The following is a 57671-nucleotide window of genomic DNA, read 5'->3' as shown; positions in this document are numbered from 1 at the left end:
AATACTTACAGCATCAATTGTATCGGCAGTACCATCATCAGTGATACCGCTAAAAATTGTGCCCGTGAAAACCAAAATAAGAAAACCACTTTCCGAATCAGGCTAGGTATTACTGAAAAAACATTTATTGCTTTTTTTGCCCCATTTGCCATAGAAGACCGACAAAATATTGTTTGTGTTTTCCATGATATATCATTGCTGCAGGAAATAACCGACCGACAGAATAGTTTTGTTGCCAATGCTGCTCATGAGCTTTCAACACCGCTCACTTCAATAAAAGGATTCAGTGAAACTCTGCTTGACGAAAATTCAAACAGCAGTGAAACAACGCAGCATTTTCTAAAAATTATTTATGATGAAAGCTGTCGTATGCAATATCTGGTAAAAAATCTGCTGCAACTGGCAAAATTAAACAGCCATGACTATCGAAAACAAATTGTCACAACTAATATCGACAGTCTGACTGCTTTAGCTAAGGCCGGCAAAACTATGACTCCATTATTAGGAAAAAAACAACAACATTTGAATACAGATTTTCCTGACAAAACAATATTGATAAAAGCTAATCCTGATCTATTTGCACAGATCTTTATCAATTTGATGGAAAATGCAATAAAATATACTCCAATTGCGGGAAACATTTATCTTTCCTGTAAAATCGAAAAAAACACTGCCGTATTTACCATAAAAGATACCGGTATAGGCATTGATAAATCAGAACTTCCATTTATTTTCGATCGGTTTTACCGTAGTGACAAATCTCGTGTACGCCAGGATATCGGAGGTTCAGGCATTGGTCTTTCATTAGTACGGTTTCTTGTGGAACTATTCGACGGCAAAATATTTGTTGCCAGTGAACCAAGACAGGGAACCACATTTACAATAAAATTCCCATTACAGCACGCTGATAATTAACTGCCGTCCTATTTTGGCTGCTGAAACATTCCCCCCCATGTTTTTTCCAGCATTTCTAAGCGAAAACGGGCATTAGCCGGACTTGTTGAAGGCATAGGCAAAAAAGTATAGCTATTATCCTGCAAAAGCCGTTTATTGTATTTTTTAAAGCATTGATAGGATTTCCCTCCATTGAAGCACACTGTCCGTATTGCCGGATACTTTCGCAAAAAACCGTTGAAATCATTGGGAATTTCATTTTCTATAGCGGAATCCAGACTTCCCTCTCGTCTGCAGGAAGCGATGGCATCCCACAGCGCAATACGATTATCCTGCAGCATCTTTATCTTTTCATCATAGTTTGTTGGAGCATTATTATAACCGATCAAATTTGCCATTAAACGCCAAAATCTATTCTGCGGATGAGCATAATATTGCTGCTGTTTTAATGAAACTACACTGGGCATGGAACCTAAAATCAATATTTGAGCATTTTTATTTACTATCGGCTTAAACCCTAAACATTTATCCATATATTTCTCCTTGCTTAACATCTGTATATACTATTATATTACCATTTGGGAAAAAATATCATTTACATAAATTATTTGGGCATGTCAGTAAACATCTGTTATCAGATAAATTTACGGACTGTTTTTATAGGGTCAAATAATTTAACGACAATGCTTGATTATACTCGATTTTATGTCCATTAGCTCAATTTATCGACTGCTTTATTGAAATTTAAAAAACTTTCTTATAAAATTTGCAATTTTTAGAGGAAAAATTCAAATATATATGATAAAATAGTCTATAAATCAATCATAATTTTTTAAAAAGGACAGGGATAATATGAACAAAACAGAATTGATCACTGAAGTGGCTCAGAAAATGGATACCACCAAAAAAGATGCTGAATTAGCAGTAACTGCCGTTTTCGCAGCAATTAGCGAATCACTTGTCAGCGGTAACAATGTACAGCTCATCGGTTTCGGAACATTCGAAGCAAAGACACGCGCGGCAAGAAAAGGCCGCAATCCTCAGACTGGTGCCGAAATCAAGATTCCTGCATCAAAAACTGCAACTTTTAAAATTGGTAAGAACCTTAAAGAAAAAATGAATGTTGCCCCAAAAAGAAAAAAAGCAAAAAAATAATTAACATTCCATACCAAAAAGGGTTGTCGCACGTATCCATTTTCATTCATAAATATGTAATACTTCACTTTCTTTGTCCACTTTTAAAAAGCGGGGAGCCGCTATGCAGTGGTGAATTGCATTTTTATGAGGTCAATGCTGTTCATGCGACAGCTTTTTTTTATTTTCTTTATAATATAGTATCGGTAAGTAAGTATTAAAAAGGTAATTACTTTACCAATAGCTTATATCGTTGTATTATCAAATCACAATAATATTTAGGATGTGATTATATGAATAATACCATTGAAACTATGAAACAACATCGTTCAATACGCAGTTATCTTAATAAACCAATAGCTGACGAAGTCTTAGATCAAGTACTGCAAGCCGCACAGGCTATGCCCACTTCGATAAATGGGCAGCAGTGTTCAATTATTGTAGTAAAAAATACTGCCAAAAAGCAAAAGATTGCCAAACTGGCTGCCAATCAGCAATGGATTGGCAAAGCCCCGGTATTTCTTGTTTTTACAGCTGATTTTTACCGCTCAAGTATCGCCTGTGAAAAAAATGGGCAAAAGCAAATCATCCAGGAAAGTCTTGAAGGTACTTTGGTAGGCGCTATCGATGTTGGTATCGCACTAGGAGCTGCTATTGTTGCTGCTGAATCGCTGGATCTGGGTATTGTCCCCATCGGTGCCATAAGGAATAATCCTGCTGAGATGATAGAACTTCTTGAACTTCCCAAATATACTTATCCGATAGTCGGGCTGGCTATCGGCTATCCGGCAGATAAATCTGCCATAAAACCAAGATTACCATTTAAGACATTTATTCACAAAGAAAGTTATGATTCACATAATGTCAGAACAGTCATTGATGAATACGATAAAACAATGGAAAAATATTATCGGCAGCGTGGCGACAAAGATACTAACTGGAGCCGGCAGATAGCCGATATTTACAAACAAGTATATTTTCCGGCTGTGTATCCGACAATGAAAGCTCAGGGATTTCTCAACAATAAATAATTATCTCTGTTTTTCTTGTTATATTTTTTAATCATTGCTTTAATTATCAGTAAAACACCCCAAATATATGAAAGCTGTAAACCAGCCAGAAAATTTGGGGTGTTTTATTGTATGATATTTTTATATAGACAAACTAGATAATTTTTACTACTCCCTTCCACGCAAAAAACTTCTGCCAATATGTCGACAGAAATTCTGTAACTCTTAATCTTTGTCATGGATACGAAAACTGTTGTCAGATTTCACTACTGAAAAATTCTTTCATTTGATTTTTACATGGACATAAATCAAATGGTTTCTATTTCATCGGCAGCAAAAATAACTCCTGACCTGTCAAAAACAGCCTATCCATATGACCGATTATTTATATTCCCGGAAAAATTACAATGCACTACTGGTTTATCACGTTCACCATAACCATATTTAATTACAGGGGGAGCATGATAAACCACACCACCAAAGGAATAGAAAATACTGATAAAATAGTGGTCATAAAACTTCCCTTTGCCAACAGTGAACTGTCCCCGCCATATTGATTGCAAAGCATTACGAGATTACTGGCAACGGGCATTCCGGCAACAATGACAGAAACCCCCAATATCATTTGATCAGTAATAAAAAGACCAAACAACAGCCGTATTACTAATGGTAGAAACAGCAATTTCACAATGCTCATTAAATATAAATGCTTAATGTTGAAGATAGATTGCACCGAAGTGGCAGCAAGCGTTGAGCCGATTACAATCATGGCTAGCGGTGTAGTGGTCTGTCCTATCATGCCGACAGCTTTACATACTGTGAATGGCAGATCTATATGCAAAAAATAAATCAATATGCCTAATAATGAACCAATTACAGCAGCGTTTAATGTATCTTTCAAGGCAAATTTCTTTTCGGCCGCACCATGACTGACTAAATAAGTACCATAAGTAAATACAGCCATATTATAAACAAAAATAAAAATTGATAAATAAAAAATGGCTTTATTCCCATATACGGCCTGCACTACGGGAATTCCTATGAAACCGACATTGGAAAATGTCAGCATGGCTTCATAAAGCTTTGCTTGAGGCGCTTTTATGCCGAATGCAAAACAGCATAATTTAGAAAGTAAAGGTAACGTAAAATAAAGCACAATAGCGGCACCAAATACCCACGGTACTGCGGCCTGTGATTCGTCGTGCTGCATGTTGACCACAGAATCGATAATGATAGCCGGACACATTATGCTTATAATTAACTTGGAGAGATATTTATTGGATATTTCATTCATAACACCGGTTTTAAAACAAACAAAACCAAGCAATGTCAGCAATGTCAAAATTATCATTTGATCTATAATTTGCAGCATGTCAGCGATGCTCCTTATTAGTATTCAGTATACAATAAAGAATACTGATAAACCCTTGTGGTGTCAAGAAAAATTATTTATAAAACAACTCAAAAATAAAAAAAATATATCATTGACAAGTGTATTTGTGCATAGTATACTTATCACAATAAAATGAACAAAGACGTTCTGGTAGATTTACTATCAGGGCGTTTTTTTTATTATTTCAATTACACTAAAGAAAGGGTGGGAGAAAATTGTTTAATTTGTTCAATATGCATAATTCTGGCACGACTGAATTAAATACCAGTGAATTTAATACTGTTATTGATGTAAAAAATGTGTTTAAGACGTTTAAAAAATTGCATGTTCTTCAAGAGGTCGACCTTTCTGTAAAAAAAGGTGAAGTTGTGACTATAATAGGTCCGTCAGGAGCAGGAAAAAGTACACTTCTGCGCTGCATAAATCAATTGGAAAGTATCGATAATGGAGATATTTGCTATAATGGCCGTTCAATAATGGATAAATCTTCCGATATCGATACTATTCGTCAAAAGATAGGTATGGTTTTTCAGCATTTTAATTTATTTCCACATCTTACAGTTATGGAAAATATTACACTGGCACCAATAAATTTATTAAAAATGTCTAAAAAAAATGCGGCAGAAATCGGCATGTCACTTTTGAATAAAGTAGGCTTAGCAGAAAAAAAAGATGCATATCCCAGCCAGTTGTCAGGCGGACAAAAACAGCGTATCGCCATTGCCCGTTCATTGGCAATGAATCCTGATGTAATGCTGTTTGATGAACCTACGTCAGCACTAGATCCCGAAATGGTCGGAGAAGTACTGCAGGTCATGAAAGATCTGGCTAAAACTGGCATGACAATGATCATTGTGAGCCACGAAATGGGATTTACGCGTGAAGTAGCCTCCAATGTGGTTTTTATGGATTCTGGCAGAATAATCGAAAAAGGCAGTCCCAATTATATATTTAACAGCAGTGACAATAAACGTGTAAGATCTTTTTTACAAAAAGTAATTTAAGTTAAATGTTGTTAACTTTTTTTTACCGGCCTTCTGTATTCGGAGTTCGAGATTCTGTATACAATAAATAAAGAGGTGGAGAAATGTCAATTTTAGATGTGTTTTTTAAATACAGTGATATGTTTTGGGCTGGAACAAAAATGACTATCAGCATATCGTTTTTTTCGATTATAGGTGGTCTTATTATCGGTATAATTTTGGCACTGATGAAAATCAGTAAGGTCAGAGGCCTTCGCTGGATATCTAATGCTTATGTTGAATTAATCCGGGGAACACCGGTTTTAGTCCAAATTGCTATCGCTTTTTTTGGCTTGCCAATGCTGGGCATTAATTTACCATCGATTGATATAGGCGGGGTGAGCATTGATCGAATGCTTTCCGGTATAATGGCTCTTACAATTAATACCAGTGCATATATTTGTGAAATAGTGCGCAGCGGAATACAGTCAGTTGAAAGGGGACAAATGGAGGCAGCAAGATCACTTGGTTTTAATGGTCATTCTGCAATGCGCCTGGTCGTATTACCGCAGGCAATAAAAAATATACTGCCCGCATTGGGAAATGAATTTGTAACAATAATCAAGACATCATCACAGGTTTCCGTGATTGGCATGGCCGATCTTATGTACACTGCCAATACGATACAAGGAATAAGTTTTCAGCCGATGCAGCCATTGATTATAGTTGCAGCTATTTATTTCATGATAACATTTACTATTTCTTATGGCGTCAGATTTATGGAAGGATATATGAGTAAAAGCAATTAATATTTATAATTTTACCAATAAACAAAAACAGGGGTGAATGGTATGAAAGTCAAATTGAAAAAAATGGTATTTGGTATTATGGCAATGCTGCTGGCAACATTTATGCTTATCGGCTGTGGTGGCAGCGACGGCAATACCGGAAGCAGTTCCGGCGAGCAAACGACAAACAAAACAAGCGGCTTGATGCAATCAATCAAAGATAAAGGCGTTCTTGTCGTAGGTACGGCATCTGGTTATCCACCATATGAATTTGTCGATACAGCCAGCAGTGATCATCATGTGGCGGGGATTGACATGGCTCTGGCTAAAGCTATTGCCGATAAATTAGGCGTAAAATTAAAAATCGAAGATATGAGCTTTGATGCTCTTTTATCTTCATTGACCGCAGGAAAAGTTGATTTAGCCATTGCCGGTATAAACCCGACTGATGAAAGAAAAAAGACTGTCGATTTTTCTGATATATATTTGACCTCACATCAAAAATTGCTGATAAGAAAAGCAGACGCTGCTAAGTTTAAAACATTAGATGATTTTAATGGAAAAACAGTAGGTGCGGAAAAAAACACTACGCAGGAAAAACTGGCTAAATCCGAAATGCCAAATTCTTCTTTGGTAGCATTGGATAAAGTCCCAAGCCTTGTACTTGAATTAACTAATAAAAAAATTGACGGTATTGTTGTTGAAAGTATCGTGGCACAGCAATATCTGACCGCTAATCCTGATCTGGCTTTCAGTGATGCGGCATTCAAAAACGACAATAAAGATACGGCACTTGCCGTGACAAAAGGTAATGATGACCTATTAAAAATAATAAATGAAGTTATCAAAGAAAATAAAAATAATGACAATTTTAATAAATGGATCGAGGAATACAGTAAGCTTGCCAATTCTAATGCACAATAACGATGGCAGCATCGATTCAAAACCAATTTGATCAACAACTTGCTAAAAATAAACTACAGATGGGAAGTATAAATATGTTCGTCAAAAATTCCAGCGGAGTATTAAAAAAGGTCTTGATGTGTCGCCCGACATATTTGCAGGCAGCACCAATAAACGAGATTGCCGTACAGTGGTCGCATACAAAATTGAACCGTGTTATAATGGAAAATGAATATTCTGCATTACTTAAAGCTTATGAAAACAATGGTGTAGAGGTAGTTGCATTGGATGCAGATGCCGAACGTCCTAATGCTGTTTTTTCACGTGATTTTGGCTGCTGCCTGCGTGAGGGATATGTTTTAGGTAATTTTAAAGAACCAATTAGATTTCTTGAAAAAGAAGCATACCGCAGAAAAATGGAGGAAATAGGCCTGCCTTTGATTGTGGAAGTAAAAAATGGTTTATTTGAAGGCGGCGATTTCTCATTTTTAGACGATAATACGCTGGCAATCGGTATGATAGCTCGTACCAATACCAAAGGCATAGAAGAAATTCGTAATGGCATCAGCAAATATGGTTATAAAATAATACCTGTCCCATGTGATGCCGCTTATCTGCATTTGGACCTGCTATTTAATCTGGTTGACGAAAAACTGGCATTGGTTTATAAAAAAGCTCTGCCGGAAGATTTTTTGAAAATATTAAAACAAAAAGGAATTGAAACAATTGATATCCCAGATGAAAGAGTATTTCAGCTGGGATGCAATGTAGAAGCTTTAGGAAATAAAAAAGTCATATCATTAAAAAGTAACGAATATGTGAATACGCAGCTGGATAAACACGGAATAAATGTTATTGAAGTCGATATAACCGAAATCGTAAAAGCCGGTGGCGGACCACATTGTATGACGTTTCCTCTAAGCAGAGAATAAACAATTATGGGGGAACTATGATGTCCAAACTGGCAACGGTCAAAAAAACTAAAAAGCTTTCTGATCAGGCTTATGAAATTATAAAGCGGGCTATTATAAAAAATGAACTTAAACCTGGAGAAATATTGGCAGAGGAAAAACTTGCCGAACAACTTGAAATTAGCCGAACACCGATAAAATCTGCGTTGATAAAGCTCGTCCATGAAAATATTGCTACAGTCAACGTCAATAACAGCATAGTAGTTTCCAATATAACTGCCCATGATGTACAGCAGGTGACCCAGGTTCGCCGTTGTCTGGAAGAATTAGCCGTATCACTTTTAGAAAATAATATAACAAAAAAACAGATCAATGAGCTAAAAAAAATCGATGAAAAAAAATGTGAAGCTGCTGCAGAAAATAATTTTGAAGAATATATCGAAATGGATTATTTATTTCATATTAAAATTGCCCGGTGCACAAAAAATAATTTTTTAGCTGAAACAGTAGAATGGGTAAATACTATTATTAAACGATACCTGATATTATCCGGAACACTGTCAAAATACTGCCAAGTTGCAAGCCAGGAACATAAAGATGTACTAGAGGCAATCGAAGCGGGTAATTTTGAGACAGCAATTCAGGCAATGTCACATCATTTGACCAACGTCGATCGCCGTATGCTCATACATTAATCTACTCAAAGGCAGTTGATAAATATTGAAGAATATACAAGAAAAAAACAATGATTTGTACAATGAAATTCTTATACTTACAAAAAAATTGGTTTCAATTCCCAGTATAAATTCTACTGGGGAAGGTGAAAAGGAAATAGCGGCCTATATTGAAACTTATTTACGTGCTTTCCCCTATTTCAAAAAACATCCCGAACAAATAATAATACAGAACTTAAAAAATGATAAATTAGGCAGATATAATGTTTTTGCTTTGATAAAGGGTGAAAAAAGCATCTCACAAGATACGATTTTACTGCATGGGCACATTGATACAGTTGGTGTCGACGATTATGGCTTATTGAGTAAATTTGCATTTAATGCCGAAAAATTAATGGAAAAATTATCTGAACTCGATCTAAGCGATGAGGTCCGCGCCGATCTTAATTCCGGCGATTATTTGTTTGGTCGTGGCGCTTGTGATATGAAATCAGGCGATGCTGTGTTTTTAGTTTTGGCTAAATGGTTCAGCAAGCGCGTCAATGAATTCAGCGGCAATATACTGTTGTCATTTAATCCGGTGGAAGAAAATCTCCATACGGGCATGATTGACGGGTTGGAAGTTTTGACTGAACTAAAGGAAAAAGAGGGACTAAATTATTTATTTGCCATCAATAATGATTATATATGTCCATTATATCCAAATGACAAGACTCGCTATGTTTACACAGGCGCAGTCGGCAAATTACTGCCGTGTTTTTACATCAATGGTAAAGAAACTCATGTGGGACAATGTTTTGAAGGTTTTGACGCATCAATGGTGGCAGCGGAGCTTATACGCATAATCAATTTAAATTGTGATTTTTGTGATGAATACCGCAACGAGTATACTTTACCTCCTTCAGTTTTGAAGATCAAAGATCTGAAAATGTCATATAACGTACAAACCGCTGTTTCGGCTTTTATATATTTCAATTATTTTGTCCATAATACGTCGATGCAGGATATCATAAATAAACTTACAGCTGCGGCTAAGCAGGCGCTGAACAATGTACAGTCCAATATTAATGAACAGTATAAGGCATTTTGTAAAATTTCCGGTATCGACTATCAACCATTTGAATATGAACTACAGGTTTTAACTTATGATGAACTATATACTACAGCACAAAACAAATACGATGGCGATATAAGTAAGATTTTGGATGATATATTGGCTGACTGCTTGGCAGATAATACGGATAAGCGTGAAATACCATTGAAAATGACGCAAAAACTTTTTGATATAGCCGGAATAAAAAATCCATCAGCAGTATTATTTTTTGCCGCACCATATTGTCCGCATAATACTATTCATGAAGAAAAACCGCAGCAAAATGCACTCTATACAAAACTAAAAAACACCATTAATGAATTTGCTATAATATCAAGCGAAAAATATGAAATAAAACAATTTTTCCAAAGCTTATCAGATAGCAGTTATCTTACAATAGATGACGATGATGCATCAATTGATAGTTTGTTAAAAAATTTTCCTGCATTCAGTATACTGCATCCAGTACCGTTGAAAAAAATTAAAAATCTTGCTATCCCGGCCATAAATTATGGTTGTTTTGGTAAAGATGCACACAAATGGACTGAACGTGTATATATGCCATATTCTTTTGGTGTATTACCAAATCTTATTGAATATACTATAAAAAAATTTTTGATATTCTAATAATAAAAGAGGGGTTTGATATGAATTTATATGAAAGATGTATGAAAGTGATGCCGCCGATAGCCAAAAGAGCAACAACAATGGGAGTAGTAAAAGGTGAAGGATGCTATCTTATAGATGAAAATGGAAGAAAGGTATTGGATTTTGCCAGCGGTGTTGCTGTATGCAATATAGGACACAATCACCCCAAGGTCGTCAGCGCAGCAAAAAAACAGATAGATTTGCTGATACATGGCGGACACAATGTTGTATATTATGAAAGTTATGTAAAGCTCGCCGAAAAATTAGTTGAACTGTCTGGTGGAGATACCATGGTATATTTCAGCAATAGTGGCGCTGAAGCTAATGAAGGGGCAATAAAGCTTGCCAAATATGTTACAAAGCGTCAAGCTGTTATAGCATTCAGAGGGTCTTTTCATGGACGTACATTAGGGACTATATCACTGACATCTTCTAATTCTGCTTATCGCAAAAATTATGAAGCATTGCTGCCTAGTGTTTATTTTACAGAATATCCTAATTTATATCGTACGCCATACCAAAAGGGAGATGGCCCATATCCTAAAGAGTATCGTGAATGCTTGGAAAGATTATTTGAAACATTAATAGATCCTCATTGTGTCGCCGCAATTATTATGGAACCGATACAGGGTGAAGGCGGATATATCGTGCCACCCATCGAGTTTATGCATTATATACGTGAAACCTGTGATAAGTATGGTATTATGCTGATTTTTGACGAAATTCAAACAGGTATGGGACGTACCGGTAAATTATTTGCCTACGAAAATTTTGGTGTACGTCCTGACGTTTTTACTTTGGCTAAAAGCATTGCATCGGGATTCCCGCTCAGCGCAATTGTCGGACGTAAAAAATATATGGAGAAATGGCCGGCCGGAGCACATGGCGGTACCTTTGGCGGCAATCCGGTAGCTTGTGCGGCAGGTCTGGCTACGTTGGATGTGCTGATAAATGATGGCATGTTGGATAATGCCGTCAAAGCGGGACAATATATGAAAAATAAACTTTTCGCACTGCAAAAAAAATACCCGGCAGTGATTGGTGACGTGCGCGGCATCGGATTGATGCTTGCCATTGAAATAGTACAAAAGAATGCTGTGCCTGATGCGGCACTGGCAGCCAAAATAAAAGAAAAAGCATTGGAAAAACGATTGCTGTTATTGTTATGCGGTACATACCATAACGTTATCCGCTTTATTGCCCCGACAATAGTTACTGAAAAGGAAATTGATTTTGCGCTGGATGTTCTCGACAAAATAATAGCTGATGAATTACAAAAGTGATGCGTGAAAGGAAAATATTGTGAAAATAGTAATTGCTGATTATCCTGACGTTATCAAACGCAATCTTGATTATGAAAAAACCATATTGCAAGAGCATATACCTGAAGTTGAAATCGTAACTTACAGTTATATTGATAAGGCCGAATTTTATAATATAATCAAAGATGCTGATGCCTTATTGACGGCTTTCTTGCAAATAGATGCCGCCGTTATGGATCAGGCGCCAAAATTGAAATGTGTTGGCTTTAATTCTACAGGGTATAATTTTATAGATTATGACGAAGCAACCAGACGCGGTATAGCAATAATACCTATTGCCGAATACTGCACCAATGAAGTTGCAGATCATACACTGGCACTGATTTTATCCCTGAGCCGCGGAATAAAACACTATATAGATGATATTGACAAGGAAAAACGATGGCAGTATCATTCAATATCACTGGAAAGACTAACGGGGAAAACTTTATGCATATTCGGACTTGGCAAAATAGGTCGTGCTGTGGCTGAACGTGCTATGGCATTTGGTCTGCGGATAATGGCATTTGATCCGTTTGCCAATATAGCAATGGCAAAAAAACTTGGTATTGAACTAGTCGACGCTGATACAGCCTGCCAAAATGCTGATATTATAACTAATCACATGCGACAAACAAAAGAAAACTATCATTTCTTTAACAAAAACAGATTTGAAAAAATGCTAAAAAATCCCATTTTTATAAATACGGCACGCGGTGAATGCGTATGTGAGAAGGATTTAGTACAGGCATTGGATTCAGGCCTTATAAGCGGAGCGGGGCTGGATGTTTTAAGTCAGGAAGATCCAGATCTAGTCAACTGCAAATTAACAAACAGAACAAATGTTATAATAACGCCGCATGCAGCTTTTTATTCAAGAGAATCATTGGATGATCTGCAGCGCATTTCCTGCGAAAACGTGGCACATTATCTAAAACATGAATATGATAAAGTATTCAAAATAGTAAACTGGCAGGAAATAGCTTCCGTTGTCGGTAAAAATTTAAAAGAGGCGAAAAAATGAAGATATTGAGATTTCATGGTGAAAATATTGTTAATGGCGTTGGTTCATTGGCATATTTAAAAAAAATCCCATATAAAAGAGCTATGGTCATAACTGGTGGTAAATCAATGTATGAGTCCGGAATAATCGACAAGATAGAAAAATATATGGAAAAACCAGACAGCAATCTTAAAATATATTCGGGAATAAGTAAAAATCCTACAAAATATCAAGTAAATGCGGCATTGGAAACAGCAAAGCTCTTTAAACCGGATACTTTTATTGCCGTTGGCGGCGGATCTCCGCTGGATGCTGCAAAAGCAGTACTATTATTTTATGAATTTCCCGAACTTAATTTTGATAATATATTTGACAAACCATTGCCGATTCAAAGGAAAAAGACCAAATTTATAGCTATACCATCGACATCCGGCACTGCCAGCGAAGTTACGCACGTATCGGTAATAACTTATCCTGAAGAAAATTTAAAACTAGCAATAAAAGCAGAATGTCTGCGTCCTGATATAACAATACTTGATGGTAATATCACTATGAGTCTGCCACCGCATATCGCAGCCCAAACTGGTATGGATGCTTTGACCCATGCGCTGGAAAGTTATATTAATACAAGTGGTGATGATTTCACCGATGCACTAGCCAAATCGGCAATCGAAGGCATTTTGCACTGGTTGCCGATTTCCTGCAAACAGGGAACACTTGAAAGCCGCCAAAAAATGCATGCTTTTCAATGTATGGCCGGCATGTCTTTTTCCAATGCCGGGCTTGGTATGGTCCATGGTGTTTCCCATGCCTTTGGAGGAATGTATAATCTGGCACACGGACTGACCAATGCTGTCATATTGCCTTATTCTATGGATTATAATAAAAGAAACATTGCGGTTGCCAAAAAATATAAAATAATATCACATGCAATAGACAGTGATATTATTGAAAAAGTGCGTGAATTAAGCCAAGAAATCAATATTCCTGCCTGCATAAAGGATGCCGGTGTCAATGAGAAAGATTTTATCAGGAATTATGACAAATTAGTAGAAAACGCCATGCTAGGTTCAACTATGGTCAATCCAATAAAAGTATCTGTCGATGATATGAAAATATTTATCCGCAGTGTATACTATGGAAATGAAATAAATTGGGGATAATATATACTCCATTTTGCATTGCGCCAATCAAGCCTGACTATATTAAATAACAAAAATGACTGTCGCACAGACGACATTGAATTCATAACCACTGCTGCCACTATCCTGACTATTCGGTGACGAACAAGGTAAGGGAAATATTGCAGCATATTTATGAATGGAAATGCCTATGTGGGGCAGTCTTTTTGTTATCAGCATAATTTTTCTACGCTGAAAAATTCATTGGTTAATTGTCGATTTTACAATAATATTTGATATTGTTCAATATTAATGCCCAAAGATAACTGATCATTGTTAACTTTATCCTGTTTTCAACAAATACAAATTCATAAAAATGAAAATATATTCATAAAAATTTTTTTCATCAAGATATGGTGCCAATAAATCTTTTGCTTTTTGTAAACGGTACCGTATTGTATTAGGATGTTGAAATAACTCAGCTGCAGTTTTGGAAATTTCTCCATTGTTTTTAGCATATGCAAGTAAAGTTTTCAATAAATTGGATGTATATTTTTGATCATATTCAAGTAATATATTTATCATAATATCAACCTGTGTTTGAATGGAACGTTCTTTCATAAGCGGCATCAAATAAGAATATATACCCAACCCACTGTAATATAAATATTTTTTTTGTTTTATATAGCAAATTTTATCGGCATAAATACTCTCTTGAATGGATATATCCAATTGCATAAAAGTTTTATGACGATTGCTTATACCGATGCAAAATAAATTTAACGGAATATCGAAATATCTTAATATCCGTTTACATAAATGTATATCATTATCACATTTTTCATTATCAGGAAAGGTATAGAAAATCATTAATCCTGCTTTATATTTTACAAGAGAAATATTTGACAAATCAGTACTGCGGTATTGTTTATAAAATAGACGATTCAAATAATTGGTTATTTCACGCGGTGAAACGGTTTTATCATAAAAGGTCAAATAAAAGGTAATGACATTATTTTTAAAATGTGAATTTATTTCATGTGCTGAAGAAGCTATTTTTTCTCTGCTATTCGACCTATCTATAAGGTCGTGTATTTTTTCCTCAAATAAGAGATATTTTTGTTTCGATTTTAAAAGTTCATTCACTGCAATTATTATATCTTCCATATATGCTGAGGAAAAAAGAAATAACGGTATCTGATTATCATCAGCCATTTTTAAAATTTCAGGTGGAAGTTCCTTAAAGAAAATTGTTTTTATGGCAATGCCGGAAATTTTTTTTTCTATGAGCCGTATAAAACTTTTTTCTATCAACTTCTGGTTATCCTTGGCAAAAAATAATGACGTTATTATAAAATCTCCCTCATGAAAGACTTCAAATCCATCGTTAAACCATTCATATTCCAAAATATCTACATTAGTAATTTCACGATTCAATCCATTCTTACCAGCTACTAGTCTGAAATTCCTAAAAATTGTAAGATTTATGACCTCATTTATTTGCAGCACAAGTCATTCTCCTCTGTGTTAATATGCTACCATTATAATATATATTAATTTCTTTTTACAAAAAAAACGATTTTGGACAAAATTTTTCAGTTTGTATAAAAATAAGGTCAAATTTTTAGTCAAAAGCAAATAGAAAAAACTATTAACATAAATTATACTAAAAGAAATTAAATACGATTTTGATCTATAAGAGCAAAGGCGCTTGAAATAACGGTATAACTTTATTTCAGGCGTCTTTTATTTTTAGGAGATGACAATAATAATGGGAAAATTCATGAGCAATCGTTACAGAAATCTAAAACCATACATTCCCGGTGAACAGCCAAAAGACAAAATTTATATTAAACTTAATGCCAACGAAACTTCATGTCCACCATCCCCCAAGGTACTCGCGGTATTAAAAAGTGACAGGATGAAACAATTAGGGATGTATACGGATCCATATTCCCGAGAATTAAAGAAAGCTGTTTCAAATACATTCGATGTATCAATGTCAGAAATTTTTGTTGGTAATGGTTCTGATGAAATACTTGGATATATTTTTCTGACTTTTTTTGAAAACAAACATATATGTTACCCTGATATAACATATAACTTTTATGCAACATTAGCATCAGCCCTGGATATAGATGCACAAGAAATTGAATTAAAAAAAGATTTCACTATCGATATAAATCAATTCATAGAGACGGACCGGCATATAATTTTAGCCAATCCTAATGCACCTACCGGATATGTCCTTTCTATCAAAGAAATAGAAAAAATCGTAAATTCAAAGCCAGATAGATTAGTAATAATTGATGAAGCATATATAGATTATGGAAATGAAAGTTCAATTCCTCTTATAAAAAAATATGACAATCTGATAGTCATACATACTATGTCCAAATCAAGAAATCTAGCTGGTGCACATATAGGATACTGCATTGCCAATAGAAAACTCATTGCTGATATAGAATCGATAAAATCGGTGCTCAATCCTTTCAATCTAAGTGACATAAGCATGGCAGTGGGAACAGCCGCCATGCTCGACAGAAAATATCTGCAGCAAACCGTACAGGCTGTAATTGAGGCAAGAGTGTATATAACAAATGAATTGCGTAAAATGAATTTTTATGTTCTAGAATCAAATACAAATTTTATTTTTGTAAGCCACCCATGGTTAAGTGCTGAAGAATACAACATCAAATTAAGAGAACATGGCATACTAGCCCGTCATTATAAAAAACCGGATAGAATAAGAAATTTTCTCCGTATTACTGTCGGTACTATGCTCGAAATGACAGCAGTAGTCCAAACTACAAGAAAGATTTTATTAAGTTTGGCAGCATAATACCATATAACAAAATAATATAAAATACATTTTAAGCAAAGACGCTTATTATAAATAATTTATCAATAACAGAGGTGTTCTGCAAAATGGAATTAAACTATTCATTGATCATAACTTCACTGCCATTACTCTTAGAAGGGGCACTGATTACAATAAAAATAACCGTATTAAGCATTATAATAGGTTTGGCAGTGGGATTACTGTCAGGTACAGTACGAATTTCAAATATTAAATTTCTTCGCATTGCAGCCATGATTTATATCAATTTTATGCGTGGCACACCATTATTAGTACAATTATTCTTTATATACTTTGCGTTGCCACTGCTTACAGGCTTGAAAATAAGTCCTTTCTTTTCAGCAATTTTTACCTGCGGCATAAACAGTGGTGCGTATATTGCAGAAATTTTCCGAGCCGGCATCCAGTCAATAGATAATGGTCAAATGGAAGCTGGCCGCTCTCTGGGATTAAACTGGACACAAACTATGAAGTTAGTAATAATGCCGCAGGCATTTAAACGCGTTATACCGCCATTGGGCAACGAATTCATCGCTTTATTAAAGGACTCCTCACTCGTTTCAGTTATCGGATTCGAAGAACTCACCCGCAGAGGACAGCTGATCATAGCGCGCACATATGGCTCTATAGAGATCTGGCTCAGTGTTGCAATCATATACCTGGTTATGACGCTTACCATTTCCCGACTAGTTTCATATATGGAAACAAAATTTGAAATAAAATAGGATTTTATCACAACTGCCCTTATAAATCCATTTTTATTTTGTACTTTCAAATTGACCATGATTTTATAAGAATAATAAATTTCATCACCATAGTTTCCATATTCAAAATGTCTCGGCATTATCAGAAAACATTGGCAGATACGCAGCGATATTTTCCTTTTTCATAGCAACGGCAATTTCCCGGTAAATAGGGATTTGATTAATTTCCCGTACAGCGATATATGGCGTCTTAATTGCTTTAGCCACAATCGAAGGCAGAATTGTAACTCCCTTTCCTCTACTTACATAACTAAGCAAAGATTCCGTCAAGTCAAGTTCCAATGCAACATTAGGTATAACCTTTATACGGCTGCATGCTTTGCGTATAGATGCCCGAATCGTACAAGGATCTTTATACAGCACTAATTTTTCCTGTAGCACAACATCCAGGAAACTGACCTTTTTCCGGTGATACAGCGGATGTTTTACCGGAAAAACTACATAAAGCGGCTCCGTCATAAGAGGAATTACTGCAACATCCTTCTGTGGTTCTGCATTAGAGAGCAATACCATATCAAACTTGCCATTTTCGACACCTTCGACCAACTCCTGATTAGAAAGACAAGTATCAATAATCACCTGATTTTTCCCTTTCGCTCTCAATCTCTCCATATATCTGGGAAGAAAATAGGTCACCAAATTGCCCAATCCCCCAATACGCAGCTGCTGTATTTTGGAAGAATAACGGACTTGCTCAACCGCACGGTCAAACTCATCCATGACACTACTCATAGTTTCATAAAGAAGTCTTCCCTGCGGCGTAGTTTCCACTCCACTATAATTTCGGATAAGCAATTTACAGTCAAGTCCTTTTTCAAGCTGCCGCAGTTGTTTTGAAAGAGACGGCTGTGAGATATAAAGATGCTCTGATGCTTTATTCAAACTACCCCGACGGACAATTTCCAAAAAATATCTAATTTGTTCAATGCTGATCATCGTTATCTCCTCCATAGTTATGCGTTTCAGCTATATCCGATATATATAATAACAATTGGATAAATACCTGAATATAATATATTCTATAGTCAGAAATATATCACAATCAATTTATTTTATCCACATCGAATAAAATTTGATATCTTAAATAATTGTGATCATATGACAATAAACCACACAAAGGAGAAAAAATGGAAAAGCAACTTAACGGCCAAAAAATATTAATCATAGGTGGAGCGAAATATTTAGGTCTGTCCATTGCCCGCAAAACCAGTGAAGCCGGAGCCAAAGTAATTATCGGAGCACGCAGCATCGAAAAAGCTTTTCAGGCAGTCTCGCAACTCCCACTTGCAAATGTTATCCAGATCGACATTACAGATGAAAGTACGATTGCAGCCGCTGCAGCTGAACTGAAACACATTGACCACATAATAATAACCGCATCTGCGCATCATAACGCAGCTATCAGGGATCTGGAGCATGATAAAATTGTCACAGCATTTGAAGCCAAGGTAATCGGTCCTATGCTGCTGGCTAAACACTTTGCGCCTATTCTATCTTCGACAGGTTCGATTCTGCTTTTCTCTGGTGTAGCTGCCTGGAAGCCAACCCCCGGGTATACAGTCATGGGCGTAACCAATGGGGCAGTTGCATTCTTGGTCTCACAACTGGCCAGAGAACTGGCTCCAATTCGTGTCAATTCAATTTCTCCAGGTATTACAGATTCCGGTACTTGGGATATTCTCGGAAAACAAGAAAAAGAAGCACTCCTTAAAAATGCAGCCGTCTCAAGTTTGGTCGGACGTGCCGGCACATCCGATGATATCGTCAATACAGCTTTATGGCTGTTGAGTGCCGGGAATATTTCCGGTGAAACCATCCATATTGAAGGAGGAGCCAGATATTTATAATAAGTTGTTTTATCGATTCCAATATTAAAAAACTCCGCACGCAATACCGATACGTCAAAATACCATAAGTGCCAGTAAATATGACCTTATCTGCAACAAGATCAGGCGGTATTAAAAAACGATAAAACTGAGTTTATTCAGTTGAATTGCATACACTGAATGAGCTCAGTTTTATTATTTACAGATGACCATTGCAAACCCAAATATTTTATCAATTAAATTCTATCTGCGCCTCTTTATCATGGTAATTTTCATTTGCTTGTTATATTATTCACCCTTGCAATAACATATAAAAAAATAATATAATTATAATATCGTCGATGAATTGTATTTCTCTTCGTAACTATCTCAAATTAATTCATCACATTGGCGGTAATATTTTTATAACATTAACTAACATAGGAAGTGGATTATTTGTACAACAACATCGCCATTATTCTTGCATTTGCCTGTTATCTGCTGCTCATGATGTTCATTGGCGCTTATTACTATCGCCGCACTCATAATATGTCCGACTACATTCTGGGTGGCAGGAAACTCGGTCCCTGGGTCACCTCAATGAGTGCCGAAGCATCTGACATGAGCGGCTGGATGCTTATGGGTCTACCCGGTTTTGCCTATCTTGCCGGTCTAAATGCCGGTTGGATCGCTCTCGGCCTGATTTTAGGTACTTGGGCAAATTGGCAGTTTGTAGCCAAACGCCTCAGAAAATACACAGAATTGGCCAACAACTCGTTGACTTTACCAGATTTTTTCCAAAATAGATTTCATAGTAATAATAATTTACTCCGCATTATCTCTGCCATTTTCATTTTGATATTTTTTATCATTTATACTTCATCAGGTTTTGTTGCCGGAGGAAAATTATTTAACACGGTTTTTGGTATTCCCTATATATACTCACTTATACTGGGTGCATTCGTAATCGTTTTTTATACTTTTGCCGGGGGATTTCTTGCTGTATGCTGGACAGATTTTATCCAAGGTGTAATGATGTTTTTAGCGATTGTAGTCGTGCCATTATTCGCTATATTTTTATTGGGTGGGTTCAGTACCAGTTTTACGGCCATGCACATGCTTGATCCACAAGTTTTCAATCCATTTTTGAAACCGGATAATTCCAGTATGACTTTCATCGAAATAATATCACTGCTTGGCTGGGGCCTGGGTTACTTTGGTCAGCCGCATATTTTAGTACGATTCATGGCCATAAAAGCTTCTTCCGAACTCACCAGAGCTTCTCATATTGCCATGACATGGGTAATTATTTCTTTAGTCGCATCAGTCCTGGTCGGTATGGTCGGCAAAATTTATTTAACAGAACCACTCACCGGCAGCAATACAGAAACTGTATTTTTAGTTATGAGCCATGATCTTTTTTCTCCCTTTGTTGCCGGCCTGATATTATCGGCAGTATTGGCTGCAATCATGAGTACGGCATCTTCACAATTGCTAGTGGCAGCTTCCGCTTTTTCCCAGGATTTTTACAAAACTCTTATTCATAAGACAAATAATCAAAAAGAACTCGTCTGGGTGAGTCGATTATCTGTTATAGTCATATCCGTCATTGCCATACTCATGGGAATAAATCCTGATAATCTGATTTTGGATATGGTTGCTTATGCTTGGGCTGGTTTTGGTGCCTGCTTTGGTCCGGCACTTCTTACCTCTCTATTTTGGCGGCGAACGACCAATAAAGGTGTAATCGCCGGCATCATTATTGGTGGTATAACTGTTATATTATGGAAACATTTTGCCATTTGGGGATTATACGAAATAATACCCGGTTTCTTATTTTCACTATTGGCAATAATTGTCGTCAGTCTCCTTGATACTCCGCCTAGTAAAGAAATCATCAATATTTTCGATTCGGTAAAGCACAGCAACATATAAATAAATTATATTAATTATTTCGACACATAAAAAACCACCATTCATAAGAATGGCGGTTTTTTATGCCCATGGTGCCGTATCTTTTTACATGCCTATACCTGCATATATGCAGGGCGGTACCTTTAAGACAATACGTTTGCTATTCGTTCAAGACGATCCAGCAGCTATATGCTAAAATCAGGTTCCATTTTGAAAAGAGTAAGGTTAGACATATTTAAAAAGCTTACGTACATCGCAGGCATATGTAATCTTTTAATAAATAATAGCATAAATAAATATGCCGTGCAAGACTTGACAGGTAGCAATCTTTTATATTAAGTTGTTTTATAAGCATTTTTTTGATAGAATGGATATAGTTTTATACAAGTAAATCTAATCAATAGCTGCTATAGAAAAAGAGGTATTGTTCTACAATGGAAAATGTATTTCGTGTGGCAATAAGCCGTTATGACTTAAAAGACTACAGTGACGTTGGTTATATAGAATATAATATAGCCGATAAAAAAGCTGATATCTTTCTAAAATCAGAAGAAGCTGTACAAACTGTGAGAAACTTTTTTGCCAAGGCTCTGACAATGCAGATACCACATAAAACAGCACATGACTTTACTCAGGTCACCATAAATCCTTTGGAAAGCCTGGAAAATTTTAAATTGGCGCTGACTCGTCTTTGGGAAAACACCAATATTTATGTTGATTGGAGCCGTCCGGTCGAGTATGTAATGAAGGCTTTCAATAAGGACAAGGTTGATTAATCTATCTTTATATAACATGACCGATTTTTTTAGTCATGTATATTGATACACAAAACGACATTTAGCATATGTTTTCCGGTACCATCCGTTTTATATGTTTATTCCTAACATTCATATCTAAAATTAATGGGGTTGTCGCACGTAATCATTTTCATTCATAAGTATTACATATTTATGATGTCAATGCTGTTCATGCGGCAGCCCCGTTAATTGTTTAACAGCTTACTTATTTGTTTCCTGGCGTTCAATCTCTTCCAATGTACGGCCGCGTGTTTCAGGTACGCGCGTCTTTACAAATAAACACCCCAGCATACAAATAACACCAAAGATAGCAAATACCGCTTCCTGCGGCATAGCTGCCGTCATAATAGGGAATAATAACCCGACTAGCCATGAACCGATCCAATTGAAGGACGAAGCCAGACCAGCCGCACGGCCGCGAACTGCCAATGGAAATATTTCTCCCACTAATACCCAGGTAATTGGTGCCCATGTAGCCGAATAAAAGGCAACATATATACACAAGAAAAATACAATCATCATTGGGCTGGCTCCCGGTATAAGCCAATTAATAACAGCCGGCAAAATAAATGATAGCCCCATGATGAATCCGGCAACCATCAGAAGTGTCCGCCTGTTAAATTTTTCTGCAATCCAGATATATACCAGTGAACCCAGAACAAGTATTATACCCTGAATAATTGGCCACATTAGTTCGTTGGTTGCTGCACTGCCAGTCGCTTTTTCCACAATCAATGGAATATAATAAAAAATAGCATTAGCTCCTTGAAATTGTTGAAAAGCTGCCACACCGACACCAGCCGTGATCAAATAGCGATATTTTTTACTTAGCAGACTGCCCCAGCTGGTTTGATTTTCAGCTTGATTTTCCAATGCGGCAGTTTCTTTAATATCCTTAAGTTCGGCATCAATTTCATTCTCTGGACGAACATAGCCCAATACTTTTCTGGCTTCATCATAATGTCCATTCTTTATCAAATAACGTGGTGATTCAGGTAAACGCAAAACACCTAAAAATAAGATGACTGCGGGCAAACAGGCAAATCCCAGCATCAATCTCCATGACATTTCTCCTGGCATATCCTTTAAAAAGAAATCGACAACATAGGAAATCAGCATCCCGGAGACAATCATTGTCTGATTGATTCCGGAAAGGCGTCCACGCAGCCGTGCCGGTGCCAGCTCGGAAATATATGCCGGAACCAGGGCTGAAGCAGCACCAACTCCCAAGCCTAAAAACATGCGGACTATAATCATATAGGTTTTACCATTGTCGGGAGCTAAACCTGACAATAAGGCAAAAATTGCAAACAATACGGCTGAAAGTAAAATCATTTTACGGCGGCCTAACCTATCAGCCAACTGTCCTGCTAAAGCACCACCAAATATTGCACCAAACATAACGGCAGAGGTTATCCAGCCGATTGTCGATGCATCCACCAAATTCCAATCATGTGTCAAAAATGGCAAAGCCCCGGTCATAACACCAATATCATATCCAAAGAGGATACCGCCAAATGCACCAAAAAAGTAGATATAACTACTTGATATTTTCTTTGTACCTTCCAATTTCTGCACTCCTTCATTATGGATTACATTATAAAAGTCAGAAAATATCATTTTTTACAATTTCTAATTATCTTCTGACCTTTATTGTCAATCGCCTGTTAATCTATCACTATTGATTCTATGCCAAACATTTTAGCCAGATCAGTAATTTGTCCTTCCGTCAGTACAAATGAAAATACAGAATGATGTCCGCCGCCATTTTCGATCCATTTTATGGAACCTTTTTTCAATCCGATTTTAGGTGTCCATAATTGTTTTGCCACTGGTAAATTGGGAGTTTCAGCTTCCGGTTTATTGCCGGTTACCGGATAACTGAGTAACTTGAATCCATCGGCAAAATGAGATAATGTCACATCTATCGCTGCACCTTCCGAACCGGTAAACACTAACCGGGCCGGGTTTTCTTTACCGCCGATATCAAGCGGGTGAACTTCGACACGTGGTTTTTCACTCGCTATGGATGGATCTACTTCCAGCATATGTGAACCTAATATCGCTTCATGCCCCTTGCGCAAGTCCAGAGTGTAGTCTTCCATAAATGCTGTTTTTTCATTACGTGCCATAATCTTAAGCAGTCTGCTTAAGCCTGCCGACTTCCCATCACCTTCAGCCCCAAAACCGTATCCGTCACGCATCAACAATTGAACAGCAAGTCCCGGTAATTGTTCCAACCCGTGTAAATCCTCAAAGTTAGTAGTAAAAGCTGTATAATTGCCGCGTTCTAAAAAGCGTTTGATTCCGATATATTCTTTCAGCTGTCCCCTTACCGAATGCTTGAATTTTTCCGGCTTATTATTACCTATAGTAAGTGTGTATTCTTTTTGCAAAAGATCATATTCTTTATCAATGTCTTCTTCGCTGACTTTATTTATTTCTTCAGTTAAATCTCCTACGCTATAGTAATCGATCGTCCATCCCAGTGTAATTTGCGCCCCGACTTTATCCAGTTCAGTAACAGCAACATTGCGCATAGTATCGCCAAAACGGCAAATTTTTATTTTAAAACTTTCATTATATGCTATTGCAACATTTTCCCAGCGGGCAATTTCTTCTTGAACTTCATTATCTCCCCAGTAGCCATAGATAATTTTGTTATTCTTATGCAGTCTGGCATTAATATATCCATACTCACGATCACCATGTGCACTTTGGTTGAGATTCATATAATCAAAATCAATTGAGTCATAAGGAATTCTATCCAAATACTGTGTTGCCAAATGCAATAATGGCTTTTGTAACAATTTAGTACCGCGAATCCAATTCTTGGCCGGCGAAAAAGTATGCATCCAAGTGATTACCCCAGCCACATTATCATTGTAATTTGCTTCTTTCATGAATTTAGTGATACTGTCGGCAGTTGTCATAACATCCTTAAAAACAATTTTGTAAGGCAGCCTACCGCTTGAGTTTAATTTTTTTACTATATCCTGTGAATCTTCAGCGACTTGTTTCAACTGTTCTTTTCCATAAAGGAACTGACTTCCGGTAACAAACCAAAATTCATATTTAGAAATTGATAACATTTTTCATTACTCCTTTTATTTAAAAATAATAATTACTAAATTTGCAATTTTCATATTATTATTGTTTATAAAAATAATTGATACTGCCTATAGTCATCTTTCACTGATATTATCAACTGCTGCTTCTTCAACGGCCAGACCGTCTTCATATCCAGTAATAAATTTTTTATAACCAGTAACACCGATTGGTTCCGGGCTAAGTGTAAATGTTTCGGGAAATTTAAATACTTTTTTATCCAAGAAATCGCAAAGGTCCATATTATCGGTTTCTTTGACATAAGCCGCCAGCACAGCCATTCCCCACGGGCCTCCCTGACTTGCTGTTTTCATGACAGTAATCGGCGTGTTGAGTGCATTTGCCAAAATCTGCTGTGCAATTACCGGAGTCTTAAATAGCCCGCCTTGAGCAATAAGTACTTCCGTTTCTATCTGTTCTTTATTTATCAGAATATCCATGCCAATTTTTAATGGGGCAAACGCCGCATAAAGCTGCGTTAGAATAAAATTACCTAAGGTAAATTCACAATTTGCCGTTCTGACAAATAATGGCCTTCCAGCGGATATTTTTGTAATATTCTCACCCGACAAATAGCCGTAATTAATTAAACCGCCTGCATCCGGACTAGCCTTAGCCGATACAAGAAACAATGCCTCATATAATTCGTCAGCTGTTAAATTGACTCCAAGACGATCAGCAAACTGTCTGAATATTTCTGCCCAGGCATTGATATCTGAAGAACAATTATTAACATGTACCATTGCAACAGGCGAACCATCCGGTGTCATTACTATGTCTATGTCACGATGCACTTGTTTAAGCGGTTTATCTAAAACAATCATCGAGAAGGCCGATGTTCCGACTGAAATATTACCGGTTTTTTTTCTAACACTGTTAGTGGCTGCCATACCGGTACCGGCATCTCCCTCTGGTGGAGCCATTACACTACCTGCATCCAGCCGTTCACTTATATCCAGCAGTTTGGCTCCTTCAGCACTTAACCTGCCTGCTATCTCACCGGCCTTAAGAACTTTAGGCAGAATATCGTGTATATTCCATGAATATTTCTTCACTTCCGGCAATTGGCTGAATTGCTGCAATAATGGTTCAACATAGCTGCAAGTTTTTTCGTCAATCGGAAATACCCCAGAGGCGTCACCTATTCCCAACACTTTTTCACCAGTCAGTTTCCAATGCACATATCCTGCCAGAGTAGTAATAAATCTTATCTGCCTTACATGGGGTTCTTTATTTAATATGGCTTGATATAAGTGTGCAATACACCAGCGTTGCGGTATATTAAATTTAAATAAACTTGTCAATTCATCTGCAGCCGGTCCTGTTATGTTATTTCTCCATGTTCTAAATGGTGTTAACAAATTCCCATCTTGGGAAAATACCAAATAACCATGCATCATCGCACTAACGCCTATAGTCCCTATCTTGATAAGAGGCTGATGATACTTGCTGTAAACATCGGCAGCCAATTGTTTATAACTTGTCCTGATACCCTCCCAAACTTGTTCTAATGAATAAGTCCATATACCATTTTTGTATCGATTCTCCCAAGTATAATAACCAGAGGCTATCGTATTAAAATCATCAGTAATTAAGACTGATTTTATTTGTGTAGAACCAAGCTCAATTCCCAGTGAAACATGTCCCTTTTGTGTCGCTTCAGCTATTTCAATTAGGCTCATCAAAAATAGTACACCTCCTGACATTAATTTAAAGTTACTATTTTCCGGAAAATATATCATACAACTTTATATATATAATACAACTTATTCTATATTATGTAAATAAGCAAATAAAAAAAATTATTAATAATTTTTCCACTATTACAAACACTTATATTTTCCCAAATGGAATAAAAAAATCACCGTACGAATAACATTAACCTAAAATGCAGCCTATGCTTTTAAAAAGATTCCCAAAAGCCATAATCACTGCATATCTGTAAATGTTTTTACGCACGGTGCTCTCTTATATTATTCTTTTTACCGATGTTCTTCCAATGAGTTCAGGTGGGAATTTTATATTTTTTACGGGTTCCCCCTTTATCAATTTAAGCAACATGCTTGCTGCGACACGCCCCAATTCCTCTTTGGGATGTCGGAAAGTTGTAAGACCAAAACCAAATTCCATTTGAAATTCAAAATTTGAATCATCAAAACTCACCAAAGAAATATCTTCCGGAACTTTTTTTCCATTACTGTACAAAACGCGTACGATTTCCCTGCTTATTTGGTCATTGTAGCATACCATAGCAGTGCAGCAGTTGTTTATCTTCAAAATTCTATCGCCAAAGTATCGCATGAACTCTTCATTTCTATCTTCTGTAGTATACCAAATAAGACTATTTTCAACAAAGTTCATCTGATGTTTATGCAGTGCATCTACACATCCTGCATATCTCAATCTGCCCTGCATGTCGTCGAGCTTAAATAATCCGCCAATTTTTTTATGACCACATTTTATCAAATGTTCAATTGCCGCCTGCCCGCATGCATAATCATCCATCGCAACACAAGGAATATCCATATCAGGATAAGATGCATTTATAAAAACGCACGGTATTGAAGCCTGCGTTATCTGTCTATATATTTTTTTATTAGTATTAGGCAATCCGGTTTTAGCCGGTTCTATAATCAATCCTTCTGCTTTTTGAGCCAATAGTTTGCTAAGAACGTCAGCCTCTCTTTCCATCTTGTTATACGTAAGTGACAACTGCACAAAATAATTATTAGCAACTAAAATATCATCTATTCCCTTTATGATAGCCGGGAAAATATATTCATTAAGATAAGTTGTCACAACACCAATCGTTTTCACTAAATGAGGTAATGCTATTTGATTTTCAGCAGAATACTTTACATATGTACCGGATCCACGACGCCTTTCCAATAGCCCTCTGCTTTCTAAAATACTTGTTGCCTGACGCACAGTCTGACGGCTTATAGAAAATCTATCACCAAGCTCATTCTCCGACGGAAGGCGCTCACCCGCTGCCAAGTCACCGTTAATAATTGCTGATTCCAGCCACTTCATCAATTCTACATATTTTGGTATGCTTTTCATACGACCAAATGCCTCATTTATAATCAACTCCACCTTTTCTAGTAATTATGAATGATTTATCCCAATTTGTCTACATTTATATTGGCATAGTTGTCACTGCCGTATCAAAATTAGCCAAAATTAATTTTTCCAGCATACCATTTTACATGCGGGGCTGTCACGTTAACAACATTGACCTCAACCTCAAGGTACCACCATCGCTATGCGGTTTCCTGTCCCTCTAAGGACCGGACAGCGGGGCAGAAACATGCATATAGGAATGAAAATAGCTGCGTGCGCCAACTCCATTAAATCGAATATATAATTGCTCATTGAATAAATAAATACAGATTTGTGCCCATATTTTACCATACATATAAAAAAACTGTCACACGAAGGTAATTCACTTACAAACATACTGCTATACTGCAATATTTATAAGTTATACCGTATCTGTGACAGTCAAAATGGTTTTATTTACTTTGTCCGTAATAAGCATTTGCACCATGTTTGCGCAGATAATGTTTATCCAGCAATTCCTGCTGCATAGACAATTTATCTTTGCAAAGCATTTGAGTATTATATGCCATCAAAGCTATTTCTTCAAGAATAATCGCCTTTTTCACTGCGGCAATGGGATCTTTTTCCCAGGCAAAAGGACCATGTGAATAAACCAAAACTCCTGGTACAGACATCATATCTATTTTCTTTTCCCGAAAAGTTTCTATAATGACCTTTCCTGTTTCCTTCTCGTAATCCCCGGCAATTTCTTCATTTGTCATGGCTCTGGTACAGGGAACAGGTCCATAAAAATCATCTGCATGAGTAGTCCCAAGTGCCGGTATGCTGCGGCATGCCTGCGCCCATGAAGTAGCATACCGGGAATGTGTATGCACTATACCGCCAATAGCGGAACAGGCCTTATACAATTCAATATGAGTAGCAGTATCTGAAGAAGGATTGTAATCCCCCTCAACTACTTTTCCCGTCATATCAACCACTACCATATCTTCAGCTCTCATTTTTTCATAATTCACACCTGATGGCTTTATGACCATAAGTCCCTTATCTCTATCTATTCCAGATACGTTTCCCCACGTAAATGTTACCATTTTGTATTTTGGCAGTAGCAGATTTGCTTCAAACACGTTTTTTTTTAAATTATCTAACATAGTATCCTCCTAATATGTATGACATATAAAATTGTTGTTATACATTATATACTATTTATTATCATTTGTTAACTTATTAATTATATTTTTTCAAAAAATATAAAATTGACATAATTTACATAACAGTGGTATTATGCAGAAAAGGTTTACTTTTAATAATTATAATAATCAGGAGGTATTTTAATGAGTGTAAAAGAAAGTTTTTTCGGCAGGATCTCTACTGGAAAAAATATTAATTTGTATACCATAACCAATAAAAATGGTATGACAGTTTCCATTTCCAGTTTTGGCGGAGCAATTACCAATATAATCATCCCAACCGCAGCAAAACCAGTGGATATAGTTCTGGGGTATGATAATGCTGCAGCCTATGAACGGCAGGATACTTATATCGGCTCACTTATCGGCAGAGTATGTAATCGCATCGAAAAGGGACATTTTGTTTTAAATAACCAAACATATGATTTATATACTAATGGTCACAATCATTTACATGGTGGTAAAATAGGTTTTGATAAAAAAATATGGTCAGTAGAAATAATGAAAGATAATGCTATAAAGCTATCGTATATAAGTCCTGATGGTGAAGAAGGATATCCTGGACAATTATCCGTCAACGTTATCTATCGTCTGCTTGACTGCAATACACTCACACTTGATTACACTGCATGGTCAAACAAAGATACGTTATGCAATCTCACCAATCATAGTTATTTTAATCTGTCCGGTTATGACAGCGGCAATGTAGGAGATCAGACTGTTCAATTATTTGTTGATGAATACACTGAGGTCAATGAATTGTCAATACCCACCGGTAAGATTTTACCGGTCAAAAAAACTCCCTTCGACCTACATGATCCGTCTGCTATAAAAAATGGCTGGGATGCCGATTTTCCAACTATACAGGCAGCCGGTGGCTATGATCACAACTTCGTCGTACCTGAATACAATGGCAACAGCAAAAAAATTGCCTGTGCCCATAGTGATAAAACCAATATAACCATGACTGCCTTCACTACATTGCCAGGATTTCAATTCTACACCGGTAATTATCTTGATCCCAAGGTAAAGGGTAAAAACAATATTCCTTTGCAGCGCCGTTCTGGTTATTGTTTCGAAAGTCAATACTTTCCCAACGCAGTCAATATTCCATCTTTTATTACTCCTATACTAAGAGCGGGAAATATTTATAAAGCGTCTACAGCATATCATTTTGATTATTGATTTTCGGGTAGAAGGTCATTCATTAATTAAATAGACTTTCCTCTCATACCACTGCATCTGCCGTTCGGTATACGCGATCAAATAATTTAATATGAATAAATTTTTCAGACATATTCATATAGCTATGAGATTCAGGATATTTGTCTGTTAGTGTTCTTTCTAGTCACCGTAAAAAAAAGCTGTAATGAATAAATTAAAATTCATTACAGCTTTTTTTATATTCGTCAATTTTTTTGCAGCACATCCAGTGCCATTTCAGCGTTACTAGAAGCCAATGCGCGTAATTCAGCCAGCCTTTGACGATTAATTACCCTTATTTCCTCTTTATTTTGCCACTTATCTATAAATTGTCTCATAATTTTTCCTGCTGTGACATTTTCTAAGTTTCCAGCAGTTTTTTCCCCGATAGAATTCAAGAACCTATCAACTTTAGGATCATATGAAAGACCTATCATCGGTACATCCATTACTCCGGCAAAAATAAGCGCATGCAGCCGAATAGAAATAAGCATATCCAGATTACCAGTTATCGACAAAAGTTCACTGGTAGTATACTCATCATTCAACAATATTGCCCTTGATTTCATATGTGCGGCAATTTTCTCAGCTGCCTTGACATCCTCGGGATACTGCATTGGTATAAATACTATTTGTACACCAAAATCAGCATTTATTTTATCAAGCACCTCTGATAATACTTGCTTATAATGTCTCAGACCCCGCCATTCGCGCGCACAAATTCCCACTATCGGTTTCGTACGAGATATACCAGCCTTTACCAAAATCTTCTGCCCAATCGTTTTTTCTACAGAATGTATAGCCAGAACCGGATCAGCTGTAACTTTTATGGTAGGCCGATGAATATTCATCTTTTCTAATTCTGCCAATGAACCTTCATCACGCACCGTAATAAGTTTTGCATGATTGCCGAACCAACACATAAGTTTACGCGGCAGCCAGCCATAAACAGGACCAATACCTTGTGCATAAAGCATGACCGGTGTTCCGACCAGCATTGCCAAAAATAAAATTCCCATATAATAATACAAGCTGCGTCCACTTGTTACATTTTGCAAAAGACTGCCACCACCGCTTATTAATAAATCGGCTTTTCGCAGTGTTTTTATGATGGAAAAAAGATCCAGCCAATTTACCGCTTTAACGCCATGTCGCTCTGTCGTATCCATGGGATTCGCTGATATGACTGTAAATTTTATTTTGGGATCAAGGTCAGCAAATACTTCCAGCATAGCAGCCAGCATCGCTTCATCACCGGCATTCTTCGAACCGTAATACCCTGAGACGACAACATTATTCATGCTCAGTACTTTTCCTCCTCTCCCGTGAGGAAGCTGCATATCTCCATAGTTCAACGACAATCAGCACGGCCAGCCCCAGCAAAGCTCCCAGTACCATACCATCTATGCCGCGAACCAAAGACATATAAACGGGTGTACGCATATGAGCAAATGTTTCCACCATCGAACCTTGCCCGATAGTTGCAGCAAAAACCATAACAGCAAAAAACGCTATCGGCCATTTTCTCAGCCATGCCATGATTACGATCATAAATGCCGGATGTCCAATAAATAATTCTTTAGAACGCGGTCTGGCAAAAAAACCTCGTTCCAATAGTGCCCGTATTTTCAATTCAATTCCGGGAACAGGAAAACCCGCCGTATGTCCGGAACGGGCGATAAATACTACTAACGCTGCCACTAAGAACAAAAAAATCATTAAAGTTTTTACCAATACTTTGATATTCAGAAATTCGATAATTTGTTTTTTCAATGGCATGGGTACCAATGAATTATCTTCATCAAAAATATTAAACCGCTGACACAAAGCTATTCCTACCAAAATCATCGGCAGAACAAAAGTCAATTTTATGCCTCTGAATATGTCTATTTCCAAGAAATATCTTACATCTGACAATAAACCTGATAAATATGCTGCTCCCATCAAAGAAACCGCACTTGTCAAAACAATGGCAATAAACGAAAAAGCTATAATTCGTTTAAAAGAAAAGGTTTTACTTCGTTTCATAGAACGCAATTTATCGAGCAAACCTATCATTGCCAGGGTCGGGAACAGGTTGGCTGCAGCCAAAGCTCCGATGACACGTATTTTGTTGCCATGCCCCATAATAAATGGAACTATACAAATCACCGCTGTTAAGGCAAATAATAAATATTGATATTTTATCTTAAATCCAGGAATAACTAATGACAAATATAATGTACCAGCAGCGCAAATTCCAAGCATAAGCAGTGCCCGCAACAATGGACTGCCGTTGTAACTGGTAAACATACTGGCCGGACCTATGCTGAATCCCTTGGCTTCCAATTTATTACGTGTAGCAGAAAAATACTGCATATTAGTCTGCATAACAGATAATCCCGGTGATGGTTTATCATACGGGCGCATTAGATTTATGCGAATGTTACGTTCTTCGTCCGTATTACTCCACCGTTCTACAGCCTCAGCCAGCTTTAATTTAGGTTGTTCATCTTTAGGGATCGTATAAAGTCGTGCCGCTTTATAATCAAGCTCTTTCGCTATATCGGTAAGTCCATCCTGTGGATAAAATTGCAACTGAGAAACATTTTCGATCATGCCAAGTGTTATATTCTGTTTCTTCATTTTGTTTACAGTATAATCAACTAGTTTTGGTGCCCCCAAAGTTTGCGGGCCGGAAAAAACAATATCAGACACCTTAATGCCCTTTAACCTATTAAAAACAGCGTCTATCTCTGTTTCATCTACATCAGTATAATTACTTGGCCGAGCAATCACATAAAAACCAGCAGCATTTACTGCCTTCATTTCATCAGTGGGCATTCCCAAATTCATTTTCAAAAAGTTTTCATAATTTGCCTTAACTACTAAAACCTCTTCATTGCCAACCTGCATAGGATGTACCCGATCCGCCCCAAGGCGCAACGGCAAATCTTCTTTCAACTCATTAAAAGTCTGTTGGTCATGTCCTGTTACGTAAATATCAGCAGCCTTTATTTCCCCGTCACTTACTAATGCACGCCAAGATGGATCAGTAAGCGAACCACTGTAATACTGCTGTAAAATCGTACTGCCGGCAGTAGCAGACGCTTTTCCATTAGCATTTAATTTTTTAAATGTAGTTTCATAAACAGCTAGTGAAGTTATCCCTGCATTTTTAGCTTCCGCAAGCACTTCAGCGGGCGGTAAACCTTCGTCTTCTGCCAATTTCAACAAGTCTTCATAATCAAGTGCCAACTCTACCGTCATATTATTTTTTTCTACATTATAACGCTGAAAACTTATTATTAGCCCAGCAATAAGACCTATTCCAATTAGCAGCACAAACCATCGGTTATAATTGAAAACCCTCAAAATTTTCCCCACCTTATTATTCTTTGTGAGCACTTGCTTTTATCAATATTTGATTTTCTTCCTGCATCACAGAGTCAATTTTAGAATCAAATGGCAGCTTACTTTTATCCAACAACAATATATCTTCTTTGCTGTCAATAGTAAACTTACCCAGTAAACCATTTTCTACATCAAATTCAGTTATTTTAAAATAAACATTTCCATCCTTAGTGTATAATTTTCCCTGTAATACTGTTGCTATATTATTGCCAAGCAAAGGAATATCAGCCTGAACTGTTATTCCCTGCGGTTTTATTTCCACAGTGGCATTATGCAGACGACTTATGCGCTTGACCAGTAATCTCTCAAGTGATTTTTTATCAATAGCACATGTCAGTGTCATATTCTCTGCCTTATCAACTACCAGCTGTTTTTCCAGCAATTTAGGCATATCTACTACTATGTTACTGCCGGTCAAAGATACATCACGCACTTCTGTTTCTCCGATTATGGCACTATCTGCCCTATATTGCAGATCATTTATCCGACCTGTTATTATCATAAACGCCGGATGAGTTTGAATCTCTCCCTGCAAATTCTGCGCTTTTATATCCTTTTCCAGATGGTTTTCTATTGTATAAGAAATAAATCCTGGCAAAAACATATTTGTGAATACGGCCAGAGCTATAATCAACAGTGAGACAAAAACCAAAATTTTACGCAAATCAATCACCTGCCATAATGGAGTTCTCGTTTTCTTTAAATCCAACAGCCTGCATCGCTACCGTCACGATATTTGTTTGTTGGCCTTAGCTTTTAAATAACTTTCGATAAACAAATCAATATTACCATCCATTACTCCTTGAGTATCACTGGTTTCAACATTTGTCCGATGATCTTTAACAAGATTATAAGGATGAAAAACATAAGAACGAATCTGACTGCCCCATTCTATTTTTTGCTGATCTCCCTCTAATTTAGCAAGTTCAGCTTCTTTCTTCTGCATCTCTAATTCAAACAGACGGGCCCGTAGTATTTTAAGGCACTGTTCTCTGTTTTGCAGCTGTGAACGCTGATTTTGGCATTGTGCCACAACACCTGTTGGTATATGAGTCATACGTACCGCCGAATCAGTTTTATTTATATGCTGACCACCGGCACCGCTGGCACGATAAGTATCGACACGAACATCCGCCATATTTATATCAAACTCAGTATCATCATCTATTTCCGGCATAACATCACAAGCCGAAAAAGATGTATGCCGCCGGGCATTGGCATCAAAAGGCGAAATTCTAACCAAGCGATGTACCCCTTTTTCTGATTTCAGATAACCATATGCATTATGCCCCTTAATCATTAAAGTCACTGATTTGACACCCGCTTCGTCACCCGGCAGCAGATCAACCGTTTCAACATTGAAACCCCGTTTTTCCGCCCAGCGGCCATACATGCGCAGCAGCATCTGCGTCCAATCCTGTGCTTCAGTACCACCGGCACCTGCATGTAAAGTTAAGATAGCATTACTGGAGTCATACTTGCCTGACAACAATATTTCCAATTCCAGATTTTCAATCTGAGTATTTATCGCTGCAATTTCATTTTCAACTTCACTACAGACACTTTCATCTTTGTCTTCCATGCTAATCTGCCAAAGTATCTGCATGTCATCGTACTTACTGAGCATACTCTCATAACGATCAACATTATCCTTCAGTGAATTTAGTTCCGTAGATATCTTCTGCGCTTTTTGAGCATCATCCCAAAAAGCCGGCTCACCCATTTTATATTCGAGTTCGGCTATCTTTTCCTTTTTGCGGGCGACGTCAAAGTGAAGCCCCCATTTCATCCAGTTTTTTCTTTAAATCCACGATTGTTACGCGTAAATCTTCCAGCACTGTTTCTCACATCCCATATATTATTTATTGCGTCCACAACAATTTTTATACTTCTTGCCACTGCCGCATGGGCACGGATCATTACGTCCGATAGTATTATTATTCACAATAGGTTTCTTTTTAGTACTTTCTTCTGTATCACCATGCGACGTAGTAGCACCTTTTAAATGATCTTCCAAAGTTGGTTGTTCCTGACGAACAATATTTACCCGGTACATCAGTTTTACAATATCTTCCTGAATGCTGGCAATCATCGCCTGGAACATATCATATGCTTCTATCTTATATTCAACCAGTGGATTCTTTTGTCCGTAAGCTCTCAGGCCAATGCCTTCCCGTACCATATCCATAGCATCAAGATGCTCCATCCATTTGCTATCGACTACTTTAAGCATTACAATTTTTTCCAACTCACGCATATTTTCTTCGCCAAATAATTTTTCTCGTTCGGCATATGCATTATCAGCTGTCTTACACAGGAACTCCTTAAGTTCATCACGACTAAAGTTACCCAATGTTTCTATATTTAATGTATCTTTAGGTGCATAAATTTTTACTGCATCATCAATAAGTCCTTTAAGATTCCATTCTTCTGGATAAACTTTCTCATTAGCATAAATCTCCATTTCATGATCGATAATTTCATGAATCATGTTTAAAATATTTTCTTTTAAATTATCACCGGTCAAAATCTTACGGCGTTGACCATAAATCACCTCACGCTGCTGGTTCATCACATCATCATATTCTAAAACATGTTTACGTATATCAAAATTACGTGCTTCAACCTTTTTTTGTGCCTGTTCAATAGAACGGGTTACCAGTTTATGTTCAATCGGATCATCTTCACCCATTCCCAGTTTATCCATTATGTTAGCAATATTATCAGAGCCAAACAAACGCATCAGATCATCCTCAAGCGATAGATAAAATCTGGAAGAACCCGGATCACCCTGACGACCGGCACGACCGCGCAGCTGGTTATCAATACGGCGTGATTCGTGGCGTTCTGTACCTACTATATGAAGTCCGCCGTTTTCTGCGACTCCATCACCCAATGTAATGTCTGTACCACGCCCGGCCATGTTAGTAGCAATAGTCACAGCTCCTATTTGCCCTGCACCGGCAATTATCTGAGCTTCTTTTTCATGATATTTGGCATTGAGTACATTATGCGGTATATGTGTCTTTTTTAACAATGCACTTATTTCTTCTGATTGGACGATAGATGTAGTACCGACAAGTACCGGCTGTCCTTTTGCATGATAATCCTTTATTGCCTGAATTACCGCCTTAAGTTTTGCCTTCTTCGTCTTATAAATAACATCAGGATAATCTGTACGCAAAACAGGCATATTAGTGGGAACAACTATAACCGGCAGCTTATATATTTTTATGAATTCATCTTCTTCTGTTTTCGCTGTGCCAGTCATTCCAGCTAATTTTTCATACATACGGAAATAATTCTGAAAAGTAATTGTAGCAAGCGTCTGTGATTCACGCTGTATTTTCACATTTTCTTTTGCCTCAATGGCCTGATGCAGCCCATCAGAATAACGACGTCCAAACATCAAGCGTCCGGTAAATTCATCAACTATAATTATTTCATTATCACGCACTACATAATCTCTATCACGTTTCATCAACGCTTTAGCGCGCAACGCCTGAGTAAAACAATGTGACATTTCAATGTTAGCCGGATCATATAAATTACTTATGTTTAATGTCTTTTCAACTTTTGCAACAGCCGTTTCACTCGGAGACACAGTTTTTTCTTTTTCATTAATAGTGTAATCTTCATTCTCTTTTAATGGTGCAACAGCTCCCGCCATGATAGAATACATATTAGTTGACTTACTGCCGGGACCGGAAATAATCAACGGTGTTCTGGCTTCATCAATGAGAATACTGTCAACTTCATCAACAATAGCATAATGCAGATCTCTTTGCACCATCTGATCTTTGTAAATAACCATATTGTCACGCAAATAATCAAAACCAAATTCATTATTCGTACCAAATGTTACATCGCAATTATAGGCAAATTTGCGTTCTGCAAAATCCATATCGTGTGTAACAAGTCCCACTGATAAACCCAAGGTACGATACAGCTTACCCATCCATTCACTATCACGTTTAGCCAGATAATCATTGACCGTAATCATATGAACACCTTTTTGCGATAGCGCATTAAGATATACAGGCGCTGTTGCTACCAAAGTTTTACCTTCACCGGTTTTCATTTCGGCAATCTTACCTTCATGCAGGCAGATGCCGCCAATCATCTGTACATCAAAATGCCGCATTCCCAACGTGCGGCGTGAAGCTTCACGCACCACAGCAAAGGCTTCCGGTAAAACAGAATCCAATGGTTCCCCATTAGCAATACGTTCCTTAAATAACTTAGTATTACCGCATAATGTTCCATCGCTCATTTTTTTATATTCCGGTTCCAATGAATTTATTTTTTCAACGATGACGCGCATACGTTTTATTTCATTTTCATTGTTGTCACCCAGCAAACTTTTTAAAAAACCAAACAAATATTGTCACCTCTTACTATATATAAAGCAGAAATATTTTCTTCAGCAAATTTATCAGTCATTCCCCGCAAATTTGCCCAAACTACATAAAAGTTTATCAAACAATTATATATAAGTCAAAAACAGTATAACGTAAATTATAAGCTTTAACAAGATTTTTGGCAATATAAAACCAGATATGCCAATTATTACTGACAGTATCATCTTAACAAATATTTATTATCTCCCTATAAAACAAAGGAGCTGCCGAACATAAACATTTTCATTCATAAAATATGCAATATTCCGTTCCTCCTGTCATTTCAAAAGGACGGGAAACCGCATAGCGGCATTAGATTGCATTTTTATGAGGTCAATGCCATTCGTACGGCAGCTCTTGTTTTAAAAAATAGTTTTCATTATCCCGATTACCTGCACTCGTTCTACATTAAACACCTTTTTCAATGCAGCCCCCATATTCTGAACATGCATACGTTGCAGCTCATTGCCTACAGTTATTAATAAAGTGTTATTATTTTGCGCTATATTATGGATATTCTGCACATATTTAGTGAAATCAGTCCCACCGATAATATCTTGCAAAGCCAGCAACTGCTGATTAAATTGCGGCATTCTTTCCGTCAGCGGGGTAAGTTTTTCCGTCCTTAAATGAGGATTATTGCCAACATAATCTGTTTTATCCGGCACCTCAAACAAAATTATCGCTTCCTTATTATATTTTATAACTTTGCGCCAATTTTTTAAAAATGGGTAAAGACTTTCTTATAGTCGACTCTTTTATACAATATGATGCACGAAAGTGGCCAGGACAACCAAAATCACTGCCAGGAACGAGCAATAAATCAAATGACTGTGCCCTTTTACAAAAAGCATAATCATCAGTTTCTAAAGATTCCGGGAATAGATAAAATGCTCCCTGCGGTTTCAAACATTTAAAACCTGCCTCAATCAAACCATTATACAGCAATTCACCATTTTTTCTATAAGCTTCTATATTGGAAGGCAAATCACAGCAACGTGCCACGACCCGCTGAAACAGCGAAGGCGCATTTACGTGTGTAAGCACTCTGGCCGCTCCTGCAACAGCTCCATATATTTTTTCATAATCAGCTGTTTCATCAGGAACAATAATATAACCTATGCGTTCGCCCGGCAGTGAAAAAGATTTGCTGTATGAATAACAAACAATCGTATCAGCATAGTAATGTGTCAGATAAGGAACGTCAATCCCATTATAGGCTATTTCCCGGTACGGTTCATCCGATATTAAAAATATGGGATGTCCATATTGCTGCGCCTTTTTAGTCATTACTGCTGCCAGTTTTTTTATCGTAGCCTCCGAATACACTGCTCCACTGGGGTTATTGGGTGAATTAACGATCACCGCTTTGGTATGAGACGAAAGACATTTATCAAATGCCGCAAAATCAATCTGAAAATCAGCCGGTTGGGCGGGCACTACTACCAACTTTGCACCGGTCGATTCGACAAAACATTTATACTCGGGGAAATACGGTGCAAATGTAATAAATTCATCATCCGGTTCACTAAGTGCCTTAAACGTTATTGTTATAGCTCCGGCAGCACCGCCTGTCATAAAGAAATTCTTAACAGTAAAATTTGTTTTAAAACGACGATTTACACTTTGTGCTAGTTTTTCCCGTACAATGGGTAATCCGGCTGCTATCGTATAACCATGGACAGCGCAGGGATCTTCCTCATTTAAAATATCAAATATGGCCTGTTTAATAAAATTAGGTGCCGGAACATTAGGATTTCCCAGGCTATAATCATAAATATTGTCTTCACCAACTTGAGCTGCCCGCTTGCGGCCATACTCAAAAATAGTACGTATCGTAGATTTTTTTGTACCCAATTCATACATTGCCTGTGCAATCATTTAATCAATCCTTCATTACTAATTTACAGTTTCTTTTTATTGTAACATCTTTGAATATTCTCTTCAATATATGTAACACAAAAAGCCTTAGAACTAATCTAAGGCTTTAAAAGCAGCTGTTACTCAATAAGCGTACATTACTGTGCTATTTTTTCATCCTGGAAATAATGCATACTGGTCTTTTTCCATTCCTTGACACTATACAGCATTACCCGTCTGTCAAGATTATTTTCTCGTGCCAGTTCATCAACAATAGCATTACACTCATTGTGTGTTCTGGCATGAATCATGGTATAAACATTGTATGGCCATTCAGGTGTAGTAGTACGATCATAGCAATGTGATACTGCAGCATTTGCCGCCATCGCCCGGCCTGTTTCATCCATTCTTTCTTTTGGGACAACCCATGCGCAAAGTACATTTGCCGAAAAGCCTGCCGTATAATGGCCCAAGACAGCCCCCATTTTACGTATCTGACCATTTTGTTTGTATTTTTTCAATCTTTCCAGCAATTCAGCTTCACTGATTCCTATACGATCTGCCAATTCTTCATACGGTTTTGCCACAAGCGGAAAATCATTTTGCATAACTTTGATAATCTTTTTGTCCAATGCATCCATCTACATTACCTACTTCAAGTTAAATTTTACATTGACCTTATATTTTTTGCGCGAAACCAAACTCATTGCCGATTCCACACCGGGCAGCATGCGAACGTCATACAAAATTTTATCGCGCTGCGCTTCATCCGGTGTCAACAAAGTAAACCACAGGTTATATTTCCCCCTGCGTTCATAATTATGAGTAGCTCCTTCATAGGTATTGACAGCTTCAGCAACACTTTCCATATAGCCGTCTTTAACCTTTAACGCTACTAAAGTACCTACATAACCCAATTTCCCTGAATCAAAAAATGGTCCTATACGACGAATGTAGCCTGCTTCTTTTAATTTTTTTAATCGATCAATGACCATGTCCTCTGATAACCCAACCATTTCACCAAGTCTGGCAAACGGATGGGAAACAAGCGGTAGATTTGTTTGGATTACATTGAGTATTTTCTTATCTGATACCGACAGCATATAACACCTCATAAATCATTATTGCCATGCTTTTATCATGCATATCGATGAGCCCTGCGGGCAATAAACCACCTCATACAGCAACACTGTACAAAATAACTCCATCATTATGAACTGCATAATTGAATCAGATTCATAATTTATATATCTATTCTACCAAAGCTTGTCCTATAAAGTCAAGTAAATATGAACGCCCCTCATTTTTCGTAGAAGAGTAAGGCAGTATTGTCAATTCTGGTACGCAAAAGGCTTTTTTTAAACGGTCAATATTACTTTTAACCAAATTTTTACTTATCTTATCAGCCTTTGTAGCTATTACAAATACCGGCAGATTATTTTCTACCAGCCATTTAAACATGTTGATATCCGCTTCCATCGGTTCATGCCGTATATCAACAAGTTGGCATACACAATAAAGCTGTTTAGAAGACAAAAGATATTTTTCAATAAATGCAGCCCATCGTTTTCTATTTGCCTGACCTGTTTTAGCATAACCATAACCGGGTAAATCGATTAAATAGAAATCTTTTATTATTTCGTTTTCATAATATTTAGCACGCAGTTTAAAAAAATTTATCGTCTGTGTCTTACCCGGCTGACCGCTGACACGGGCAAGATTACGTACACGCGTCAGTGAATTAATCAAAGAAGATTTTCCTACATTGGACCGTCCGATAAAAGCTATTTCCAAAAGTTTTTCGCAGGGAAACTGATCATTTTTTACAGCGGATGCAATATATTCAGCTCGGATTATATTTACCATTTTACCATTATTATTCGTCATTCTTTCACCAAAGCATATTTTAATACTTCATCCATGGTTTCTACCGGAATAAAATTTATCTTTTGACGTATTTCTTCAGGTACGTCATCAGTATCACGCTCATTTTCCTTCGGCAAAATGATATTATATATTTTTTCACGGTATGCTGCTATAACTTTTTCTTTTAAGCCGCCTATTGGTAAAACCCGGCCTCTGAGAGTAATTTCCCCAGTCATAGCAACATCGTTTCTGACTTTTTTATCTATAAGCGCCGATACTACAGCAGTCGCCATGGTAATACCTGCCGATGGACCATCCTTGGGAATTGCTCCTTCTGGTAAATGAATATGAATGTCCTTTTTTTCATAAAACTTGTCATCCAGACCCAATTTCCCGCTGCGGCTTCTTATGTAGCTCAATCCTGCCTGAGCTGACTCTTTCATCACGTCACCCAGTTGTCCCGTAAGTATAAGATTCCCCTTACCGGCCAATACAGTTGCCTCGGTTGGTAAAATATCACCACCTACTTCAGTCCAAGCCATGCCAGTACATACTCCGACCTGAGGTTTATTCTCTGCATGAGTATGGGTATATTGGGGTTTTCCCAAATAATCTGCTAATGTTTTAGTTGTTATACGTATTCGGGCTTTTCCTTCTTCAACAATTTTTTTAGCAGTTTTCCGGCATATTTTCGCTATTTGTCGTTCCAATTCCCGTACACCGGATTCGCGGGTGTAATCTGCTATTATTTTTTGCAAAACACCATTCATAAATTGCAATTGTGCTTTTTCCAAACCATTCGCCACCAACTGCTTAGACACCAGATATTGCTTAGCTATTTGATATTTTTCTGCCTCAGTGTAACTTGAAAGTATAATTATTTCCATCCGGTCTCGTAAAGGACGCGGAATCTGTGCTAAATTATTTGCTGTAACGATCCAAAAGACCTGTGACAGATCAAATGGCAATTCAATATAATGGTCAGAAAATGTATTATTTTGCTCCGGGTCAAGAACTTCCAATAATGCTGCCGATGGGTCACCACGGAAATCGGCAGCAATTTTATCAACTTCGTCTAATAAAAACACCGGATTTTTGGTTCCGGCAACTTTTATACCATTAATTATCCGTCCCGGTAATGCACCGACATAGGTACGTCTGTGACCGCGTATTTCCGCTTCATCACGCATACCGCCCAATGATGCCCTGACAAATTTTCTTCCCATGGCTTTGGCAATAGATGCTGCCAAAGATGTTTTCCCGACGCCAGGCGGCCCAACTAAGCAAATAATAGGAGCTTTAGTATGATTGGATAGTTTGCGGATAGCTATATATTCTAATATACGTTCTTTAATTTTTTCCAAGCCATAGTGATTTTTATTCAAAACTTCCTCAGCCATTTTTATGTCAAGTTTATCACGACTGGTGTGTTTCCAAGGCAAGTCCAGCAGCCATTCAATATAAGTACGTATTACACCTGCTTCCGGTGACGCGCTGGAAGTTTCGTCCAGCCGATCAATTTCCCGGCTGAGTGCCTCACGCACAGGTGCCGGATATTTACCATCCATCATCCTTGTCTTATACTTCGTTGTCTCGGTATAACCGTTATCACCGTCGCCCATCTCTTTATGAATGGCTTTTAACTGTTCACGCAAATAATACATTTTTTGCGTTTTTCCCATTTGTTGATGAACACGATCACTGATTGTCTTTTCAATATCGAGAATTTCCAGCTCCCGTGCCAGTATATCATACAGGCATTCCAATCGCTTAGCCGGATCAACCAATGTAAGCAGCTTTTGTTTATCTTCCAATTTCATACTCATATGGCTGGCGATTAAATCACATAAATGACCTCCGTCATCTATCATAACCACCGATACAAGAGTTTCAGGCGGAATTCTTTTACTCAGCTTTACCCATTGTTCAAATTTATGGACTACAGCTCTTATCAAAGCCTCCATGTCTATGGAGGCATCTTTTACTTCTTCTTTATATTCAATAATCCTAGCTTCATAATACTTACCATTATCAATCATCTCTTGCATTTCAGCACGATATGAACCTTCCACAAGTACACGAACTGAACCACCAGGTAACTTTAACAGTTGCTTTATTTCAGCAACTGTTCCCATTTTATACATATCTTCCTGCTTTGGTTCACCTACCGCTGGATCTTTCTGAGCAATCAGTAAAATTTTATGTTCATGGATCATTGCATCTTCTAAAGCCGCAATAGATTTGTCACGTCCTACATCAAGATTCACTATCACATAGGGAAAAACGACAATCCCACGTAAGGGTAATAAAGGTAAGGTCAACGAATCTTTCTCATTTTTCATCTCTCGGGCACTTCCCTTGCAAGTTTTATTTATCAAAAAAAAGCTGCTATATCTATTTTACAGAAATGAGTTTGCAAGATTGCAACTGCTCTTTTCTACAACTATCGCAACAAAGCCTGATTATAAAAGGTTTTGCTGAAAAATAGATACAACAACTTATATTAAACATCCTCATATAATACAAAATTATATAAATTCACAATTTGTCTGCACAAATTATTTATTATTGAATAATACTGACCTATCCATTGGGTAATCTGCTACTATTTCTAATTTCATTACCCCATAATAGTTTCACAATGGAATAATCAAGCTGATTCTTCACTTGTTATTGATTTTTTAGCTGACTGTTTCTTCTTATTCCCATACGTAAGTAAAGGATCTATACCCTTTTCAATAGTTTCCCTGGTTATCCGGCAATTAGTAACTCCCTTAACCGAAGGTATTTCATACATAACATTACGCATCGTCGTTTCAATTATTGAACGCAGACCACGTGCTCCTGTTTTTCTTTTCAATGCTTTTTCAGCTATAAGCTGCAATGCCGCATCATCAAAATCCAATGAAACACCGTCTATTTCCAACAGTTTTTGATACTGCTTAACTAACGAATTTTTAGGTTTAACAAGAATATCTACTAATGCATCCTTATTTAAAGCATCAAGGGTAACAACAATAGGTAACCTGCCAACGAATTCAGGAATCAATCCACTTTTAAGAAAATCCTCTGGTAGTACATGTTTTAACCATTCACTGGCATTTTGACTATGACGGCTTTTTATTTCAGCACCAAAGCCTACATTTTTTCGTCCAAGCCGATTCTCTATAATTTTTTCCAATCCATCGAAGGCCCCGCCACAAATAAATAAAATATTAGTGGTATCAATCTGCAGCAACTCCTGATGCGGATGTTTACGGCCACCCTGCGGTGGAACATTTGCAACAGTCCCCTCTAATATTTTAAGCAGAGCCTGCTGAACACCTTCTCCTGAAACATCACGTGTTATTGATGGATTTTCTGATTTACGGGCAATTTTATCAATTTCATCAATATAGATTATCCCTTTTTCGGCCTTTTCAATGTCGTAGTCCGCCGATTGTATCAATTTTAGTAAAATATTTTCAACATCTTCTCCAACATAACCGGCTTCAGTCAATGATGTCGCATCGGCAATGGCAAATGGCACATTTAAAATACGTGCCATTGTCTGCGCCAGCAAAGTCTTCCCACTACCGGTAGGTCCAAGCATGAGAATATTTGATTTTTGCAAATCAGTATCATTATTCTTTAATCCCGCATTTATCCGCTTATAATGATTATAGACGGCCACAGATAAAGTCTTTTTTGCTTCTTCCTGACCAATTACGTATTGATCAAGTATAGCTTTTATCTCCTTAGGTTTCGGTACATCCCTGAGTTCTACTTCAACTCCATCGGTTAATTCTTCCTCAATTATTTCATTACACAACTCAATACATTCATCACAAATATAAACTCCCGGGCCTGCCACTAATTTACGCACCTGTGTCTGCGGTTTACCACAGAATGAACATTTGAGCTGTCCCTTATCATCACCGAATTTCAACATATTATCACCTCTCCCTCGGAAACAAAACAGAACAATTATTACTTGCTATCTGTTTTACTTTTCCCTAAATCATCAGGGCGAACAATTACGTCGTCAATCAATCCATATTCTTTAGCCGCTTTCGCCGACATAAAATTATCACGTTCAGTATCTAGCATGATTTTAGCCTCATCCTGCCCCGTATGACGTATCAATATTTCATTAAGAATCTCCCTTGCGCGCAAAAGCTCTCTGGCCTGTATCTGAACATCCGTAGATTGACCCTGAGCCCCGCCTAATGGCTGATGAATCATTATTCGCGAATATGGCAGAGCATAGCGTTTACCCTTGGCGCCTGCTGTCAAAAGCAGCGACCCCATACTAGCCGCCTGTCCCATGCAAATAGTCGAGACATCCGGTTTTATATACTGCATAGTATCATAAATAGCTAGTCCTGCGGTAACTACCCCTCCTGGACTATTTATATATAAATGTATATCCTTATCAGGATCTTCCGATTCTAAAAACAATAACTGTGCAATTACAACATTAGCAACATTATCATCAATAGGGCCGCCTAAAAAAATTATGCGATCTTTAAGCAAGCGCGAATAAATATCATATGCACGTTCGCCGCGGCTTGATTGTTCAACAACCATTGGTACATAATTCATATGATAGATCACTCCTCCCTTTTCGGAGAATTATACAACTATTTTGTCAGGTTGTCCATAACAAATTGAGCTGCTTTTTTTCTGCCGATTGTATCAAAAAGACTGGTTATATATCCATTTTTAGTTATTATCTTTTTGACTTCTTTAGGTGTGCTGCCATAGCGAGCTGCCATCATCGCTATTTCGGTATCGACTTCCTTAGTTTCAACTTTTATATTCTCTAATTTGGCAATTTTTTCCAATACAAGATCGGATTTCACAGCTTCCTTAGCTGCTTCACGATATGTTTCGCGTAATTTTGCTATATCAGTATTGCTGTATTTAAGATATTGTTCCATATTCATACCGTGGCTTTGCAAATTAGCAGAAAGTTCATTCAACATACTGTTCACACGATTATCAACCATAACCTCAGGAATATCAACGGCAGCATTATCAGCTACTTGTTTCATCACCTGAGTCCTATATTCGCCTTCAGCACGAGTCTGAGCTGATTTCAACATAATTTCCCGTAAGTTTTTTTTCAAATCTTCAACATTGTCATATGATGTTGATTTTTTGACAAATTCATCATTAAGTTCCGGTAGTTCCTGAATTTTGATGCTATTTATTTTACAATGAAATACAGCAGGTTTTCCAGCTAAAGAAGGTTCTTGATAATCCTGCGGAAAAGTTACATTTACATCTTTCTCTTCACCAAGCTTCATGCCAATAAGCTGATCTTCAAAACCGGCAATAAAACTATTGGAACCTATCTGCAACGGATAATCCTTACCTTCACCACCGTCAAAAGGTTTATCATCAACTTTTCCCAAAAAATCCAATGTTATAAAATTGTCTTTTTCGACTACAGCATCAGCCGCAGCATCCGTCATTTTGGCATGGTGAGTACGCATATTTTTTATTTGTTCAGCAATTTGTTCATCATTAACTTCAACTGCAGGCATTTGCGCCTTAAGTCCCTTATACTCCCCTAAGGAAACTTCCGGTTTAGGTGTTACAGTGGCCTTGAAAACAACATTCTTACCCTTTTCCAAGGTAACTATTTCTATCTGAGGACGGTCAACAGGTTCAACTTTCTGTTCAACAAGTGCATCATCGAAAGCCTTCGGTGCAAGAATTTCAAAAGCTTCATCCAAAATGGCCGTTTCACCCAAACGCTGTACAATGATTTGTTTAGGTGCATGTCCCTTTCTGAACCCAGGAATATTCACACGGTTAGCCAACTGTTTACATGCTACATCAACAGATTTTCCCAGTTCATCTGCTGGTGTTTCTATAGTTAACACCAATTTCTGGTTGTCTGCTTTTTCTATACTGACTTTCATATTATAAAATAACCTCCTAAAATATAATGCATAGCGGCAGAAGATAGTACTGAACAGACCGCAATACACCTAATATACTATAAGCATAATAACATAAACATTATGCAAATACAAGCAAAACAAAAGGCCCGGCATAAAGCCGGGCTGCTACTATCCTTAGATGGAGCGGAAAACGAGACTCGNCTACCACTGAGCTACTTCCGCATAAGCACAATCATGGCAACGGATACCATTATACAGGAAAAAAAATAAATGTCAATAGCATTTTAGTTTTTTTATGCTATAATGATAATAGATAATTATAAATAAGGATGTGACTTTCTCTTGGATGTTCCCGAGACTGATTTCTTTTTAATTCTAACTGTTGTTTTACTTTTTTTCAATACTTTTCTGGTGCTTTTAAAAACGGCTCTTTCCGAATCACACAAAAGTCAGCTTGATGAAATAATTCCGGAAGATGATTTCCGTTTTGAAACAATTTGTGACCTAATTGATTCGCCTGATGAACTATTCTCAGCTTTAACGATTTGCTCCGTTTGTTGTTATTTTGCTATAGGAATATCATCAGGTATGATAATCATCCCTTGTATATATTCGTTTTTCCAGGCAAATATTTCTTTTATCCCATATATATATGAAATAACATTTGTAATGTCATTTATTCTGTTACTATTTATCTGTATATTATTAGGTATAGTAATACCTAATAAATTGGCACAAATACGTCCTGAATATTATTTAACCAAATATTTATCTTTTCTATTATTGTTCAGGACAACTATCCGTCCTTTAATAAATATGATGTCTCATATTGCAAATATTCTTTTAATGATTACAGGTACCAATCCACCATCTGCTGACTCAGTCACTGAAGATGAAGTAAAAGATCTCATAGAACGTGGTACTGAAGAAGGAACATTTGAAAAAGCTGAACAAGATATGGTCGGCAGTATCTTTCACATGAGTGATCAGACCGCATATTCTCTGATGACTCCGCGCACACAAATAAACTGGATAGATTTGGAAGATGACTTATCGACCAATCTTACATTGATCAAAGATAGTCCTGACGATGTTTTTCTTATAGGTCGGGATAATCTGGATAACCTGATTGGGATCATCTATGCAAAAGATATATTAAAGGCTGCTATTGATAACGATTTACATGATTTAGAAAAATTTATCAAACAACCTGTTTTCATCCCCCGCTCTATGGAATCTTTTCGCATATTAGAAAAATTCCGTCAAAATAACGTAAACGAAGCTGTAGTTGCTGATGAATATGGTGGTGTAGTTGGATTTATTACCTTAAAAGATATTATTGAAGAAATCATTGGTGATATATCATATCCAGAAGAAAAAGATACCGCCCAAATAATACAACGCGATGAAAATTCCTGGTATATCGACGGGCTTTATGATATTGACGACTTCAAAGAACGCTTTGATATTGACGAACTCCCCGGTGAGGAAAGAGCTCAATATCAAACAGTAGGCGGATTTTTATTATCGTATTTTGGCTATATTCCTAAAGCTGCTGAATATAAAATATGGCATAATCTACGCTTTGAAATAGCTGATATGGATCGCAATCGTATCGATAAAATACTTGTGACCAAATTATTCACTGATTAAGAACAACATTATAATGTAAAATATTTAATACTTCTGGTATCCGTAGATATCGGAAGTATTTTTATTTGTGCTGAATTGATAATTCAGCAATAATTTCAGAAAATTTTTTCATTGCTTCAGCAAATTCCCTGCAGCTAAGATATGAATATGAAACACGCAATGAGTTGTTTGACATAAGATCATATATTTTACCGGGATTAAACAATATTTTTCTCTGCAGTGCGGCGAAAAATAATTTTTCAATAGGAATATTATTTTTAAACGTCATCCATATATAAAATCCACCATCGGGAACATTCCATGAAGCAATATCCGCACAATATTTTTTTAATACAGCAATCGCGTTATCTCTACGTATAAGAAGTTCCTGTTTTACTTCTTTAATATGTTCATCATAAAAACCACTGTTCAAAAATTCTAATAAAATCAATTGGGAAACAGAACTCGTTCCGTAGTCCATCTGCATTTTCACATCCCCCAGTCTTTGTACTATCGGTTCAGGTGCGACAAGCCAGCCTACGCGTAAACCCGGTGCCAAAGTCTTTGATACCGTTCCCAGATAAATAACAATATTATTTTCATCCATTGATTTAAGTGATTGCGGTATATTATTAAAGCATAATTCTTCATAAGCTCCATCCTCAATAATTGGCAGCTGTCTTTTATTACAGAATTCCATAAGTTCTCTGCGTCTCGATAAAGACATAGTGACGCCTGTAGGATTATGATTAGTAGGTATTGTATATAAAAAAGCCTTATTTTTTTGTTTCATGATATCATTGGCAGGTAACTTCCAGAATTCAATTCCCCTTTTATCCATGCTGACTCCCCTGAGTTTCATCCCTGCCGATTGAAAGACCCGCAAAGATTGCAAATAACCTGGTGTTTCTGCATAAACCACTGAATTACTTTTCAACAATCCTACTGATATCAATTGCAATCCCTGTAAAGCTCCTGATGTAACTAAAATATTGGCAGCGGATACTCTCATTCCCCGTTTTTGCATACGTGCAGCAATCACCCGGCGCAAACATGGAGCACCTAATGCTTCCAAATAATTAAAGGTAAAATTTTCTTTACTTACTTTCTGCAGGACCTGGCTCCACATAGTTGTCGGAAATAATCTTGGATCCAATTCTCCAGTACTAATCCGAGCAATTCCTGGCGCGAATTCAAATCGATTGATCATCCTGATTATACGTTTATTAGCCCTAAAAACTCCTGCATTAATGTACTTTTCCCAGTCCAGAGCGTTCGGCAGCATAAGTGACCATGTATCACTTATTATTTTTGTTCCCATTCTGCCCTTGCCTGCTACTATACCATACGAAGCAAGTTCTTCCATCGCAGATACAACTGTACTTCTATTGACGTCAAATATTTCAGCCATTCTGCGTTGTGCCGGAAGATAAGTTCCTGCGTTCCATTCACCTGAAGATATTTTTTTATAAACAAAATTTACTATTTGCTGATATACGGGCACCTTGCTTTGTTTACAAGGATGCCATGTTATTTGAACAGGTAAATTATTTTTCATCACCATAAATTCCTTTTGGTTGGGTTTAATTATTACATTTGGCTGGATACTTAATATTAAAACTTCTTTATAATAACAGTATACTGTAATTTATATTTTTGACAAACCATTGCAATCAGCTTAATTAAGGAAGGACCGTTCATCATGAGTTATTTTTTACAAGGATTGATTATTGGTATAGCATATACAGCTCCTATCGGGATGCAAAACATGTTTGTAATCAATAGTGCACTGACATATAAACGTCGACAATCCATATTCATATCATTTGCCATTATTTTTTTTGATATCACTTTATCTTTATCATGCTTTTTCGGTATTGGTACCCTTATTGAATATTCACCAGCTTTGAAGCTATTTTTACTTTTGGGCGGTAGTATATTTTTACTTTATATCGGCATAAATCTAATATCCGCTTCACCTGATATTTCTTGCAAAAAGACCGATATATCTATATATAAAGTCATTTATTCGGCCTTTATAGTTACTTGGTTTAACCCACAGGCAATCCTAGACGGCACAATAATGCTGGGCAGTTTTCATGCCATTTTTATCGGCAGCCAGGCTCTATATTTTATTTTTGGGATTCTTACTGCTTCATGCTTATGGTTTACCGGCCTCACATTATTTATAACACAATTTCGTCAAATACTACACGAAAATACATTCAGTAAAATTAATACTTGTTGTGGAATTGTTATAATTTTATACGGCATAAAATTATTTGGAGAAGCAAAAAATCTATTGCCATTTTATTGACCCGATTGTTTAAAAACCCGATTGCTTAAATCGGATAAACTTTGTCAAGGACAATAAAATAGTGCCTAATCTCTTAATTTAAAAGAAGATCAGGCACTTTCGTCTTTATAGACATCTCCCCGAAATTGTCCAAGAACAATGCCTGTTATTATATTTTTCCACAAAATAATTGCATTTAAATTATTCTATACCATATATCAAGATAATTTTTATTTTCGGCACCAAAATATTTTAACTCATTACATGATGTATATTTTTGCTGTCATTCCTGAAAAATATCTGCATCATAAAGCAGTGTATTTCAATGCCGCACTCACAAAATCCCTAAATAATGGATGCGGCCTATTAGGTCTTGATTTTAGTTCCGGGTGAAACTGAGATGCAACAAACCATGGATGATCTTTTACTTCGACTATTTCTACCAAACTGTTATCAGGCAGCGTACCGGCTACAATCATCCCATTATCAATCAATTTTTGTCTGAATTTATTATTTAATTCATACCGATGCCGATGACGTTCATGTATTAGTTTCTTGTTGTAGGCCGCCATGGCTTTTGTATCTTCCGCTAATTTGCAGGGATATGATCCCAGACGCATAGTTCCGCCTTTATCCTCTACATCTATCTGAGACTCCATTAAATCGATTACCGGATAATCGGTCTCTTTATTGAATTCGGTGCTGTTTGCATCACTCATTCCACAAACATTGCGGGCAAATTCGATTACCGAACACTGCATGCCAAGACATAATCCCAAAAACGGTATCTTATTTTCCCGAGCGTATTTGATAGCAGCAATTTTCCCTTCAACACCACGATAACCAAATCCCCCCGGTACTAAGATGCCCTTGCATCCGGCAAATACCTCATCCAGCTCCAAATCTTCCATTTCAATTTTTTCGGCATCCACCCAGGTTATCTTCACATCTGCTTCATTAGATATACCTGCATGATGCAATGCCTCCGTCACAGATATATACGCATCGGGCAAGTCCACATATTTACCGACCACAGCAATTTTTACACGCTGCTTAGGATTTTTTATTTTATAAACCATGCGTTCCCACTCTTCCATGTTGGCAGGACTATAATCCATATTAAGTTTTTGTAAGACTATTTTGTCCAAACCTTCCTTTTGCATGATAAGCGGTACTTCATAAATGGTCGAAGCCGTCTGGTTTTCTATAACAGCATCAACATCAACATCGCAAAACAATGCCAATTTTTTCTTCATATCGGCAGAAATAGATTTGTCAGTACGGCATACAAGAATATCCGGTTGGATACCAATACTTCTCAATTCCTTTACACTATGCTGTGTTGGCTTGGTTTTCAATTCACCAGCAGCAGAAATGTAAGGAATAAGTGTCACATGAATATATAGGGCATCATTTTTTCCTACTTCTTTTTTTACCTGACGAATGGCTTCCAAAAATGGCTGGCTTTCGATATCCCCAACGGTTCCACCTATCTCAGTTATGACTACATCTGCATTATCCGATGCAGCAACATCATATACGCGTTGTTTAATTTCGTTAGTTATATGAGGAATTACCTGAACTGTACTGCCCAAGTAATCACCACGACGTTCCTTGGTGAGGACTGACCAATAAATTTTCCCTGTAGTAACATTGGACCCCTTAGTAAGATTAATATCAATAAAACGTTCGTAATGACCTAAATCCAGATCTGTTTCTGCTCCATCATCTGTTACAAACACTTCACCATGCTGATACGGGCTCATCGTTCCCGGATCGATATTGATATATGGGTCAAATTTTTGAATGGTTACCTTAATACCGCGACTTTTCAATAAACGTCCCAAAGAGGCAGCCGTGATACCCTTTCCTAAAGAAGATACGACCCCACCAGTAACAAAAATATACTTTGCCATTTTTTCCTCCATCTATAATTATTTTATTTAACAAGATAATACATTTTTGGACTATCAATTAATGTGTATCATCTTGAATTCCCTCCAACAATTTCATGCGCCTTTGCGTATTATTTTTTCCCTTTGCACCGCCTGATGTCGATGATGATGAACTTTTTGAAGTTCCCTTGGTATCGGTGGGCAGCCATTCCGTTAATTTCCACATACCGCTGCCGACATGGCGAAAGCGGCTATCCATATTTATCAATGTATATATCTCTGAAATAGCAATTGGCAGCGATTGCACCGGTTTATTTTTGGCTTCTATAACTTTCATTATGAGGTCTTTATAAAACATTGCATCTCCTGCTTCATTCAATATGTAATAAGCTACATCCGATTCAGTTTTGTTAGTAAAATCCATTGATATCGTCCCTTCATAATTAGTTACATTTTTTCCGGTGAACTTACACCTAAAATATCAAGCGAATGATGAATTACATTTCCTGCCATACCGGCTAACGCCAAACGAGACTGGGCCAGCGGCCGGGCAACTCCAATAATTCTGCATCTGTTATAAAAACTATGAAAATCAGCTGCCAGTTCATGCGAAAAATTGGCTATGCGGTGTGGTGCATAGTCTCTTGCTGCCGTCTTAATCTCATCAGGATATGATAATATCCTTTTTATGAGAGCAATTTCAGTATCATCAGTCAATAATTCCAAATCAACAGCTTCATCCGATTTTATCCCTGCTTCTGCTGCTTGACGAAAAATACTGCATATGCGCGCATATGCATATTGAACATAGTAAACCGGGTTTTCACTGGATTCAGATTTTGCCAAATCAAGATCAAAATCCAGTTGACTGTCCAGCGACCTCATTATGAAAAAATAACGAGCCGCATCAACGCCAACTTCTTCAATAAGCTCAGCTAATGTGACACTTTGTCCCGTTCGTTTAGACATTTTTACCAGTTCACCATTACGATAAAGGCTCACCATCTGCAGCAACAGTACATCAAGCTTATCGGCTGAATATCCTAATGCCTTCATGGCTGCTTTTACCCGGCATATATACCCGTGGTGATCCGCTCCCCAAACATTTATCAATTTTGTAAAACCACGATCATATTTATTCTTGTGATAGGCAATATCAGCCGCTAAATAGGTTGGAACCCCATTTTCCCGTATTACCACGCGATCTTTATCATCACCATATTCAGTTGATTTGAGCCATAAAGCACCATCTTTTTCATATATCGCTTTATTTTTTATCAATATATCACATACAGCTTTCACTGCTGCCGGATGCAAAGTCCGTTCACTGAACCAAACATCAAAATGAACGTTAAATGCTGCCAGATCTTCCTTCAGTACAGCTAATTTTTCTTTGAGTGCTACTTCTTTAAATGCGGTAAGCCGTTCTTCATCAGTCATTTTTAAATATTTATCAGAATTTTTGTCAATTATACGCTGAGCTGTTTCAATAATATCTTGCCCGTGGTATCCATTTTCCGGAAAATCGGTCTTATGTCCCAATAATTCCAAATACCGGGCATTTACCGATGCAGCTAAATTATCGATCTGGCTGCCGGCATCATTAATATAATATTCACTTTCTACCTGATTACCCGCAGCCCGCAAAAGATTAACCAAAGAACTACCAAAAGCGGCACCGCGTCCGTGTCCTACATGCAGTGGCCCGGTTGGATTAGCGCTGACATATTCCACTTGTATTTTATTACTGCCATTGTAAGGCATTGTTCCAAAATTTCTGCCTTGTTTTATTGCCTCTTTGAGTTCTCTATAAATTATATCTGATTTCAAATAAAAATTGATAAAACCCGGACCTGCTATCTCCACTTTTTCGAGATAAGTCATGTCTATCTGTTTTATCAATTCCTCAGCAATCTTTCTGGGTGCCATATGAAATACTTTTGCCGACTGCATCGCAAAATTAGTAGCTAAATCTCCATATTCTTTCTGTGGTGGTATTTCAAGTATTACCAGCGGCATTTCCCTGACCTCAGGAAAAACACTCATAGTGCTGTTCTTTTGCACTGCCGCTTGTATTTCTTTTATTACCAGTTCGTGGATATTCAAAGAATCTTCCTCCCTATCAATTTAAATACCTGCTTTGCCTGTCTGCTGCAACAATTTCAATATGGAGCTCATTATTGCTTTGCCATTTACCATCTATTAATACATCATAAAAAACGTGGATACTGCTTGATATAGAACCCATCGTGATATCTATCTGCTTAGTATCCACCGAAATTTTTATATCGCCATAAGGCGTATGATAATGACTGTCACTTTTTACACCATTTGAAAAAAACTGCTCATTCTCAATAGTACCTCTGCGTACCAGCCTCAATGAATCACCAGCAATTTTTAAAAGTGTTTTTGTACCTTCCATTCCATTTGAGTCAGACTCGTCATAAAGAACATAACTCATTCCATTTTTGCAGTAGTACTGCCCCTCAGAAAGAAATTCCAAACTTGTTTTTTCTCCCAATAAATCTGTCTGGGTTCCTTCCACCTTTAAAATGACTTTTTCCATTATGGCTCCTTTTTTTTACAAACATATGAATATTATAGCGTACCACATCTTAAAAGCCAATAAGCACAGTCAAATAATTTCAATAAAAAAGCCAATGCCAGACAGCATCAGCTTAAGTCTACAATTATATAATAATATTATTATTTTATTTCCGCATTATATTTATATATCAATTTCACAGGTCGATAAGATTCCTTAGCTTTTCTAAGCCCTGCTATCCCCATGTCTTCCTCGCGATTGATATATTTTATATCTGCCCACTCGTGCAGCACAAATGCCTGATTAATAAATGTATACGCTCCATTAATATCAGGATCTGCTTTTTCCACATGAATAACTGCCGTATCAGTATTCAATTGTTCGCCAAAAGTAAATGCAATTATACGATTATTGTCCATTATCGCTCCACCCTTTAGTGCCAACCCGTCAAAATTGTTCAATACTTCAATTATAGCATCACGTTCTGCTGCAATAAACGGATCATCCGGTAAATCCTGACTGCGCATCTTGTACCAGCCATTAACGGTCAATTTGCATTGCAGTATAACATCACTATTTATTGGAATATAATGTGCATTAGGATAATTTTTGCGAAAATTATTCAAATGATTTTTTTTGGAATGAAATTTTCTCCCGCTCAAATTTATCAGGTCCTGGCTGTCATACACATAATCAAAATTTTCCACATCAGAAACAATATTAAATTCAGCTGACGGAAATTTCTCCAATTCATCAGCCATCCACTTTTCTAATCCATAAAAAATTAATGGTTTACCTAACGTTTTAAAATATTCCACCCATTTTTCTATAGCCCACTGCATTTTCTCTTTTGGACCGAATGGCTGCAGGGCAAACTCATCAGTTTCCCATTTTGCCTTTAAAAACAACACGCCATTTTCAACTTGCCACATCATATTATACGGTTTCCGCCACATAAACAGATTAGTAAATGTAAAATGTGAATTTTCATAGTATCCTGCTTTGAAAAAAGCATCAAATACCGGTTTGTCTTCTTGAGTTAATTCTTTAAAGTTGATAGTAACACCCTCCTGGTAATTTATCAATTATTACACTGCCGCACAATAAACATATCAATCATTTGATTGATATAGCTTATCAATTATTACTTGGTGAGTATTATATCAGTTATTAACAAAAATCGCAAATAACTACATTAAAAAAAATGCAAAGCAACTCGCTTTGCATTATCTACAGGATTGGTGGGCCCCGCAGGACTCGAACCTGCGACCAACCGGTTATGAGCCGGTGGCTCTAACCAACTGAGCTAGAGGCCCGTAATGGCTCCTTGAGTAGGACTCGAACCTACGAC

Annotated in this window: 49 protein-coding genes, 1 tRNA gene and 1 other RNA gene (1 of these 51 running past the window's edge); 20 read left to right on the top strand and 31 right to left on the bottom strand. The window is 37.1% G+C overall.

All coding sequences use genetic code 11. The features are described 5' to 3' along the window. Positions 1–915 carry the 3' portion of an ATP-binding protein gene (locus tag I6751_RS09680; RefSeq protein ID WP_196590681.1) on the top strand. The gene continues 867 nt to the left of window position 1, outside the view, so the window shows 915 of its 1782 coding nt (coding positions 868–1782); its start codon lies beyond the left edge, outside the window; its stop codon occupies positions 913–915. Between the two features lie 8 nt (positions 916–923). Here I6751_RS09680 and I6751_RS09675 read toward each other — a convergent pair whose 3' ends face one another. Beyond that, the gene (locus I6751_RS09675) at positions 924–1427 is read right to left on the bottom strand and encodes a DNA-deoxyinosine glycosylase (protein ID WP_196590680.1); all 504 of its coding nucleotides are present in this window, start codon (positions 1425–1427) and stop codon (positions 924–926) included. A gap of 319 nt (positions 1428–1746) precedes the next feature. Here I6751_RS09675 and I6751_RS09670 point away from each other — a divergent pair, with 319 nt between their 5' ends. Together I6751_RS09670 and I6751_RS09665 are read left to right on the top strand one after the other, a co-directional pair. Further along, positions 1747–2049: an HU family DNA-binding protein gene (locus I6751_RS09670; RefSeq protein ID WP_196590679.1), complete on the top strand. Its 303-nt coding sequence runs from the start codon at positions 1747–1749 to the stop codon at positions 2047–2049. Between the two features lie 272 nt (positions 2050–2321). Continuing rightward, positions 2322–3059: an NADPH-dependent oxidoreductase gene (locus I6751_RS09665; RefSeq protein ID WP_196590678.1), complete on the top strand. Its 738-nt coding sequence runs from the start codon at positions 2322–2324 to the stop codon at positions 3057–3059. Between the two features lie 427 nt (positions 3060–3486). On the opposite strand, the gene I6751_RS09660 is transcribed toward I6751_RS09665, so the two are convergent. Beyond that, entirely contained in the window at positions 3487–4410 is a 924-nt protein-coding gene (locus I6751_RS09660; protein ID WP_196590676.1) for an AEC family transporter, read from the bottom strand. Positions 4411–4664: 254 nt separating this feature from the next. On the opposite strand from I6751_RS09660, the gene I6751_RS09655 reads away from it, so the two are divergent. From I6751_RS09655 to I6751_RS09615, 9 genes are all read left to right on the top strand, one after another. Continuing rightward, positions 4665–5435 carry an amino acid ABC transporter ATP-binding protein gene (locus I6751_RS09655; RefSeq protein WP_196590734.1) on the top strand — a complete coding sequence of 257 codons (771 nt, stop codon included), beginning with the start codon at positions 4665–4667 and terminating at the stop codon, positions 5433–5435. Positions 5436–5518: 83 nt separating this feature from the next. Continuing rightward, on the top strand, positions 5519–6202 hold the full coding sequence (locus I6751_RS09650; protein WP_196590675.1) for an amino acid ABC transporter permease: 684 nt from the start codon (positions 5519–5521) through the stop codon (positions 6200–6202). 42 nt (positions 6203–6244) lie between these two features. Then, positions 6245–7105 carry a transporter substrate-binding domain-containing protein gene (locus I6751_RS09645; RefSeq protein WP_196590674.1) on the top strand — a complete coding sequence of 287 codons (861 nt, stop codon included), beginning with the start codon at positions 6245–6247 and terminating at the stop codon, positions 7103–7105. A 74-nt stretch (positions 7106–7179) separates the two neighbouring features. After that, positions 7180–8016 (top strand): dimethylarginine dimethylaminohydrolase family protein, encoded by an 837-nt coding sequence (locus I6751_RS09640; RefSeq protein WP_196595384.1) that lies wholly within the window; start codon positions 7180–7182, stop codon positions 8014–8016. 17 nt (positions 8017–8033) lie between these two features. Beyond that, a complete protein-coding gene (locus I6751_RS09635; RefSeq protein ID WP_196590672.1) occupies positions 8034–8690 on the top strand; it encodes a GntR family transcriptional regulator in 657 nt (218 codons plus the stop codon). Positions 8691–8715: 25 nt separating this feature from the next. Further along, positions 8716–10389 (top strand): M20/M25/M40 family metallo-hydrolase, encoded by a 1674-nt coding sequence (locus I6751_RS09630; RefSeq protein WP_196590671.1) that lies wholly within the window; start codon positions 8716–8718, stop codon positions 10387–10389. Positions 10390–10409: 20 nt separating this feature from the next. Further along, a complete protein-coding gene (locus I6751_RS09625) occupies positions 10410–11693 on the top strand; it encodes an aspartate aminotransferase family protein (protein WP_196590670.1) in 1284 nt (427 codons plus the stop codon). A 19-nt stretch (positions 11694–11712) separates the two neighbouring features. Beyond that, a complete protein-coding gene (locus I6751_RS09620) occupies positions 11713–12735 on the top strand; it encodes an NAD(P)-dependent oxidoreductase (protein ID WP_196590669.1) in 1023 nt (340 codons plus the stop codon). Further along, positions 12732–13877 (top strand): iron-containing alcohol dehydrogenase, encoded by a 1146-nt coding sequence (locus I6751_RS09615; RefSeq protein WP_196590668.1) that lies wholly within the window; start codon positions 12732–12734, stop codon positions 13875–13877. The genes I6751_RS09620 and I6751_RS09615 overlap by 4 nt, the downstream gene beginning before the upstream one ends. A gap of 300 nt (positions 13878–14177) precedes the next feature. Here the strand turns inward: I6751_RS09615 and I6751_RS09610 are convergent, their stop codons facing one another. Continuing rightward, entirely contained in the window at positions 14178–15344 is a 1167-nt protein-coding gene (locus I6751_RS09610) for a PucR family transcriptional regulator (RefSeq protein WP_196590667.1), read from the bottom strand. Positions 15345–15606: 262 nt separating this feature from the next. Between I6751_RS09610 and I6751_RS09605 the strand changes: the two genes are divergently transcribed. Both I6751_RS09605 and I6751_RS09600 read left to right on the top strand, forming a co-directional pair. After that, complete coding sequence (locus tag I6751_RS09605) at positions 15607–16677, top strand: pyridoxal phosphate-dependent aminotransferase (RefSeq protein WP_196590666.1); 1071 nt, start codon at positions 15607–15609, stop codon at positions 16675–16677. 86 nt (positions 16678–16763) lie between these two features. After that, the gene (locus tag I6751_RS09600; protein WP_196590665.1) at positions 16764–17420 is read left to right on the top strand and encodes an amino acid ABC transporter permease; all 657 of its coding nucleotides are present in this window, start codon (positions 16764–16766) and stop codon (positions 17418–17420) included. Between the two features lie 102 nt (positions 17421–17522). On the opposite strand, the gene I6751_RS09595 is transcribed toward I6751_RS09600, so the two are convergent. Further along, positions 17523–18395 carry a LysR family transcriptional regulator gene (locus tag I6751_RS09595; protein ID WP_196590664.1) on the bottom strand — a complete coding sequence of 291 codons (873 nt, stop codon included), beginning with the start codon at positions 18393–18395 and terminating at the stop codon, positions 17523–17525. A gap of 191 nt (positions 18396–18586) precedes the next feature. Between I6751_RS09595 and I6751_RS09590 the strand changes: the two genes are divergently transcribed. Then, positions 18587–19306 carry an SDR family oxidoreductase gene (locus tag I6751_RS09590; protein WP_196590663.1) on the top strand — a complete coding sequence of 240 codons (720 nt, stop codon included), beginning with the start codon at positions 18587–18589 and terminating at the stop codon, positions 19304–19306. 414 nt (positions 19307–19720) lie between these two features. Further along, positions 19721–21199: a sodium/proline symporter PutP gene (putP, locus tag I6751_RS09585; RefSeq protein ID WP_196590662.1), complete on the top strand. Its 1479-nt coding sequence runs from the start codon at positions 19721–19723 to the stop codon at positions 21197–21199. A gap of 59 nt (positions 21200–21258) precedes the next feature. On the opposite strand, the gene ssrS is transcribed toward putP, so the two are convergent. Further along, a non-coding RNA gene (gene ssrS / locus I6751_RS09580) (6S RNA) lies at positions 21259–21443 on the bottom strand. Between the two features lie 169 nt (positions 21444–21612). On the opposite strand from ssrS, the gene I6751_RS09575 reads away from it, so the two are divergent. Then, positions 21613–21954, top strand: coding sequence for a hypothetical protein (locus tag I6751_RS09575; protein WP_182188008.1), 342 nt, complete (start codon positions 21613–21615; stop codon positions 21952–21954). A gap of 222 nt (positions 21955–22176) precedes the next feature. Here I6751_RS09575 and I6751_RS09570 read toward each other — a convergent pair whose 3' ends face one another. The 5 genes from I6751_RS09570 to araD form a co-directional block, all read right to left on the bottom strand. Beyond that, positions 22177–23544 (bottom strand): sugar porter family MFS transporter, encoded by a 1368-nt coding sequence (locus I6751_RS09570; protein ID WP_196590661.1) that lies wholly within the window; start codon positions 23542–23544, stop codon positions 22177–22179. Positions 23545–23642: 98 nt separating this feature from the next. Beyond that, entirely contained in the window at positions 23643–25067 is a 1425-nt protein-coding gene (gene araA, locus I6751_RS09565; protein ID WP_196590660.1) for an L-arabinose isomerase, read from the bottom strand. A 93-nt stretch (positions 25068–25160) separates the two neighbouring features. Further along, positions 25161–26765 (bottom strand): xylulokinase, encoded by a 1605-nt coding sequence (locus tag I6751_RS09560; RefSeq protein ID WP_196590733.1) that lies wholly within the window; start codon positions 26763–26765, stop codon positions 25161–25163. Between the two features lie 286 nt (positions 26766–27051). Continuing rightward, positions 27052–28146, bottom strand: a complete 1095-nt coding sequence (locus I6751_RS09555; protein WP_196590659.1) for a GntR family transcriptional regulator — start codon at positions 28144–28146, stop codon at positions 27052–27054. Between the two features lie 452 nt (positions 28147–28598). Further along, a complete protein-coding gene (gene araD / locus I6751_RS09550; RefSeq protein WP_196590658.1) occupies positions 28599–29297 on the bottom strand; it encodes an L-ribulose-5-phosphate 4-epimerase in 699 nt (232 codons plus the stop codon). Between the two features lie 183 nt (positions 29298–29480). Here araD and I6751_RS09545 point away from each other — a divergent pair, with 183 nt between their 5' ends. After that, the gene (locus I6751_RS09545) at positions 29481–30521 is read left to right on the top strand and encodes an aldose epimerase family protein (RefSeq protein WP_196590657.1); all 1041 of its coding nucleotides are present in this window, start codon (positions 29481–29483) and stop codon (positions 30519–30521) included. A 224-nt stretch (positions 30522–30745) separates the two neighbouring features. Here the strand turns inward: I6751_RS09545 and csaB are convergent, their stop codons facing one another. From csaB to tig, 14 genes are all read right to left on the bottom strand, one after another. Beyond that, positions 30746–31840, bottom strand: coding sequence for a polysaccharide pyruvyl transferase CsaB (gene csaB / locus I6751_RS09540; RefSeq protein WP_196590656.1), 1095 nt, complete (start codon positions 31838–31840; stop codon positions 30746–30748). Further along, positions 31833–33893: a DUF5693 family protein gene (locus tag I6751_RS09535; RefSeq protein WP_196590655.1), complete on the bottom strand. Its 2061-nt coding sequence runs from the start codon at positions 33891–33893 to the stop codon at positions 31833–31835. The genes csaB and I6751_RS09535 overlap by 8 nt, the downstream gene beginning before the upstream one ends. A gap of 16 nt (positions 33894–33909) precedes the next feature. After that, positions 33910–34596, bottom strand: coding sequence for an LmeA family phospholipid-binding protein (locus I6751_RS09530; protein ID WP_196590654.1), 687 nt, complete (start codon positions 34594–34596; stop codon positions 33910–33912). 63 nt (positions 34597–34659) lie between these two features. Then, positions 34660–35770, bottom strand: a protein-coding gene (gene prfB, locus I6751_RS09525) for a peptide chain release factor 2 (RefSeq protein WP_196590653.1) whose coding sequence is annotated in 2 segments (ribosomal slippage) — positions 34660–35700 and positions 35702–35770 — 1110 coding nt in all. Because the reading frame shifts where the segments join, the coding sequence is not laid out codon by codon here. A gap of 20 nt (positions 35771–35790) precedes the next feature. Further along, entirely contained in the window at positions 35791–38313 is a 2523-nt protein-coding gene (secA, locus tag I6751_RS09520) for a preprotein translocase subunit SecA (protein WP_196590652.1), read from the bottom strand. A gap of 381 nt (positions 38314–38694) precedes the next feature. After that, positions 38695–39009 (bottom strand): hypothetical protein, encoded by a 315-nt coding sequence (locus tag I6751_RS09515; RefSeq protein WP_182187997.1) that lies wholly within the window; start codon positions 39007–39009, stop codon positions 38695–38697. Positions 39010–39025: 16 nt separating this feature from the next. Then, positions 39026–40213 (bottom strand): pyridoxal phosphate-dependent aminotransferase, encoded by a 1188-nt coding sequence (locus I6751_RS09510; RefSeq protein WP_196590651.1) that lies wholly within the window; start codon positions 40211–40213, stop codon positions 39026–39028. Positions 40214–40350: 137 nt separating this feature from the next. Beyond that, entirely contained in the window at positions 40351–40833 is a 483-nt protein-coding gene (gene ahbB / locus I6751_RS09505) for a siroheme decarboxylase subunit beta (protein WP_196590650.1), read from the bottom strand. 9 nt (positions 40834–40842) lie between these two features. Further along, the gene (ahbA, locus tag I6751_RS09500) at positions 40843–41295 is read right to left on the bottom strand and encodes a siroheme decarboxylase subunit alpha (RefSeq protein WP_182187994.1); all 453 of its coding nucleotides are present in this window, start codon (positions 41293–41295) and stop codon (positions 40843–40845) included. Positions 41296–41443: 148 nt separating this feature from the next. Then, positions 41444–42079, bottom strand: a complete 636-nt coding sequence (gene yihA, locus I6751_RS09495; RefSeq protein WP_196590649.1) for a ribosome biogenesis GTP-binding protein YihA/YsxC — start codon at positions 42077–42079, stop codon at positions 41444–41446. Beyond that, positions 42076–44400 carry an endopeptidase La gene (lon, locus tag I6751_RS09490; protein ID WP_196590648.1) on the bottom strand — a complete coding sequence of 775 codons (2325 nt, stop codon included), beginning with the start codon at positions 44398–44400 and terminating at the stop codon, positions 42076–42078. The genes yihA and lon overlap by 4 nt, the downstream gene beginning before the upstream one ends. 308 nt (positions 44401–44708) lie before the next feature. Continuing rightward, complete coding sequence (gene clpX, locus I6751_RS09485) at positions 44709–45989, bottom strand: ATP-dependent Clp protease ATP-binding subunit ClpX (RefSeq protein ID WP_182187991.1); 1281 nt, start codon at positions 45987–45989, stop codon at positions 44709–44711. A 38-nt stretch (positions 45990–46027) separates the two neighbouring features. After that, positions 46028–46642: an ATP-dependent Clp endopeptidase proteolytic subunit ClpP gene (gene clpP / locus I6751_RS09480; RefSeq protein ID WP_182187990.1), complete on the bottom strand. Its 615-nt coding sequence runs from the start codon at positions 46640–46642 to the stop codon at positions 46028–46030. Positions 46643–46680: 38 nt separating this feature from the next. Next, a complete protein-coding gene (tig, locus tag I6751_RS09475) occupies positions 46681–47970 on the bottom strand; it encodes a trigger factor (protein WP_196590647.1) in 1290 nt (429 codons plus the stop codon). A gap of 324 nt (positions 47971–48294) precedes the next feature. Here tig and I6751_RS09470 point away from each other — a divergent pair, with 324 nt between their 5' ends. Then, a complete protein-coding gene (locus tag I6751_RS09470; protein ID WP_196592269.1) occupies positions 48295–49605 on the top strand; it encodes a hemolysin family protein in 1311 nt (436 codons plus the stop codon). Positions 49606–49666: 61 nt separating this feature from the next. Here the strand turns inward: I6751_RS09470 and I6751_RS09465 are convergent, their stop codons facing one another. Continuing rightward, the gene (locus I6751_RS09465) at positions 49667–51142 is read right to left on the bottom strand and encodes an aminotransferase-like domain-containing protein (protein ID WP_196592268.1); all 1476 of its coding nucleotides are present in this window, start codon (positions 51140–51142) and stop codon (positions 49667–49669) included. 144 nt (positions 51143–51286) lie between these two features. Between I6751_RS09465 and I6751_RS09460 the strand changes: the two genes are divergently transcribed. After that, a complete protein-coding gene (locus I6751_RS09460; RefSeq protein ID WP_196592266.1) occupies positions 51287–51901 on the top strand; it encodes a LysE/ArgO family amino acid transporter in 615 nt (204 codons plus the stop codon). A 284-nt stretch (positions 51902–52185) separates the two neighbouring features. On the opposite strand, the gene I6751_RS09455 is transcribed toward I6751_RS09460, so the two are convergent. The 6 genes from I6751_RS09455 to I6751_RS09430 all read right to left on the bottom strand — a co-directional run bounded on the left by I6751_RS09455 (position 52186) and on the right by I6751_RS09430 (position 57636). Beyond that, a complete protein-coding gene (locus I6751_RS09455) occupies positions 52186–53796 on the bottom strand; it encodes a CTP synthase (RefSeq protein WP_196592264.1) in 1611 nt (536 codons plus the stop codon). Positions 53797–53854: 58 nt separating this feature from the next. Next, positions 53855–54199, bottom strand: a complete 345-nt coding sequence (rpoE, locus tag I6751_RS09450) for a DNA-directed RNA polymerase subunit delta (RefSeq protein WP_182187986.1) — start codon at positions 54197–54199, stop codon at positions 53855–53857. Between the two features lie 23 nt (positions 54200–54222). Next, a complete protein-coding gene (argS, locus tag I6751_RS09445; RefSeq protein WP_196592263.1) occupies positions 54223–55881 on the bottom strand; it encodes an arginine--tRNA ligase in 1659 nt (552 codons plus the stop codon). Positions 55882–55897: 16 nt separating this feature from the next. Continuing rightward, complete coding sequence (locus I6751_RS09440; protein ID WP_196592261.1) at positions 55898–56341, bottom strand: YwiB family protein; 444 nt, start codon at positions 56339–56341, stop codon at positions 55898–55900. A 140-nt stretch (positions 56342–56481) separates the two neighbouring features. Next, a complete protein-coding gene (locus I6751_RS09435) occupies positions 56482–57405 on the bottom strand; it encodes a DUF2156 domain-containing protein (protein WP_231037997.1) in 924 nt (307 codons plus the stop codon). A 154-nt stretch (positions 57406–57559) separates the two neighbouring features. Then, positions 57560–57636: transfer RNA gene (locus I6751_RS09430), tRNA-Ile, on the bottom strand. Positions 57637–57671 lie beyond the last annotated feature (35 nt).

Source organism: Pectinatus frisingensis (genome assembly GCF_015732285.1).
Lineage (GTDB): Bacteria > Bacillota > Negativicutes > Selenomonadales > Selenomonadaceae > Pectinatus > Pectinatus frisingensis.
This window is presented reverse-complemented; position numbering and strand designations above follow the sequence as displayed.

Bases quoted from the DNA above. Each gene is read 5' to 3' on its own strand.
- I6751_RS09440 (WP_196592261.1), bottom strand. From the start codon at position 56,341: ATGGAAAAAGTCATTTTAAAGGTGGAAGGAACCCAGACAGATTTATTG.
- I6751_RS09455 (WP_196592264.1), bottom strand. From the start codon at position 53,796: ATGGCAAAGTATATTTTTGTTACTGGTGGGGTCGTATCTTCTTTAGGA.
- ahbA (WP_182187994.1), bottom strand. From the start codon at position 41,295: ATGCTGTCGGTATCAGATAAGAAAATACTCAATGTAATCCAAACAAAT.
- I6751_RS09595 (WP_196590664.1), bottom strand. From the start codon at position 18,395: ATGATCAGCATTGAACAAATTAGATATTTTTTGGAAATTGTCCGTCGG.
- I6751_RS09640 (WP_196595384.1), top strand. From the start codon at position 7,180: ATGTTCGTCAAAAATTCCAGCGGAGTATTAAAAAAGGTCTTGATGTGT.
- I6751_RS09655 (WP_196590734.1), top strand. From the start codon at position 4,665: ATGCATAATTCTGGCACGACTGAATTAAATACCAGTGAATTTAATACT.
- I6751_RS09645 (WP_196590674.1), top strand. From the start codon at position 6,245: ATGAAAGTCAAATTGAAAAAAATGGTATTTGGTATTATGGCAATGCTG.
- I6751_RS09605 (WP_196590666.1), top strand. From the start codon at position 15,607: ATGGGAAAATTCATGAGCAATCGTTACAGAAATCTAAAACCATACATT.
- I6751_RS09590 (WP_196590663.1), top strand. From the start codon at position 18,587: ATGGAAAAGCAACTTAACGGCCAAAAAATATTAATCATAGGTGGAGCG.
- tig (WP_196590647.1), bottom strand. From the start codon at position 47,970: ATGAAAGTCAGTATAGAAAAAGCAGACAACCAGAAATTGGTGTTAACT.
- lon (WP_196590648.1), bottom strand. From the start codon at position 44,400: ATGAAAAATGAGAAAGATTCGTTGACCTTACCTTTATTACCCTTACGT.
- araD (WP_196590658.1), bottom strand. From the start codon at position 29,297: ATGTTAGATAATTTAAAAAAAAACGTGTTTGAAGCAAATCTGCTACTG.
- I6751_RS09660 (WP_196590676.1), bottom strand. From the start codon at position 4,410: ATGCTGCAAATTATAGATCAAATGATAATTTTGACATTGCTGACATTG.
- I6751_RS09600 (WP_196590665.1), top strand. From the start codon at position 16,764: ATGGAATTAAACTATTCATTGATCATAACTTCACTGCCATTACTCTTA.
- csaB (WP_196590656.1), bottom strand. From the start codon at position 31,840: ATGAATAATGTTGTCGTCTCAGGGTATTACGGTTCGAAGAATGCCGGT.
- I6751_RS09460 (WP_196592266.1), top strand. From the start codon at position 51,287: ATGAGTTATTTTTTACAAGGATTGATTATTGGTATAGCATATACAGCT.
- I6751_RS09560 (WP_196590733.1), bottom strand. From the start codon at position 26,765: ATGAGCCTAATTGAAATAGCTGAAGCGACACAAAAGGGACATGTTTCA.
- I6751_RS09545 (WP_196590657.1), top strand. From the start codon at position 29,481: ATGAGTGTAAAAGAAAGTTTTTTCGGCAGGATCTCTACTGGAAAAAAT.
- ahbB (WP_196590650.1), bottom strand. From the start codon at position 40,833: ATGGATGCATTGGACAAAAAGATTATCAAAGTTATGCAAAATGATTTT.
- I6751_RS09665 (WP_196590678.1), top strand. From the start codon at position 2,322: ATGAATAATACCATTGAAACTATGAAACAACATCGTTCAATACGCAGT.
- I6751_RS09615 (WP_196590668.1), top strand. From the start codon at position 12,732: ATGAAGATATTGAGATTTCATGGTGAAAATATTGTTAATGGCGTTGGT.
- clpP (WP_182187990.1), bottom strand. From the start codon at position 46,642: ATGAATTATGTACCAATGGTTGTTGAACAATCAAGCCGCGGCGAACGT.
- I6751_RS09555 (WP_196590659.1), bottom strand. From the start codon at position 28,146: ATGAAAAGCATACCAAAATATGTAGAATTGATGAAGTGGCTGGAATCA.
- I6751_RS09575 (WP_182188008.1), top strand. From the start codon at position 21,613: ATGGAAAATGTATTTCGTGTGGCAATAAGCCGTTATGACTTAAAAGAC.
- I6751_RS09510 (WP_196590651.1), bottom strand. From the start codon at position 40,213: ATGATTGCACAGGCAATGTATGAATTGGGTACAAAAAAATCTACGATA.
- clpX (WP_182187991.1), bottom strand. From the start codon at position 45,989: ATGTTGAAATTCGGTGATGATAAGGGACAGCTCAAATGTTCATTCTGT.
- I6751_RS09625 (WP_196590670.1), top strand. From the start codon at position 10,410: ATGAATTTATATGAAAGATGTATGAAAGTGATGCCGCCGATAGCCAAA.
- I6751_RS09650 (WP_196590675.1), top strand. From the start codon at position 5,519: ATGTCAATTTTAGATGTGTTTTTTAAATACAGTGATATGTTTTGGGCT.
- rpoE (WP_182187986.1), bottom strand. From the start codon at position 54,199: ATGGATTTTACTAACAAAACTGAATCGGATGTAGCTTATTACATATTG.
- araA (WP_196590660.1), bottom strand. From the start codon at position 25,067: ATGTTATCAATTTCTAAATATGAATTTTGGTTTGTTACCGGAAGTCAG.
- I6751_RS09670 (WP_196590679.1), top strand. From the start codon at position 1,747: ATGAACAAAACAGAATTGATCACTGAAGTGGCTCAGAAAATGGATACC.
- I6751_RS09465 (WP_196592268.1), bottom strand. From the start codon at position 51,142: ATGAAAAATAATTTACCTGTTCAAATAACATGGCATCCTTGTAAACAA.
- I6751_RS09675 (WP_196590680.1), bottom strand. From the start codon at position 1,427: ATGGATAAATGTTTAGGGTTTAAGCCGATAGTAAATAAAAATGCTCAA.
- I6751_RS09635 (WP_196590672.1), top strand. From the start codon at position 8,034: ATGATGTCCAAACTGGCAACGGTCAAAAAAACTAAAAAGCTTTCTGAT.
- yihA (WP_196590649.1), bottom strand. From the start codon at position 42,079: ATGACGAATAATAATGGTAAAATGGTAAATATAATCCGAGCTGAATAT.